The following is a 57,671-nucleotide window of genomic DNA, read 5'->3' as shown; positions in this document are numbered from 1 at the left end:
TAAAAAACCTTGTATGGCTAGTTTTCTTCTATAATGCCTTAAATAAACGAGCTCTTCTGGTCGTTCAACACCTTCTGCTACTAAGTCTAAATTATCTTTACTCGTAATATTAAATAACGAACTTACGACCACTTGAGAAAATAAATCTGTTTCTATATGGCTAATAAGTGAACGGTCTATTTTAATTTCAGTAAAAGGAAGATTTCGAAGCTGATTCATATTAGTAAAACCAACACCAAAATCGTCTAGCGATATACCAAAGCCATGCATTCTTAATCTGTTTACTGTTTCTAATTGCATGAGGCTTGAGAGTGCATGTTGTTCTGTTATTTCTATAATTATATTACTAGGTGTGAGTTGGTTTAGTTCTAAAATAAGTAGTAATTTATTAGGGCAGTTTAGGTCATCGAGCTGGGTTGGCGATAAGTTAAAGGCCATTTTAAAATCATGACCTAGTTGTGCTGTCATATTTTTGAATTCGCTGGTGGCCTTTTCAAAAAGAGAAAATGTAATTTGATTAATTAAGTTGTGTTGTTCGGCAGTATTTATAAAACGGCAAGGTAAAATAATATTGTCGTCTTTACTTGATAAAATACGCGCTAACACTTCAACGCTTTCAATTTTATTGTTATCCGCGTTTATTTTTGGTTGGTAAAAAGGCGTTATTTCATCGTTTTTTAATGCATCAATAAGCTCATCTTTTGAAATGGCTGGCTCTTTTAATAAAGTGTGGCTGTTTAATTGCGCCACTTTAGTAAGTAACCTACTAACCTGAGACAGTTGCACTGGCTTTGAAATATTACCAATGAGGTGCGCGTTATGTTGTTTCGCGAGATTGGCAGCTAAGCTAATAACTTTATGGTCCATTTCAGAAACAATTATTATACCGCCTTGATAATGTAGCTCTCCTAAGTGGCGGATTAATTCCATGCCGTCCATTTCGGGCATATTGAGATCAGTAAAAATAGCATCAAAGTAGTTGATATCTTCTTTAACTTTTTCAAGCGCTTCTTTTGCATTCAGGTACGTAGTTATAGTGTTAGACATACCCAATTCGTTAAGTATAGCTTCCATAACGATCAAAATTGCTTTTGAATCGTCAACAACTAAAATATTAGGCACTATCTTCTTCACTGTTATCCCTTTCAATGTATCGCTTGGAGTTACTATAAAAGTAGTAGTGTTTTTTTATTTTGTCAGTATCAAATGCTTTTATTTTGAAAATAGTTACCTAGCACCTTCCTTCGTGTTTTTAAGCTGATTAGGTATACTAGCGCCATTATTTTAAACGGTCTTAATTATGATAAGAATAGATCTTACTTTAGCCGAGCAACCATTTTCGCTTATGGTGTCTGGGCAAAAAATTGTGCAGGTATTTCATGCGCAACAAGCCATTACCTTTGATAACCCTCGTGAAAACTACTATCAGTTTACTTACGATACCAAAAAAATAGGTATCGATACGGGGGCAGTCGAAGAGCAAAGCATTTCGCTCTTTGTAGATGATCAATTTGCAACACAACTTGCGTTGCCAGCACCTACAAATGGGTCACCTAAAAAAGGCTTTTTAGGGCTAGCTGCATTAGGTTTTAAGCTTTTTAAAAGCGCTAAGGTAATTAAAGTAGTGCTTGCAGGGGCTTCTGTTGCAGGCTATGCGTGGTTATTTAGTATTGAATTTGCACTAATGCTAATTGGCTGCTTAGTCGTACACGAGTACGGCCATGTGCGAGCAATGAAATACTTTGGCATAAAAACCAAAGGTATTTACTTAATCCCGTTTGTTGGAGGGCTTGCTGTAAGTGACGATAAAATAACGACTCGTTGGCAAGATGTCGTTATATCACTGATGGGGCCTGCATTTGGTTTAATTACCTCGGTACTGGGTGTCGTTTTATATTACGCCACCGAGATGGAAATATTTGCAGGTGTGGCGGTTCTTAGTGCGTTATTAAATTTATTTAACTTGTTACCTATTTTACCGCTTGATGGCGGGCATGTATTAAAAAGTATTAGCTTTTCAATGCGTTCATGGATTGGTTTAAGCGTATGCTTATTAGGCGTACTATTTGGCTTATGGCTGAGCTACACCTTTGGCTTAATGTTACTGGTATTCTTTTTGTTTGTAGGTGCGCTGGAAATTGTATTTGAATGGCGAGGCCGTCACTACTCACACTTAGTGCCGCTAGATAAATATGGCCAAGGCTTTTCAGCGGTAATGTATGCAGTTGTAGTCGCTGGGCATGTAGCTGTAATGATGCACTTTGCCGATTCGGAAAATCCAATATTGAGCCTGCCGATGACTATTTTATCGAGCTAGTATTTATCGTTCTAGGTAAAAGCGGGCTGTAATATTGGTTACAGCCCGTTAAAAATTAATAAAAGCTCAATACCAGCGATATAAAAACCCCAGTTACAAATAGCTGCACAACACAAAACCCCATAATATCTTTTGCTCTTAAGCCTGCGATAGCAAGGACTGGTAATGCCCAAAAAGGTTGAATTAGGTTAGTCCACGCATCACCCCACGCAACAGCCATTGCAACGCGAGATATATCGGCCCCTAGCTCTTGTGCTGCAGGTATTACAATAGGTGCTTGTACAGCCCATTGGCCACCGCCAGAGGGTACAAACATATTAACGAGTCCTGCACTTAAAAAACTCAAAAATGGCAAGCTATCAGCATCTGCAACGGCAATAAAGCCACGTGATATCTGTTGTGCTAATCCGCTATCAACCATTACCGCCATGATGCCGGCATAAAAAGGAAATTGAATAACAATGCCAGCCCCGCTTGGAATTGCTTGTTGCAGACTGTTAAGTAAATTATGGGGTGTTTGATGCAGCGTAATAGCTAAAAACAAAAATACGGCAATAACGCTATTAAGGTTTAAGTTTCCGCCAGTAATAAAGAAGTAATAGCCTAAATATGCCAAACCTAATAAGCCAATTGTCATACCGAGTAGTTTACTTTGTTCCAAATGTTGGGCAGGTCTGGTTATTGTTGTGGGCTTAGGTGTTGTCTCTTGTAAAAGAGCTGGGTCGATATATACGCTTTCTTGCTCGCTTGGCAGCATATAGCGATTAACGAGCGGCATAATAATGAATAAACCAACTAATATGGCTATATTAAAGCCCGCAAATAAAGTGTGCTCTGTACTCATAATACCAATGCTGGCCTCTGAAAAGTGACCATCGGTTGCGATAGTTAAAGGAATCGAACCCGCTAATCCGCCATGCCATACAACAAAACCTGAGTAAGCGCTGGCTACTAATAATCGATAATCAACACGAGTATGTTTAGCAATTGCTTTGGCAAAAAGGGCACCAATAACTAAACCAAATCCCCAATTTATCCAGCTCGCTAAAAGCGAAATAAGCGTTACCAATATAATTGCTTTAGGTGCTGTATTTGCGAGTGTTGCTAGTTTTTCTAATAACTTACTTATAGGTGGCGTACTTGCCAACATATAGCCTGTAATTAACACTAGTAGCATTTGCATCGCAAAACTTAATAAGTTCCAAAACCCACCTCCCCACGCTTGTAATACTTCAATGTTAGTTGCGGTTGTAAATAAGCTCGCACTGACAAGGGTAATTATTGTAAGTAAAATTACAAATATAAAAGGGTCGGGAAGATAGCGCTCTACAATTTTAGTAAAAGGGCGGGCTATTTTATTAAGCATAAGCACAACTGTTTTGGTTATTATTTTAACGCTAATTAATCATGAAAAATCACCATTGGCAAACAGCATTTAGTCTAATATTTGCGGTTAAAAGCTTAAACATTGCTTAAAAGCATCGCTTACAGTAACGTACTGTTTATAGATAATTTACTAACGAAGACTTTGTATTATGCCGGTGATATTTAAAAGGCTAGCGTTACTTGTTCGTGCTCATATAGATCAGTTGAGTTGGCAAGCAGTGGCATTAGCTATTTTGACTCATATGCTATTAACATGGAGCTTACTATTTATAGCGAATGAGAAAGCGTTAACCTCGCTTACTACCTTTTTTTACTATTACACAGTAACAACATCAACAGTGGGATATGGTGACTTTAGTCCAACTACTGATCTTGGTCGTTGGGTGGTTGCATTAATACAAATTCCATTTGGTTTAGCTTTATTTGGTGTTTTGCTAGGAAAAGCAGGACAAACTGTTACTTACTTAATTAGGCGCGCTATGACTGGTGATAAAAACTTTGCCCACAGTAACCACCATATTATTATTTTTGGTTGGCACGACACTCGTACAAAAAAGATGATTGATTACATTTTGGCAGATACGAAACGTACTGACCGTCGTATTTTACTCGCGGTAACAGAGCAAATGGATCATCCTTTTTTAGCTAACGAAAGCGTTGATTTTGCACGTTTAACGAGCTTTACTAATTTAGCTGAGCTAGAGCGGGTAGCTATTCGTAGTGCTGATAAGGTGATTATTGATGGTCAAGATGACGATCAGACATTTACAACAGCCCTGCGCATAAGTCGCTTAGTAAAAGATGATTGTCATATAAGTGCTCACTTTTTGGATGAAACCAAAGTTGAGATGATGTTAGAGCATTGCCAAAATGTAGAGTGTAGTAGTGCAAAATCAGCTGAGATACTCGTACGCTCAATGCAAGATCCAGGTTCGAGCCGTGTGCAAGAGGAGCTGCTATCTACTTTGCATGGTGATACACAATTTAGTTTGAAAATACCAAGCGGCTGCAAAGATATGGAGTTTGGTACTTTGTTTCATCATTTTAAGCTTGAGCATGATGCAATACTGTTGGGTGTTGCTCATAATTTAAGTGCGCAAAATATGGATTTAAATCCACCATTAGATTACAAAGTAAGTGAAGGCGATATTCTGCACTATATATCGGTAGATCGAGTATTAAGTAGTGAAGTAGACTGGTCGAGCCTAGAAAAATAATGAATGAAGTTGTATTTTTAATTGTTGTTTTAAGTGCTTATATATTACCTGTCGTTATTGTACTCAACAGTAAGCGTACACAGGGTCATGAAAAGAATGGCTGGCTAATGGGAATAATTATATTTTCTTGGTTAGGGTTAATGATGTACTTTGCCATTGTGCCCAAGTATGGGCACAAAAAGAAAAAGGTTAAATAGAGTAGTTGGCCTTTACAGCCGCTTTTACTGGCGTAATTACTCTTCTAGTTGCTTAATTTTATGCTCAATTAAAGGATCGTCAGGTACAAGTTGTTGAGCAACTTCTAATAACTGAATGGCATCATTAGGATGCTCATCTTGATGCTTGAGGGCAACATCTATTAATGGCTGAATATCAATTTTTGCCTGATGTTCCTGTACGTGAACTTCTTTTTCATCAATCAAAATATTATGAGCTTTGCTTAATAGTGTTTGACGGTGAGCTGAGTTTACATTCGCTTTATTAAGGCTTTTGTAATAATCCTCTTTAAAGCGTAAGGTTTTAGTTTGCATACGAAATTGCGCAATATCAATTTGCTGATGCTGGATAAAATCGACGGCTACTTGCTTATAAAATCCAAACTTATTCAAATATTTGGCATGTGTGCCATGTCCCATACCAAATACTCGTAAGTGAGTTAACTGCTTATAGCGCTTAGCGTGCATTCGGTCTATACGATTAGTAGGATCGTAAATAATATAGCCTTGGGCATCTCCTAAATCTAGATCGTGATAATCTTGCTGCCAATCAAACTGCTGAGCTATATCGGTACTAGAGCGGTCATCCCACGGTACTAATTCTTTATTTTTAGTACTTACCGGATGGAAGAACAACACCTGATTTAGCTTTAATAGTTTAGCAAAAGCGCCAACAGCAAATCCGCCACGACTTAAACCATAGCCAAGTCGACAATTAAACGGCGTAAGTAATGTTGATAATTGCTCGAGAAAAAAGATTAAATTACGATTACGAAACCAATTACTTTTACCCAAATGCTGAAAAGCGATTACGTTTACGTTTTGTTTTTGAGCTAAGTGATAACCCCATGGTGCAAAATCAGGATGAAGATCTTGCTCTTGCACGTTAGTGCCAGCTGGGGAAAAGGTAAAAAGCAGGGGTTTATTAACGTCAACAAAATCATACTTAACAAATACATCGCCGAGTAAATCACTACCCGTCATGGGTAATCGAGTTTGTTGCTCATTGTGCGGGAGAGTTAACCATTCATCTAACCAATACAGTAATTTCATTAATCCTCCAGCTATAAGTCAATATAGATCATATCAAACTCAATGAAATTAGGTCAAACCGATAGGGTATTACTGCGCCATTTTGATTATTACATCCCAGTCATTTTTAGTAACAGGCATTATTGATAGTCGTCCGCCCTTTTTAAGTGCAATTTCAGTAATATTGTCATTGGCTTTAATATCTTTAAGGCTAATTAATTTTTTTAAATGGCTTTGATAAGTAACCTCAACAACCACCCAACGTGGTTTATCGCTGGTGGCTTTTGCATCGTAATAGTCGCTGCTTAAATCAAATTGAGTGGGGTCTGGGTAGGCTTCTTTGGTAACCTCGGCAATGCCGGCTACGCCCACGTGTTTGCAGCTTGAATGATAAATCATGACTGAATCGCCGACTTTGACGTCGTCACGCATAAAATTTCGTGCTTGGTAATTACGCACACCTTCCCAAAGAGTCGTTTGTTTTGGTGCATTTTTTAAGTCATCTAATGAAAACGCATCGGGTTCAGTTTTAAATAGCCAGTAAGCCATAACAGTATTCCTAACAAATATTTACTTCCCACTATTGTATAGTATCATTTGGACACTAGGGTAATGAGGAAGAAATAATGAGCCAAGTATTAGATGATTTATTGTCGTTGTTAACACTTGAAGAAATTGAGCAAGGTTTATATCGAGGACAAAGCCAAGATTTAGGCTTTGGTGCTGTATTTGGTGGTCAAGTAATGGGGCAGGCGCTTTCTGCTGCCAAAGAAACTCTACCTGAAGGGCGAATAGTTCATTCATTACACTCTTACTTTTTACGCCCAGGCGATCCGGCTAAACCCATTGTTTATGACGTTGAAACTATTCGTGATGGTAAGAGCTTTAGTACGCGCCGAGTCAAAGCAATTCAGTACGGTAAACCTATTTTTTATATGACCGCGTCATTCCAAGGTGAAGAAAATGGGTTATCGCATCAAGCGACAATGCCTGATGTTCCCGCACCTGAAGAATTACGTTCATCGCTTGAGTTTTACCAAGATAACGCTTCGCATATCCCAGAGGTTATCCGTAATAAGTTTACCCGTGAAATGCCAATTGAAATGCGACCGGTTACTTTTCATAACCCGTTTAAACCAGAAGTTATGGAGCCGGTAAAGCATATTTGGTTTAAAGCTAATGGTGAAATGCCGGACGATCAGCGTATCCATAATTACTTATTAGCGTATGCGTCTGATTTTGAGTTTTTACCGACTGCATTGCAACCTCATGGTGTATCGTTTATGCAGCCAAATATGCAAGTAGCTACTATTGATCATGCAATGTGGTTTCATCGTCCATTTAGAATGGATGATTGGATTTTGTATTCAATTGATAGTCCAAGTGCGAGTAATGGGTGTGGTTTGGTACGGGGGCAGTTTTTTGATCGCCAAGGCAACTTGGTTGCCTCAACAATGCAAGAAGGGGTTATGCGTCAACGCTAACCCCTTCTGTAAATGCATTGCTAGTTACACTGATCTTGAACTATATCGCTGATTGACTGCCAGACGCGTGCTGGCAGTAATGTTTTAAGGTGTGCGTAGGTTTCACATAGTTGTGTGCTACCTACTAAGCCCTTATCACCCTCTGTTATTAATGACTCACCACGTAAGTTTTCGATAAAACTAACAAGTACTTTTTTGTCAAAAAACTCAGGTGTTTTTATGCCGTGCAGTGTACCTAAACGTTGTGCGAGTACTTGGCTTTCTCTTTCAAGTTCTGCTTTTTCAATGCCATCACTTGTTTGAATAAAACCAATTACAATAGCGTAACGTTGTAGAGTAAAGCTAAGTGCTCGTCCAAGCATTTCAAGCTTAGCTAGGCAGTCATTACTGTTCGTTATATGAATGTTATCGCCATCAAACTCAATTAAATTTTGATCAGCAAAGTTAGCTAAAATACGCGTTATGTAGTTTTCATCAAGAGGCTGTAAATACCATTCTTTAGCAAATAGCGGATAAAATGTTTTTACAAGTTGTTGGCATTGAGCAATCGTAGTGCTGTGTTGTTTAAATAGATGTAGTGCAATTAAGCTTGGTACTGCAAACAAGTGCAAAATATTGTTTCGGTAGTAATTAAACAGTACTTTTTCTTTATCGCTAATCGTAATAATTTCGCCAAACTCATCACTGATAACTTCAAACTTATTAAGCTTTAATGCATGCGTTAGTAATTGCTCTGGAGTTTCGTCTGGTGTAGTTACTTTGTTACTGTAGCTTGCATCACGCTGTAAGCGCAGATAAAAATCAAGCTGAGCTAATAGCTTTGGTTTACTCAATGCTTGTTTATCGTTAACCAGCAATATCATCGCTAGTAAGTTAACCGCATTAAGCGCCGCTGCATTATTAATTTTAACCATTACTTGGTCGGCAAGTTTAGTTACTTGTGGTGCTAACCATTGTGGCTTTTGCACGTCAGTTGGGTGTATTGAATCACGCCAATCAGGTTGGTTATCGTTTAAGTATTGGTTAATAGAGATTGGATCGCCAAAGTTTAAGTTACCACGACCGTAGTTTTTAAGGTTTTTGATTGCCTTAAAAATACCAAATATAGATTCGCCTTTTTTATCTTTACCATCCAGCTCTTTAAGGTAGGTGTTAATTTCCATGACGTGCTCGTAGCCAATGTACACAGGAACAATAGATATTGGTCTGTCTATTCCGCGTAGCATTGCTTGTAATGTCATAGATAGCATACCCGTTTTAGGCGGAAGTAAGCGTCCAGTCCGGCTTCGACCGCCCTCCGTGTAAAACTTAACAGAGTAACCTTTAATAAACAGTTGGCTTAAATACTCTTTGAATATGGCAGAATAAAGTTTATTACCTGCAAATGAACGGCGAATAAAAAACGCACCAGAGCGTCTAAATATGCCTCCGGCAGGGAAAAAGTTAAGATTTATACCAGCAGCTATATGCGGAGGTACTAAACCCAAATGATAAATAGAGTAAGTAAGCAGTAAGTAATCCATATGGCTGCGATGACAAGGCATATAAATTATTTCATGTCCTTTATCTGTTAGTTCATGAATTTGTTCGGCGTGTTTAATATCAATACCATTATAAAGCTTATTCCATAACCAAGTTAAAAACCTTTCGGCCACACGTATCATTGCTTCAGAGTAATTAGCGGCTATTTCATCAAGTAGCTTAAGTGCATTTTGACGAGCTTCTATTTGGCTAATGTTTTTAGCGTTAGCTTCATCTTGAATTGCTTTTTTTATAGTAGGTGACGCTAATAATGAATTAAATAGTTGCTCACGAGATGGCATTTTAGGGCCTGTAGCAGCTAGCTTTTGGCGCTTAAAGTGAACACGCGCTACGCGTAATAATTTATGAGGTAACTCACTTACGTCGGCTTTTTCATTGACTAAAAGTGATAAGTCGAGTGGTTGGCTAAAGCGAATAAAGTTATCGCGCCCTGAAAATAACACCACAAAAAACTTTCTAAACCAGCTTGGAGTAAGAGAGTGTGTAATTAAAGTACGTAGTCCTGGCTTTTCTTTACCTGGATCGCGCCCCCATAAAATAGTAACAGGCACCACTTGTACGTTTTGCTGACCGCTTTTTATTAAGTACTCAATAATTTGCTTGCCTTGGGCTAAAGCATTGGTTGGTTTTGCTTCATCACCAAATAACGGTGGAGGATTTTTAATACCAATAAAACGGTCTAAATTTTGGGTCCCTAGCACTTGCTCTTCTGTTGGGCTAGGTAGGCCATTCTTTTTACAAACATGCGCCAGCGCGGCTAAATCAAAACGTGAATTTAAACGCACTATGTAAAATGTAGGGTACTCAGGGTTTAGATCATACTGTTTAATAGGATTTTCTGGCAGCACTTTGCTTTTCACTAATAAGCGGCTAAATCCAGCAGACATAACATTTAAACAATAATTAAAAATACGCATCGACTCACCATATTGAGAGTATTAAGGGCAAAATTAGCGCAACAGGATACCATAATATCTAAAAATCCCTTAGTTTGCGCAATTAAGATGTTTAGTTGTTTGTTGACTAGCATCAAAAGCATTAGTTCAAGTATAGCTATTGAACATGTATGGACGCATATTTAATCAAATTAGTATTCATTACATTGTTTCTAAATAGTTGTTGCATTTATCACCAATACCTCTATAATACGCAGGCTTTCAAAATTCCTCTGGGAATTAGAAAGGATAAATTAAGCTTGGATTTCAAGCTAATAAACAGGAGTTCCGATTTGGAACTCAACGTAGATATAATCAAACAGCCGACATCTTAAGTTTTAAGATTGTTTCGGTCGTTTTTTTATGCTCTTTTATATGCTCTTTATATTGAGGTTAAGAATGTCAAATCAACGCATTCGTATTCGCCTAAAAGCTTTTGACCACCGTTTGATTGACCAATCAACGGCAGAAATCGTGGAAACTGCGAAACGCACTGGCGCACAAGTACGTGGTCCAATCCCACTACCTACACGCTTTGAACGTTTTACTGTACTAACTTCACCGCACGTTAATAAAGATGCGCGTGATCAGTACGAGATCCGCACCCATAAACGTCTGATAGACATCGTAGAACCAACTGACAAGACTGTAGACGCGCTTATGCGTTTAGATCTTGCTGCTGGTGTTGATGTTCAAATCAGCCTGGGTTAATCGAAAGATTAGAGAGGTTTTAGGAAAATGGCATTAGGTCTAGTCGGTCGTAAAGTGGGTATGACACGAATCTTCACTGAAGATGGTGTATCTATCCCTGTGACAGTTATTGAAGCGACACCTAACCGCATTGCTCAGATCAAATCTGACGCAACAGACGGTTATAACGCGCTTCAAGTAACCGCAGGCACTAAAAAAGCAAGTCGTGTAAACAAAGCTAAAGCGGGTCATTTCGCTAAAGCTGGTGTTGAAGCGGGTCGCGGTCTGTGGGAATTCCGCCTTAACGGTGGTGAAGGCGATTTTGAAGTAGGCGCTGAGCTTACTGTTGAATTATTCAACGAAATCAACAAGGTTGACGTAACCGGTACTTCTAAAGGTAAAGGTTTCCAAGGTGGTGTTAAGCGCTGGAATTTCAGCATGCAAGACGCTACACATGGTAACTCTCTATCTCACCGTGCTCCTGGTTCAATCGGTCAAAACCAATCACCTGGTAAGGTGTTTAAAGGTAAGAAAATGGCCGGTCATATGGGTGCTGAGCGTGTAACGACTCAAAACTTAGAACTAGTTCGCGTTGACGCTGAGCGTAATTTGCTTTTAGTTAAGGGTGCAGTACCTGGAGCTATTGGCGGTGACGTTATCGTTAAACCAGCTGTTAAAGCATAAGTCCTGGAGATTTAGTGATGGAATTAGCAATTAAAGACGCTTCTGGCGGTCTTGAAGTTTCTGAAGCTACTTTTGGACGTGAGTTTAACGAAGCATTAGTACACCAAGTAGTTGTTGCATACGCAGCAGGTGCTCGTCAAGGTACTCGTGCTCAGAAGACACGTTCTGAAGTAAGCGGTGGTGGTAAAAAACCATGGGCTCAAAAAGGTACTGGCCGTGCACGTGCCGGTACAATCCGTAGCCCAATTTGGCGTTCAGGTGGCGTTAGCTTTGCAGCTAAACCACAAGACCACAGCCAAAAAGTAAACCGTAAAATGTACCGTGGTGCGATTAAAAGCATCTTATCTGAATTAGTTCGTCAAGAGCGTTTAATCGTTGTTGAAAGTTTTGCTCTAGCAGCACCAAAAACTAAAGAACTAGTTGCTAAGCTTAAAGAACTTGAGCTTAAAGATGTTCTTATCGTGACTGAAGAAGTAGATGAAAATCTTTTCTTATCGGCACGTAACCTTTATAAGGTTGACACACGTGATGTAGCTGGTATCGATCCTGTAAGCTTAATTGCTTTCGATAAGGTACTTATTACAGCCGCTGCTGTTAAGCAACTTGAGGAGGCGCTAGCATGATTCGCGAAGAACGTCTTTTAAAAGTGATCCTTGCTCCACATATCTCTGAAAAAAGCACAATTGCTGCTGAAGAAAACAATACTATTGTTTTTAAAGTAGTAAATGACGCAACTAAAGCTGAAATTAAAGTAGCAGTTGAGAAGCTTTTTGAAGTAGAAGTAACGGGTGTTCGCACACTTAACGTTAAGGGTAAAACAAAACGTACTGGCGCACGTTTCGGTCGTCGTAGCGACTGGAAAAAAGCTTACGTTACTCTTAAAGAAGGCAGCGAGCTAGACTTTGTCGGCGGCGCCGAGTAATAAGGGGATAGAATTATGGCACTTCAAAAGTGTAAGCCTACTTCTGCGGGCCGTCGTCACCTAGTTAAAGTGGTTAACTCTGATCTACATAAGGGTAAGCCATACGCACCACTTTTAGAGAAAAACTCTAAATCAGGTGGTCGTAATAACAATGGTCGTATTACGGTTCGTCATATCGGTGGTGGTCATAAACAACATTACCGTTTAATCGATTTTAAACGTACTAAAGATGGCATTCCAGCCACTGTTGAACGTTTAGAATACGATCCAAATCGTAGCGCAAACATCGCTCTTGTATTATATGCAGACGGTGAGCGTCGTTACATTATCGCACCAAAAGGCTTAAAAGCTGGCGATGCAATCCAGTCTGGTGTTGATGCACCAATCAAACCTGGTAATGCATTACCAATGCGTAATATGCCTGTAGGTTCGACTGTTCACAACGTAGAATTAAAACCAGGTAAAGGTGCTCAAATCGCACGTTCTGCTGGTGCATACGTTCAAATCCTTGCTCGTGATGGTCAGTATGTAACATTACGTCTTCGTTCAGGCGAAGTTCGTAAAGTTGAATCTGATTGTCGTGCGACTCTAGGTGAAGTAGGCAATGCTGAGCATATGCTTCGTTCACTTGGTAAAGCAGGTGCAAATCGCTGGCGTGGTATTCGTCCGACAGTTCGTGGTGTTGCCATGAACCCGGTAGATCACCCACACGGTGGTGGTGAAGGTCGTACATCTGGTGGTCGTCATCCTGTGTCTCCATGGGGTAAGCCGACTAAAGGTGCGAAGACGCGTAAGAACAAGCGTACGGATAAATTTATAGTACGTCGTCGTACTAAGTAATATTGAGGAATAGCCATGCCACGCTCTCTCAAGAAGGGTCCTTTTATAGACCTACACTTGCTGAAGAAGGTAGAGAAAGCTTTGGAAAGCGGTGAGAAAAAGCCAATTAAAACTTGGAGCCGTCGTTCAATGATCATACCTAACATGATCGGATTGACCATTGCTGTCCATAATGGTCGCCAGCACGTACCAGTTTTCGTTTCTGACGAAATGATCGGTCACAAACTAGGTGAATTTGCACCAACTCGCACTTACCGTGGCCATGCTGCGGATAAGAAAGCGAAGAAACGATAAGAGGGGAAGATAAATGCAAGCATTAGCTAAACATAAATTCGCCTCTGGTTCGGCGCAAAAAGCACGTCTAGTTGCAGATCAGATCCGCGGGTTACCTGTAGATCGCGCACTAGAAATCCTGGCGTACAGCCCTAAGAAAGCGGCTGTATTAGTTAAGAAAGTACTTGAGTCTGCTATTGCTAACGCAGAGCATAACGAAGGTGCTGACATTGATGAGCTTCGTATAACAACGATCTTTGTGGACGATGGTCCTACAATGAAACGTATTATGCCTCGTGCTAAAGGACGCGCAGATCGCATCCTTAAGCGTACAAGCCATATCACTGTTATGGTTTCAGATAGCTAGGAGTATAAGTAATGGGACAAAAAGTTCATCCTACTGGTATTCGCCTAGGTATATCTAAACCTTGGGTTTCTACCTGGTACGCGAGTTCAAAAGATTTCTCTGCACAGCTTTTTGGCGATCACAAAGTTCGTACATTCCTTACTAAGGAATTAAAAACGGCTTCTGTGTCTAAAATCGTTATTGAGCGTCCAGCAAAATCAATCCGAGTAACAATTCACACGGCTCGTCCGGGTGTTGTTATCGGTAAAAAAGGCGAAGACGTAGAAAAATTACGTCAAGCGGTAACTAAAATCGCTGGTGTACCTGCTCAGATTAATATCTCTGAAGTACGTAAACCAGAACTAGATGCACAACTAGTAGCAGACGGCATTGCCTCTCAACTAGAACGTCGTGTTATGTTCCGTCGCGCTATGAAGCGTTCGGTACAAAATGCAATGCGCATCGGTTCTAAAGGGATTAAAGTTGAAGTTAGCGGTCGTCTTGGCGGCGCTGAAATCGCACGTTCAGAATGGTATCGTGAAGGTCGTGTACCTCTACATACTCTTCGTGCTGATATCGATTACGCAACTTCTGAAGCCTTAACCACTTATGGTATCATTGGTGTTAAAGTTTGGATCTTCAAAGGCGAAGTTATTGGTGGTTTACCACTAGTACAAGAGCAAGAGAAGCCAGCTAAACGCGCACCAAAGAAAGCCAAGAAAAGTGCTAAGTAGAGGTAGCGAGTAATGTTACAGCCAAAACGTACAAAATTCCGTAAAATGCACAAAGGCCGCAACCGCGGTTTAGCGCAAAACGGTAACAAAGTAAGCTTCGGTACTTTCGGATTGAAAGCAACTGGCCGTGGCCGTATGACTGCTCGTCAAATCGAAGCAGCTCGTCGTGCTATGACGCGTCACGTGAAACGTCAAGGTAAAATCTGGATTCGTGTCTTCCCTGACAAACCGATTACAGAAAAACCTCTTGAAGTTCGTATGGGTAAAGGTAAAGGTTCTGTTGAATATTGGGTTGCTGAAATTCAGCCTGGTAAAGTACTTTACGAAATGGAAGGTGTTTCAGAAGAGCTTGCTCGTGAAGCGTTTGACCTTGCTGCTCGTAAACTGCCATTCAAAACAACTTTCGTAACTCGGACGGTAATGTGATGAAAGCTAGCGAACTAAAAGATAAAAGCGTAGAAGAGCTTAATGCTGAACTTCTAGGACTACTTCGTGAGCAATTTAATATGCGCATGCAAGCTAGCACTGGTCAGTTAGCTCAGACACACACGCTAAGAACAGTACGCCGCGATATCGCGCGTGTAAAAACAGTTATTAACCAGAAGGCAGGTCAATAATGAGCGATAAAATTCGTACTCTTCAAGGCCGTGTAATCAGCGACAAGATGGAAAAATCTTTCACTATCGCTATCGCACGTTATGTGAAGCACCCAATCTATGGGAAATTCATTAAACGTACGACTAAGTTACACGTACATGACGAAAATAACACAGCAAAAGCGGGTGACGTAGTTACTATCCGTGAATGCGCACCAATTTCTAAGAATAAATCTTGGACTTTAGTAGACGTTATTTCTAGTCCAAAACAAGCTTAATTTTTAATTAAGTTAGTTTTGTAAAAAAGCCCTGGCATTAGCCGGGGCTTTTTGTTTTCTGGAACTGCCTTGTCTTGAAACGTGTTTACACATTTAGGACTTATACCAATCCGCAATAATACTTAATCATTTTGTGGGGCTAAACGTGTCGCTACCTGCTTTAAAAAATGCTCATTTAGAACAACTAAATAGCGAATTTCTGCCTAGCTATCAACACGTTTTTCCAGCCTCAAAATAGATCACTTAATTAAGCGAATTGGTATTATTTTATGAAAACTATGAAAACTATGAAAACTATGAAAACTATGAAAACTATGAAAACTAAATGCGTTAAGTTAGTTGGTATTATCTTTTTATCAGAAATACAAAAGAATGCAGGGTAGTTTTCTGGTTTGTGTCATCAACTCCGTTGTTGCTATATATTTTTTAGTATCAGAACTAGTGGCTGAATCATAAAAGTTTGATTATAAGCTTACATATCTCAGTAACTTTAATACTTGCTATAGGCATATAAGCCGTAGCGTTACTTTTCTCTTACTTTATTTCAATGTTACAGTTTTAAGGTATCGAAAATAGATATTCAAATATAACTTAATCATTCGCTTGTCTGGTTTTTTTATGTCTAAAACCTCAATTTATCGCCTTAAATGAATATTCTGGTATGATTAGCAAATATGCGCTTTTGAATGAATTTTTGAGGTAATAATGACGCGTAGTTTTGAATTTCATTTAACTGATGAGATTGCCACGGTTACAATGGGTAATCGCGTTGCTGATATTATAGAGCAAGGTGCGGTTATTTATTTACATGGTGATTTAGGTGCTGGTAAAACAACGTTTACACGAGGTGTAGTGCAAGGCTTTGGCCATACAGGTAAGGTTAAAAGCCCGACCTATACACTAGTAGAACCTTATGAGCTTGAGCGTGCAAATGTTTATCATTTTGACTTATACCGCTTAGGTGATCCTGAAGAACTCGAATACATGGGAATACGCGATTACTTCTCAGCAGACGCGATTTGTGTTGTTGAATGGCCTGAAAAGGGTGGTGAATTTATTCCTGTGCCTGATTTAGATATTACTCTAAGCTATGTGGGTAACGAACGTAAAATTGTTATAAATAGTGCGAGTGAGCGCGGTATAGCAATTGTCGAAAAACTAAATAATCAATAATAATATAGTTAAGGCAGTAATTATCCAATGAGCCGAGGTGTAGTTAAACTTTTTATTTATCTTATGGTTATCACTATAAGCTTGCCGCTATGGGCTAAAAACACAATCAATAGTGTGCGTGTATGGCCGTCTCCAGATAGTACGCGCGTGGTATTTGATTTAAATGATAAGCCCGACTTTAGCTATTTCATGCTTAAAAACCCTAGCCGCCTAGTGATTGATTTAGAAAATACTAGCGAGTTAAAAACATTGCCAGGTGTGCCCCCGAAACATCAAATAGTAAGCAAATTACGTTACTCAAAACCTAAAAATAAACAAAGCGTACGTTTAGTATTTGAATTAAGTGCGCCAATAAAGCCAGTGGTATTTGCCCTCGCACCTACAGGCCCTTATAAAAATAGACTCGTTGTTGATTTATATAATAAAAGCCAAGCTACTACAGTTGTTTCTCCTGCTCAAACAGCCGCTAAAAACCGTCAACTAAGCCAAGAGCGCGACATTGTTATTGCAATTGATGCGGGGCATGGCGGCGAGGATCCTGGTTCAATTGGGCCATCAGGCACCTACGAAAAAACAGTTACACTGCAAATTGCGAAGCGTTTAGAGCGCATGATTGATGGCGAACGTGGCATGATTTCGCGCATGGTACGAAGCGGTGACTATTTTGTAAAATTAAATACCCGTACTAATCGAGCCCGTGAAAAAAAGGCAGATTTTTTTGTTTCTATTCATGCTGATGCATTTACAAGCCCTGGGCCAAATGGTGCCTCTGTGTGGGTTTTATCATTAAGACGTGCTAATTCAGAAATAGGTAAATGGATAGAAGATAAAGAAAAACACTCCGAGCTTTTAGGTGGCGCTGCTGATGTAATGAAAGATGCCGCCAATGAAAAATATCTAGCACAAGCGTTGCTTGATATGTCGATGGACCACTCTATGAAAACTGGCTTAAATGTAGCTGACGAAGTGGTTAAAGAGCTTCGTAAGGTTGCCAAACTGCATAAAAAAGATCCCCAGCATGCGAGCCTTGCAGTACTAAAATCACCAGATATTCCATCTATTTTGGTAGAAACGGGGTTTATATCTAACCCGCGAGAAGAAAAGCTACTTAAAAGCTCTAATCATCAAGAGCGTTTAGCTAAAGCGATATTTACTTCAATTAAAAATTATTATTTGAAAAATCCGCCGGATGATTCTTTATTTGCTAAATTAAAGTCGCAATATCCAACAAAGCATAAAGTACGCCCCGGTGAATCTTTAAGTATGTTAGCGAGTCGCTATGGCGTTACAGTCAATAAATTAAAACAAGTTAATAAGCTTAGTTCTAATACCTTATTTATTGGGCAAGAGCTCGATATACCTCAAAGTTAGTCATTATTATTAGCGCAATGTTTGCTAGGAAGTCTCATGAATATTGAAATATTACCTGCGCGTTTAGCCAACCAAATTGCCGCAGGCGAAGTGGTTGAGCGCCCAGCGTCGGTAGTAAAAGAGCTTGTTGAAAATAGCTTAGATGCTGGCGCAACGCGTATTCAAATTGATATTGAGCGCGGCGGCCACAAACTTATTCGTATTCGTGATAATGGCGCAGGGATAAGTAAAGATGAGCTAACGCTCGCACTTTCTCGCCACGCGACAAGTAAATTAAAATCACTTGATGACCTTGAAAACATTTGCTCACTTGGCTTTAGAGGGGAAGCACTTGCGTCAATTAGTTCTGTGTCGCGTTTAACGCTGAGCTCAAAACCAAAAGAGCAAGAAGCAGCTTGGCAAGCTTTTGCAGAAGGCCGCGACATGGCCGTTCAAGTAAAACCTGTAGCGCATCCCGATGGCACAACCATTGAAGTAAAAGATTTATTTTTTAATACTCCAGCACGTCGTAAATTTTTACGCACCGAAAAAACTGAATTTAGCCATATTGATGAGTTGATAAAGCGTATTGCGCTTAGTCGCTTTGATGTCTCTATTACACTAACTCACAACGAAAAAGTAGTAAGGCAGTATCGTGCCAAAACTGATCCCTCTCAGGCTATAACACGCGTAGCACAAGTTGCAGGTAAGGCCTTTGCTGAGCAAGGTTTGCATATTCAATCAGGAGAGGGCGGCCTACAGCTGCATGGTTGGGTGCTACCTGTAGGCTCAGCGAATACGACTCAGTACACTTATGTGAATAATCGCATGATGCGCGATAAGCTTATTTTGCATGCTATACGCCAGGCATTTGAAGAAGTAAGTGGAACACAAGAATTACCCGGTTTTGTCATTTATATTGATATTGATCCACGACAGGTTGATGTCAATGTTCACCCTGCTAAGCATGAAGTGCGTTTTCATCAAGGGCGGTTAATTCATGATTTTATATTGCAAGCTATTAAGCAGGTAGTAGTGCCATTGCAAGGCGAATTCACTAACGAAGCAGCGAGCATAGAAGCAGAATTCACGCCAGCGTTCATTGAGTCAACGCATAGCAGTGCTAATAATATAGAAAGCGAAGGAGTGTTTGATTACCCTAAATCGCAATTACAGCCCTCTTACTCTGGAAGTGCTGGTAGCTCAAGTTCGTCCTCTGGTACTAGAAGTGTTGGCGGTGCATACCGTGCTGCACCAAGTACGAGCCATCATGACGTAAATGTGTTTTATCAAGGAGTGAGTGAGCAACACGCCGCGCATTTTGATAATGCAGCCAATATATCTGCTGCACTACACCAGTCCGTATCTGTGGATAATGTCTTAAAAGCTGTTTCTATTATAAGTGTTAGTGAAGGAGTGTGTGTCTATAGTGAAGAGCAGCAATTGTATTGCTCACATTTTAAATATGCATTAGTTGATGATTGGCATAATCAAATTAAAGAGTTCGGAAGTTTAGAAGGGAAAGCCCTTTTGTTACCAGTGCGAGTAAACTTAGAAAAAGAAGATTGCTTACTTATAGAATCCCAGCAATCGTGGTTTACCTTACTTGGTTTTGAACTTGTAATAGAAAAACAATTTGTAATGGTTAAAAAATTGCCAGCGTGTTTATATTTACTTGACGTAAGTGCAGCGGTAGGTGAGCTACTTGATGCGTGTAAAGCAAAACTTGAAAATATAGAGAATTGGTTAGAATGGCAAATGAAATGCGTGCCGACCCGATTTTATTTAAGCAATATATTTTTAGCGCAACAAATGCGCTTACAAAATAATCCACAAACTATTGAACGCTTGCGTAAAAAAGCAGTTAAAATAGAGCTAAATCACTATTTAACGCAATTAGATTAAGGTATCAGTGTTGAGTAATTTACCAGTTATATTTTTAATGGGTCCAACTGCAGCAGGTAAAACAGCATTGGCAATCTCGCTGTGCGAGCATTTAAATACAGAAATAATCAGCGTAGATTCAGCGCTAGTGTATAAAGGTATGGACATTGGTACAGCAAAACCTGATGCGGAAGAATTAGCCAAAGCTCCGCATCATTTAATTGATCTACTTGACCCGAGTGAAACGTATTCAGTTGCAGATTTTAGGCGCGATGCAGTGCAAAAAATTGACGAATTTCACAGACAAGGTAAAGTGCCTGTATTGGTTGGAGGTACAATGCTGTACTTCAAATCTTTAATTGATGGTTTATCGCCTTTACCTGAAGCAGATACAGAGATAAGAGCAGAGTTAGAAGCGCAAGCGAAAGAATTTGGCTGGCCTCATTTATATAAAGAATTAGTTAAAGTTGACCCAAAAGCAGCCGAAAAAATAAGTGAAAATGATTCACAAAGAATTAATCGAGCTTTAGAGGTTTACAGGTTAACTGGTAAGACCATGACTGAGTTGCAAATGCAAAAACAGCCGGCTTTACCTTATACTTTTCATCAATTTGCGATTGCACCGCAAGAACGCAGTGAATTACACCGCCGAATTGAAGAAAGGTTTAAAATAATGATTGATCAGGGGTTTGAAAATGAAGTTTCGACCCTATATCTACGTAAGGATTTACACCCCAATATGCCTTCTATTCGTTGTGTTGGTTATAGACAAATGTGGGATTACCTTGCGGGTGAAACAAACCATGATGAAATGGTTTTTCGTGGCATCGCAGCAACACGTCAGCTGGCAAAACGGCAGTTAACGTGGCTTCGTAGTTGGCCTGATGTTACTTGGTTAACAACAGGCGACGAAGAAAACTTGCATCGTGTAGTAAGTTCGCTAAGCTAGTAGTAGTTGAATATTGTTTTTATCAAATAAGTTCAGCCACTTAATTATAATAACACCTAGAACGAAGGAACAATAACATGGCAAAAGGCCAATCGTTACAAGACCCATTTTTGAATGCACTACGACGTGAGCGCATTCCAGTATCAATCTTTTTGGTAAATGGCATAAAATTACAAGGCAAAATTCAGTCATTTGACCAATTTGTTATTTTACTAGAGAACACCGTAAATCAAATGGTTTATAAGCATGCAATTTCTACAGTTGTCCCTGCTCGCGCAGTTAACTTCCAAGCAGTTCAAGGGAGTGAAGACACTGAAGAGGCAGAAGCTGGAAACTTTTAATTAGGAGCATAATGTTTGTTTGACCGCTATGAATCCGGCGAACAGGCAATTTTAGTTCATATCGACTTGCCTAAAGAAGGAGATCGTGAAGATCTTCACGAATTAGAAATGTTGGTATCTTCTGCTGGTGTTAGTAGTTTGGCGGTTGTGCAAGGCAGCCGTCAAGCACCACATCCGAAACTATTCGTCGGTACCGGTAAAGCAGAAGAAATAGCTGAGATTGTCAAAATCCACAAAGCAGATGTCGTAATTTTTAATCATCAACTCAGGCCATCACAAGAGCGTAATTTAGAGCGCGTTTGTCAATGTCGTGTGCTTGATAGAACGACGCTAATTCTTGATATTTTTGCCCAGCGCGCACGTACCCACGAGGGTAAGCTGCAAGTTGAATTGGCTCAACTACGCCATATGTCAACTCGATTAATTCGAGGCTGGACTCACCTTGAACGTCAAAAAGGCGGGATTGGTTTACGTGGTCCTGGTGAAACTCAACTTGAAACTGACAGAAGATTACTTCGTGCCCGTATCCAAAATATTCGTGCACGTTTAGCTAAAGTTGCAGTGCAACGTGAACAAGGTAGGCGAGCTCGTACTCGCAACGAAATACCTACAGTTTCATTAGTTGGTTATACCAATGCGGGTAAATCTACATTATTTAATCGAATTACAAATTCAGATGTATACGCGGCCGATCAGTTGTTTGCCACGCTTGACCCGACTCTACGTAAGCTTGAGTTAGGTGATGTTGGCCCTGTGATTTTAGCTGATACAGTGGGTTTTATTCGTCACCTACCACATGACCTAGTTGCTGCTTTTAAAGCAACGCTTACTGAAACTCGCGAAGCTGATTTGCAGTTACACGTAATTGATGCAGCAGACTCACGTCTGCAAGAAAATATTGAACAAGTACAATCGGTGCTTAAAGAAATTGAGGCCGATGAAGTACCACAGCTATTAATTTATAATAAAATTGATGCGCTGGATAACGTAAGCCCTCGTATTGATCGAGACGACGAAGGCCAACCTATAAGAGTATGGCTTAGCGCTCAGACTGGTGAAGGGTGTGAATTACTTAGCGAGGCTATTAGTGAGCTACTAGCTAAGAAGATGTTTAACGAAACATTATTTCTTACGCCATTGTATGGTCGCTTAAGAGCTGCATTGTTCAGTTTAAATGCAGTGCATGAAGAGCAATTTGATGAGCAAGGTAATTGGCTGTTAGATGTTAGAATGCCAATGGTTGAGTGGAATCGTTTAATTAAAGAATTTGGTCCTGAAATTGCTGGTTTTATCAACCGTAATTAAAAATTGACGTTTTAATGTCGGTTTTAGTATGAGAAACGCGGTAGATTTGTTAGATTTAACACAATTTCCTAATTTATTTAGATAACAATGGAGTATAGCTATGGCCTGGAATGAACCGGGTAATAATGGCAATGACAAAGATCCGTGGAATAATAAAGGCGGACGTGATCAAGGCCCACCTGATTTAGACGAGGTGTTCCGCAAGTTTAGTAACAAGTTCAGCGGCTTATTTGGCGGGAAAAAATCCGGCAATGGTAGCGGCGGTGGACTTGGCGGAGCCGGTATTTCATTCATACTTATTATCGCCGTTATTGTATGGGCGTTAAGTGGTATTTATACGGTTAAAGAAGCCGAGCGTGGTGTGGTTCTACAATTTGGTAAATATGACCGAATTGCTGATCCTGGTTTGCGTTGGAAAATGACTTTCATCGAAACGGTAATCCCAGTAGATATTGAAGCTGTTCGTTCATTATCGGCTTCTGGTTTTATGCTTACTGAAGACGAAAACGTAGTGAGCGTTGAGTTTCAGGTGCAATACCGTGTTATTGACCCATACCTTTATGAATTTAGCGTAACTAACGCTGATAGTAGCTTAGAAGAAGCGCTAGACAGTGCACTGCGTTATGTTGTGGGCCATGCAAAAATGGACCAAGTATTAACTAATGGCCGTGAGGTTGTTCGTCAAAATACATGGGATGAGCTTAACAAGATTATCGAACCATATAACTTAGGTTTAATTGTTACTGACGTGAACTTTAAAGACTCTCGTCCACCAACTGAAGTTAAAGATGCATTTGATGATGCAATTGCTGCACAAGAAGATGAAGAACGTTTCATCCGTGAAGCAGAAGCATATGCTCGTGAAATTGAACCGCGTGCTCGTGGTCAAGTAACGCGTATGACTCAAGAAGCGGAAGGTTATCAAGAGCGCATTACATTGGAAGCACAAGGTGAGGTAGCTCGCTTTGAAAAGCTTTTACCTGAATATCAAGCAGCTAAAGAAGTTACTCGTGAGCGCTTATACATTGATGCAATGGAAGAAGTGTTAGGGAGTAGTTCTAAAATATTGGTTGATGTTAAAGGCGGCAATAACATGATGTATTTACCTCTTGATAAAATCATGGACAAGCAAGGAACCGCAACACGAGTTGCACTTCCAAGTTCAAGTGATATTCAAGACTTACGTAATAAAGTTAATACGTCGCGCAATAGCTCTGTTAATAGTGGCAATGACCGCTTTAACAACGACCGCTTCAATGATGGGAGATAATCATAATGAAAAACTTTAGTTTAGTAATACTATTAGCTGCCATTGTTATGTCTTTCTCATCGGTATTTGTTGTACCTGAAGGGCAAAAAGCAATTGTAATGTTATTCAGTAAAGTACAAAAAGATAGCGACGATAAAGCGATTGTATATGGCCCAGGCCTACAATTTAAAGTACCATTTTTTAGCCAAGTACGTCGTATTGATGCACGTATTCAAACGCTAGATGGTGCGCCAGATCGCTTTGTTACTAGCGAGAAAAAAGACTTAATTGTTGATTCGTTTGTAAAATGGCGAGTTAATGACTTTAGTGCTTTTTACTTACGTGCTCGTGGCGATAAGCAATATGCTGAAACGCTACTTAAGCAAAAAGTAAACAATGGTCTTCGTACAAACTTTGGTACACGTACAATTCGCGAAATTGTATCAGGTGAGCGTAGCGAGTTGATGGAAGAAGCGTTAGTACAAGCTTCTGAAAGTGCACGTGAGCTAGGTATTGAAGTACTAGATGTACGTGTTAAGCAAATCAACCTACCACAAGAAGTGAGTAGCTCTATTTACCAACGTATGCGCGCTGAGCGTACTGCGGTTGCAAAAGAGCACCGTTCTGAAGGTCAGGAAAAAGCAGAGACTATTCGTGCGGGAGTTGACCGTCGAGTAACTGTAATGCTTGCTGATGCTGAGCGTAATGCACGTTCTGTACGTGGTCAAGGCGATGCTGATGCTGCAGGCATTTATGCTAATGCGTACAACAAAGACCCTGAGTTCTTTAGTTTTGTACGTTCGCTGGAAGCTTACAAAAAGACTTTTAAAGATAAGCAAGATGTTATGGTGCTTTCACCAGATAGCGACTTCTTCCAATATATGAAAGGCGCTAAAGCTCAATAGACTTTACGTTAATTATTTAAAAGTTAAAAAGCCTCGCATTTGCGGGGCTTTTTGTTAAATACAAACTAGTGCGTTAAATCACTGTTATTTATGTGGTTATTGGTCAATATTTGGATATAACAATTGCCCGCAGAAAAAATAAGCTGAACAGGGGTGATCTTTACTTTAGTTTTCTGGTAAAATCTCGTCCTAATTTTCTCTAAGTGAATTTACGATGGGTAAAAACGTTGTTGTATTAGGCACCCAATGGGGTGACGAAGGAAAGGGTAAGGTAGTTGATCTCCTTACAGACAAAGCATCTTTAGTAGTTCGTTATCAAGGTGGCCACAATGCGGGTCATACTTTAGTTATCGAAGGTGAAAAGACGGTTCTACACCTTATTCCATCGGGTGTATTACGTGACAATGTTAAATGTGTGATTGGTAATGGTGTAGTTTTATCACCAGAAGCGCTAATGAGAGAAATTGGCATGCTTGAAGAGCGCGGCGTACCAGTACGCGAGCGTCTTTTAATAAGTGAAGCATGTCCGCTAATCTTGCCTTTCCATGTTGCATTAGATGTAGCCCGCGAAACAGCTCGTGGCGATAAGCCTATTGGTACAACTGGCCGTGGAATCGGTCCTGCGTACGAGGATAAAGTAGCACGTCGTGGTTTACGCGTAGGCGATTTATTTAATCCTGAAGTATTTGCAGCTAAATTAAAAGAAGTGCTTGAGTACCACAACTTCACTTTAGTTAACTACTACAAAGTAGATGCTGTAGATTTCCAAAAAACGTTTGATGATGCAATGGCTGTTGCTGATATCTTAAAAGCAATGGTTGTAGATGTAACTGAGCTTTTAGATCAAACGCGTTTAGCAGGCGAAAACATTTTATTTGAAGGTGCACAAGGTACGTTACTTGATATAGATCACGGTACTTACCCTTATGTAACATCTTCAAACACTACCGCTGGTGGCGTTGCGACTGGTGCAGGTTTTGGTCCATTAAACCTTGATTACGTTTTAGGTATTATTAAAGCGTACACGACACGTGTTGGTTCAGGTCCTTTCCCTACAGAGCTTTACGACGGTCTTGATAAACAAGATCCAGTTGGTAAGCACCTAGGTGATAAAGGCCATGAGTTTGGCGCTACAACAGGTCGACTTCGTCGTACTGGTTGGTTAGATGCAGTGGCTATGCGCCGTGCAGTTCAAATCAACAGTATTTCAGGTTTTTGTTTAACTAAGCTTGATGTTTTAGATGGCTTAGAAACACTTAAAATCTGTACTGGTTACAAGCTTGAAGATGGCACAGTTACTAACGTAACACCATTAGCGGCTGAAGGTTACGATAAAGTAACACCAGTATACGAAGAGATGCCAGGTTGGTCAGAAAACACTGTTGGTGTAACTAGTCTTGACGGTTTACCAAAAGCTGCGATTGACTACATCAAACGTATTGAAGAAATTACGGGTGTTCCAATTGATATTATTTCTACAGGTCCTGACCGTGTAGAAACTATGGTGCTTCGCAATCCGTTTGCGTAATTACCATTAGATTAAAAAAGCTGCTTCGTGCAGCTTTTTTTGTGTCTAAAATTCACCTTGGAACGATCTTTGTATATTATTTAATAAGTTTATTTATATAAGTGGTGAATATGCGTTTATTTAATCGTAATTGCGTACTAAGGCTTTCGTTAATACCGCTGTCTTTATTTATTGCAACCAACAGCTTAGCTACAGAAAGCCCTGCTGCTGTGCCGCTGTATACAGAATCAGAGCTAATTGCGTTAATAAATAAAAATACGCATTTAGCGCGCGTAAAGGCAGATGATTGCCAGTTGGTGCAAGATATAGAAGCACGAGCCAATAAAATGGCATTGCCGTCTTATCAATTTTTATACGGCGATATGCTGGCTTATAACGTGTGCGTTGATCGCAATGTAGAGTTAGGTGTGTATTACATGCGAAAAGCAGCTGAGCAAGGCTTAGCGGCAGCGCTAGAGCAATTGGGACGATACTACGACACTGGTCGCTTAGTTCAGCAAGATAAAGCAATGGCAATTACGTATTTGCGTGAAGCCTCGTCGCAAGGCAATTTAAAAGCACAGCTACGTTTAGTTAAATTATTTAATGATGGTTATGGCAGCCCGCGTGATTTTGAAGATGCCTATCGTTGGCTATTCAATTCTATGGTGGCAGATAAAGCGACTCATAGAAAAATTGAGCGAGCGCTGACTAAGTTAGCGCAAAAAATGCCAGATAGTGTGGTTGCTCGAGCCCGCCTTCCTATTTAATGGCTGTTAAAAACAAAACCCTAACTTTTTAAGTTAGGGTTTTTTAGTTTTTACAGTTTGTAAAAGTATTTAACTGTCTTCTTTAGCCTTTGTTTGCGGGTCTTTTAAAACTGACATTTTAGGCGGCTGTAAAGCAACAACGCGTTCGCCTTCTTGCGGCGGTTTTTCCATGTTGATTGTAAACGGTCTTAGCTTAATAGGTGTATCGTCATCACTGTCTTTATCACCTTTGAGAATAAATAAAGGGATAGCCTCAGGGTTCATTTCTAAGTATTGTTCCCAGCTAAACTCATCCGAGATACGTGTTGAACTAACCTTACCGCCTTTAGCTATAATACTGCTTAAACGTGCATACGAGCCTTCGTCTCCAAACAGTATTTGTCTAGATAAAAACGTTGCGCTGTCTTTATTTGCTTTTGCATGCGACGTTGATGAGCGTAGCGAAAATACATTTTTCTCATTAAGTAAATGCGAAAAGTATTGAACACCTAACGCATTATGATGACGATTTGGCGATAATGCTAATACACTACGAATCGTTGTTAGAGGTAAGTAGCGTTCAGCATGCTCTGATTGCGGGTTACCATAATAACAAGCTAAACCATCCATACGTGCCATTCTGCAGTTTTCCCATGCAGGATCTGACAGGTGAACCGGAATGTTTTGCTCTTGTAAGCCTCGGCCGATTGCACGCGATACATGGTTTGCACCAATAATTAATATTGTATTTGGCGATGGCTGGCGTACACCTAATAGCTTGGCGACAGGAATGGCGGTTAAGCTCTGTAGTACAACGGTAATTATAATTACTGTAAATATAAGAGGTACCATTTTTTCAGCATCCGCAACACCAGACTCCATCATGCTAAGCGCAAATACTGACCCAACGGCTGCGGCGACTATACCGCGTGGAGCTATCCAGGCAAGTACCAAACGAGACTTCATTGGTAAGTCAGTACCAAAGGTCGAAATAGCAATACACAGTGGCCGAGCAACAAAAAGCACGATAGCTAAAAATATAAATACATCGCTGTCGAGCATCATTAAATCAGAGAGCTGTAAGCGTGCTGCAAGTAAAATAAACAGCGTTGATATTAATATCATCGACAAGTCTTCTTTGAACTCAAGTACAGAATCTATTTCTAAATCGTCTTGGTTAGCAAGCCAAATACCAAATACAGTCACTGCTAATAGGCCTGATTCATGGCTTAAATAGTTTGATACAGAAAAACTAATGAGTACTAATGCCAATATACCAAACTTATGTAATTCAAATGGTAGCCACTCGCGGCGCATTAATAGTGTTGTTAACCAACCAGCAGCAACACCAATACTTAATCCAACACCTAGGGTTTTAACTAAAGCAATAATAGTGTGGCTAAATACTTCGCCTTGGCCTACCAGCATTACGGCTTCAAATACTAATACAGCGAATAATGCGCCGATCGGGTCTATTACAATACCTTCCCATCGAAGTATGCGGTCAATGTCTTGTGTTGGGCGCATTGAGTTTAATAGCGGTGCTATAACAGTAGGGCCTGTTACAACTAGCACTGCACCTAATACCGCAGCTACACGCCAATTAAGTTCAAGCAACCAATAGGCGCTGAGGCTAATAATAATACAGGTAGTAAGCATGCCGATGGAGCAAAGGTTTCTTACAACTTTTCCGATTCCTTTTAGCTCTCTGAAATGCAGAGTTAAGGATCCTTCAAATAAAATGATGGCAACACTTAGTGATACAACTGGAAACAGTAAATCACCTAACAATGCATCAGGGTCTAAAACACCACTAAATGGCCCAAGTAAAAGACCAGTAAGCAATAAGAAAAGAATAGCGGGCACTCTAAAAGCCCACGCGACCCATTGGGCAAGCACAGAGCAAAGTGCGATACCGGCTATGTAAATTGCTGACATAGATTAAGAATTCCTTATTTATGACGGTTTGTTTAGAAAGTATAACTTTTGTTAATTATTAATACAGGGGTATACACGGGAAATTAAAATATTACTAATCAATTTTAGCTGCTTATAGAAGATTAGTAGGCTTAAATTATTTTGCGCGTGTTAAGCCGCCTTATTTTAGGCTGTATTAATTGTTTAATTGGTTGAATTTTAATAACAATCTAACACCACAAACGAGGAGGAATTAGCTTCGCTCGAATTTTAACCTTGATTTTTAAGGGGTATTTAGTGTAATATGCTTCGTGTTCTAATAATTAGTTATCTAATGAAGTTTATTGGAAGTAAAAGTGGTTTGTTAATCTTAACGTCATTTTTAATCTTTATAATCATGCATTAGTGGTGTTACTAGTATTCGAACACTACATAATTTCATTTGCCGAACTCTTGGTATGGTTTTGCTAAACAAGTTTATTTAATTATTTAAGTAAATAAAGGTTTGAGTTGAACTATTACTTTCAATGTTTAACCCCCATCGTGGCGGTTAAATCTCGGTCCTTTGGTCTTCACCCTATCTGTTGGTGTATCAGACTTTAGAGGCTCTATGTATGTTGTTAATAAAAAAGCCACACATAGCTTTTTACAGCGATGCATAAACAACACTTTTAAATTTTTTGATTAGTGCTGCTCGATATTATTGGGTTGTTGCTACTTTATACTTAACCTTAAATCTAAGCTTATTGTTTTAGATATGGTTTTCGCGTGTGTGTAAAAAAGTGTTGCCTAAATGAAAGACAAATTCGAAGCTATGTTTTAAACCTAGCTACTTAGTTTTAGCTCGTCTAATTAAGGTGAGCGCAGATAAAATGGAAAGTTGAGCATTTATGCAAAAGTTAAATTGGCGACGTATCGTACTTAAAGTAGGTAGTGCATTAATTGCACCAGATCAAGATGGCTGCCGTTCGCGTTACATATTAACCATCGCACAGTTCATTGTTCGTTGTCGTGCCCGTGGAATCGAGGTGATTTTAGTATCATCGGGTTCTGTAGCTGCTGGCGCGCATTTATTCCCATCAGACAAACCACGCTCTGTGGTAATGAAAAAAGCAATGGCGGCAGCAGGTCAAACAGAAATGATTGCCATGTGGGACCGCTTTTTTGACTTTCCATCTGCGCAGCTATTATTAACGCACGGTGATTTACGTGATCGCGAGCGTTACCAAAGTATTCGTGAGACAGTGTTTACTTTACTTGAGCATGGTGTTCTTCCTATCATTAATGAAAACGATGCTGTAACTACCGACGACTTAAGAGTGGGTGATAACGATAACTTATCAGCAATGGTTGCAGCAGCTGCCGACGCCGATGCTTTATTAATATTCTCAGATGTTGACGGGCTATATGATAAAAACCCTAACTTGCATGATGATGCGGTGTTACTGCCTGAAATAAAATCAATTGATGAATCTATTTATGCTATGGCAGGATGTGCTACAAGTGCGGTAGGTACTGGTGGTATGAAAACTAAAATAGAAGCGGCAGAAAAAGCAACGTCACATGGTATAGCGACTTATATTATAAATGGCTTTAAAGAAGAAACATTTACAAAACTGCTAGCTGGAGAAAACCCAGGTAGTGTATTTTTACCGTACGAAAAACCGATGCAGGACTCTATTCATTGGATGACACATACAGCAAATGAGCAAGGTGAAGTTGTTGTTGATGGATCATTTGATGAATCTCTTGAAGGTGAAAGTGGATGTATTCGTGGTGACGAAATCATGGAAGTTCACGGTGAATTTGCCGTGGGTGATACCATTTTAGTACGTAGTGAAGACGGTACGCGTTTAGCTAAAGCGACCGCAAATTATAGTAGCTGTTTGTTAAACTTTATTGCAGACAACGAACAGAGTGAATTCAGCGAAAAAATGCAGGATTCAATTGGACCAGTTATATCTGAAAAACATATCGCATTATTGGAGAAGTCATGAGTTTAATTACGGACATTTCACGTCAGGCAGCTAAAGCTGCACATACACTTGCTTTACTCGATACCGAGACTAAAAACAAAGTACTAGTTGAAATGGCAGCGGCACTAAGAGAGCAAAAAGCATTTATAATAAAAGAAAATGAAAGTGATTTAAGCGCAGCACGCGACAATAACTTAGCTGCCTCAATGATCGACCGCTTAACGTTAAACGATGAGCGTATTGAAGCAATGGCAGAAGGTATTGAAGTAATCGTAAGCCTTGATGATCCTGTTGGTCAGCTGCGTGATATTACTGAGCGCCCAAATGGTATTAAAATTCGCAAAATGCGAGTACCTCTTGGTGTTGTATGTATGATTTACGAAGCACGCCCGAATGTGACAGCAGACGCTGGTGCATTATGTTTTAAATCAGGTAATGGCGTAATTTTACGTGGCGGCAAAGAAGCACTTAGAAGTTCACAAGCTATCGCAAGTGTAATGCACCGCGTACTTGAGAAGCACAACTTACCGGTATCACTTATTTCAGTGATTCCAGATCCAGACCGTGCGCTGTTAATGGAACTGATGCAGCAACGCGAAAGCATTGATTTAATCATTCCACGCGGCGGCGAGGGTTTAATTAACTTTGTTACTGAAAACAGTACGATCCCAGTAATTCAGCATTACAAAGGCGTTTGTCATCTATATGTAGATAAAGATGCCGACCTAGAAATTGCGCTTAACTTACTGCTTAACGGTAAAACGCAGCGCACCGGTGTTTGTAATGCACTAGAAGGTTTAGTTGTGCATCAAGATGTGGCAGATGAGTTTTTAAATCTGTGTGCAGTTGTATTACGCCAAGAAGGTGTAAAAATAAATGCTGACAGCTTTGCAGCTAAATACTTTGATAACGCAACTGTGTTAGCCGATAACGAGTTTGGTGAAGAATATCTAGACCTAGAAATCGCTATTCGCGTTGTTCCAAACTTTACGGCAGCGGTTGAACACATTGCACAGTTTGGATCAAACCATACAGAAGTAATTTGTACTAAAAATGAAGCTGCTGCAGAGTTATTCCAACGTAGTGTTGATGCTTCTGTAGTAATGGTTAACGCATCGTCTCGTTTTTCTGATGGCTCACAATTGGGCCTAGGTGCAGAGATTGGAATAGCTACTTCCAAGCTACATGCATACGGTCCTATGGGCCTCGAGTCACTAACGACAGAAAAGTATTTAGTTAATGGAGTTGGCCAAGTTCGCGAGTAACCGCAAAAATTAAGTCCATAAAAAGCCGAGCATATTTATGCTCGGCTTTTTAGTTTATAAATCACGCTACAGTTACTTTAACTTTTTTAACCAATCACTTGCAGGTTCTGGTCTATGCAAATAATAGCCTTGCAGAATAACCTCAGGATACTCCTGTAGTAAATCAAAGTGGGACTGGTTCTCTACGCCTTCAGCAACTATCTCGAGTTCAAATAAACGACCTAAGCTTACAATCATATCAATAATTAGTTTATCGTTGCTATCGGTAGGAGCCTCTAAAACAAAAGAACGATCAATTTTAAGTTCTTGTATTGGTAATTGTTTTAGGTAGGTTAAGCTCGAATATCCAGTACCAAAGTCATCAATTGATACTCTAATACCTAGCTTCTTGAGAAAGTGAACAGCTTCAATAGCCGCTTCCATATGATTAAGTAACGTACCTTCAATTATCTCAATAGTGAGTTGTTGAGGATTAATGTTATGTTGCTTTATCTGTTGGCTAATAAAGTTTAAAAAACGCGCTTCATGAAAGTGCCTGCCACTTATATTAATTGATAAGTTTAACTCAGGGTGGGTTTTACCAAGTTGCGTTAGTATTTCAAGTGCATTTGAAGTTACCCAGCAATCTAAATCATAAATTATGTCTGACTCTTCGGCTATAGATATAAACTCACCAGGGCTAATAAAGCCTTTTTGAGGGTGCTCCCATCTTAATAATACCTCAGCGCCCTTAAGAGTTTGGTTTCGATCAAATTGGGATTGTAAATATAGCGATAGTTCATTATTAGAAATAGCTTTACGTAAATCTTGTTCTATTTCAAAACGGCGTTTTGCTTGCTCGCCAAATGAAGTATCAAAAAAGGTAACTCTATTGCCGCCTTTCTCTTTTGCCTTGTAGCAGGCCGCTTCACAGTTACGAATAGTCTCAATAGCACTTTCCCATTGATCTTCTCGTGGAAAAATATAGGTGCCAATACTTACTGTTAAGCTAACGTCTTGCTCAGCAACGACAAATGGATGGTTTACACTTGCAAGTAGCTCTTGGGCTTTATTTTCAGCCATTGCTTGAGCTCTAGCTTTGCCCACACCTTTTTCAACTGTACACAGTACTGCAAACTCATCACTACCTAAGCGAGCAATAACATCTTTTTTACTCACGTGAGTATGGATTCGTTTAGTTAATTCTTTTAAAATATTATCGCCAGCGAGTAAGCCTAATCCATCATTGATTGAGTGGAAGCTGTCTATATCAATAATATAAATATAGGCATAACTATTTTCGGTACTACAAACTTGAAGTTGTTGCTCTAACTGCTTTAAAAACCCATTTCGGTTGGGTAAACCTGTAAGTTCATCATGCCATGTAAGGTAATGAATTCTTTCTTGGGTTACTTTAACGCTCGAAATATCACTGAATACACCAATATAGTGAACGTTAGTATCTTGATCGCCTTTAACCAAACTGAGAGTTAGTAGCTCTGGATAAAGTTCGCCATTTTTTCGTCTGGTTACAAGTTCTCCACTCCAATAGCCTGCTTGATTCGCATGCTCCCATACTTGGTCAAAGCTAATGCTAGGATGGTTATTTTGTTTAATATCGTGCAACTGCATTTGTAGTGAGTCTGATTCACAGTAACCGGTTATACGACAAAATGAAGGGTTTACCGCAATAATTTTGCCGTTACTATCGGTAATAACAACACCATCGGCAGTTCCCGTTAGGGCTTGATAAAATAATTTTTGTTTTGATGAGAGTTCTTTTAATTCTTCTTCTCGCTGGCTTAGCTCTTGTATTAGTGATTCTATTTCAAGTAGCTTGTCGTGCAGGTCAAAGTTTTTTTCTATTAACCTGTCTAGCATGCCTTGCGCTGTAATGTGTGTACGAATACGCGCTCTAACTAGAGCTAGTTTATAAGGCTTATGTATGTAATCAATTGCGCCCATAGCAAAGCCTTTTTCTTCAGACTCTTCTTCTGTAAGCGCTGTTACAAATATGACGGGGATACCTTTGGTATTTTGTTTCGCTTTGAGTATATTACATACTTCGTAGCCGTCCATGCCAGGCATCATTATGTCTAATAAAATCAAGTCAGGCCGAGTTGACTCAATAAAGATCAAAGCCTGCTCACCACTAGTAGAAATACGTACATCGTAGTCAGTTAAAAGTCCTTCTACTAATACGTGTAAATTACTAGGTTCGTCATCAACAATAAGAATTAAAGGTTTATGCTTTTGTTCTGTGGTTAATCCATTACTGTTTGCGAGGTAATTTGAATGCACTATCTGTCCTTCTCTGCGTTCTTTACAATATTAAATCTAGTTCAGGTTAGTGGTTATGCCTAATTTTTATTATCGTTTCTATACATATCAATAAGCTCAATTACTAACGCGTAGTTAAAATGATCAATTGCTTCTTTGAGCTTAAATAGGGAGTGGCTTCTCTCATATTGATTCATTTCTAGCTGTCTAACCAAACTGCTAGGTACGGGGCGAGCGGTTAATGCTAATGAGTATATATTATCGATAACCGAGTCTTCGTTTTCTAGTTCATGTTGCTGTATATGTTCTTTTTTAAAGCTGTCAGCTATCAAAAATTGTTTTACAGCAAAAAGTGTAAGTATTAATTGCTCATTAAAATGAGATAAATTAATAATTTTTTTATCTATTAAGCTTTTCTCAACACTTTGCGCGCTTTGTTGCAGTAGCTCAAAGCCTAATGTGCCGGCCAAGCCTTTGAGTGTATGTACTAGTCGAATTAAGCTTTCTAACTCTCCATTTTTGATTAATATATCAGCTTTAATCGAAAAGTCATTGTAATCGTTGACAAACTGAGTAAATAATTTGGCTAACAATTCGTCATTGTTTTCTAGGTTTTCTTTTGCTAATGGCAGGTTTATAGTGCTCAGAGATTCATTACTTTGCAGATGCTTTTCTATACTTTCGTAAAGCGCATCAAAAATAATCGGTTTTACTAAAAAGTCATCCATACCCGCTCTAAACGCTGCTTTTTTATCATTAGGATCTGCGGCTGCCGTAATGGCAATTATGGGAGTTTTGTAGCCTCGCTCTCTTAATATGCTTGTTGCTTCAAGCCCACCCATAACTGGCATTTGAACATCCATAAAAATAATATCAATGTCATTTGTCTCTATTTTATCTAATGCATCATGTCCATTATCAGCAATGATCACGGTCATATCTAATCTGGCTAAAAGAGCGGAAGCTATTTCTTGATTAATTTTATTGTCGTCAACAACTAATGCATTAAAACCCGAGAATTTAGGGTGAGGCTTTAATTGCTTTTCTTTAAAATTATTTGGTGCGAGTGCTCTTAAAATTTCTACTTCACTATTTTTATTACCAATAATTATAATGTTTATATTTTCATTTTTTGCAATTGGTTCTGGAGACTCTTCATCGGTAATTAATAAAATAAGTGTCAATTTTTCATTAACGTTTTTATTTTGAGCGTACAGTTGTTGTAAAATAAAGTTATCGTTGAGCTCTTTTTTTTCTATCGACATTATTACAATACTAAATGGGCTACTAGGCTGAGACATTTTTGCAATGGCTCTTAATGGTTCTTTTGTTGTTTCTGTCGTTATGTCTATACCACTTAGCAAGTCCATTAATTTTTTAATTTGCTCATTATCAGGGCTAATTAATAAGGCGTGTTTTTTAAGCTTTTGTTGCTCAGATAAAGTAAAGGGTAGAGTAAAGAAAAACTCGCTACCTTGATTAATCGTGCTCCTTACTTGTATATCTCCGCCCAGCAATTTAGTTAATTGTTTGCTTATAGTGAGTCCTAAACCGGTCCCACCATACTTTCTTGTTGTGCTTGAATCACCTTGCGAGAAAGACTGGAATATAATTTTTGATTGCTCTTCAGTCATCCCAATACCCGTGTCTTTTATACTAAAGCGAAGGTTTATTGTTTTTTCGTGTTGAGATGTCGCTTCTATAATTAATGATATTTCACCATGCTCAGTAAACTTAATTGCGTTACCTACACAGTTATTTATTATTTGGCTTAAGTGCATTGGGTCGCCAATAAGTTCAAGCCCTGCATCAACGTGTAAAGTAAAGTTTAATAACAAACCTTTTTGCTTGGCATTTGTTGAGAATAAATTTTGAACGTTAGAAACTATAGTATGTAAGGTAAAAGGGATTTGCTCTAACTGAACTTTTTCCGATTCTAGCTTAGAAAAATCCAGAATATTGTTTAAAATCTGCAATAAATTTTGAGCACTTGAAAAAGCTTTATCTGCGTAGTGTTTTTGCCTTGAGGGAAGCTCGCTGCTTTGTAAAAGTTGCAACATACCTAATATGCCATTCATTGGGGTGCGAAGTTCATGACTCATATTGGCTACAAAATCTATTTTTGTTTTATTGGCTTTATCGGTTTGCTCCATGGCACTCGTCAGGTCGGCATTCATTGCTTCCATTTGGGAATTTAATACGCGGGTTTCATTGAGTAGCTCTTTGGTTTGCTTATTTTTTAAATATAAAGCGTTAGCTGCTTTTATTACCGATGCTATTTCAGTTTGATTTTGGCTGTTATTTGAAATAGTTACTGGCTTTTCGCTATTCATATCTTTAAGTAATAAAGTGAGCTGAGTAATTGGTTTTATAACCGATCTAAAAATAAAATAGCTTAAAAATAAAATGATTAACATAATTAAAACGGCAAATATATTTGCCTGTTCTGTATTTTTTGTTAAGTGGCTACTTAGTAGCTCTTCTGTTTTGATTAGTTTATTTTTTTCTATATTTTTAATTTCATTAGTTAAATACAGCAATTCGTTTTCTATGCCTGTAAGCACTACATTTACAGAAAAAGTGTAGCTACGGGTGAGTAATACAAGTTGGTTATAAGCTTGTTTTAAGCTTGTTTTTTTATTGGAGAGGGATTCATTTATTACAGAGGTGCTCGTTAGTTTTTTATGTAAGTGATTTAAGTTTTGTTTTACATTTTGTGCTTCATCAAAATTAGGTTTATAGAGGTAGCTTATAATTGCATGTTTTAAATTACTTATTGTGAGTAAAACATCGTTAAAAATAACTTTATTATCATTGTTTGAAGACCCTTCTAAATCACTAATTGTTACTTGTAAGTCATCAATAGGTTGTTTGAACTGAGTAATGAAAAGGTGTTCGCGTTTTTGTCTGTTTACGACAACTTGGCCAAATGTATCTTGGTAATTATTTAAATACTCGCCAAGGCGTATTAGTGAGTTTTGATACTCAGGGGTCTGGTTTTGAGTGTTTGTTTTTAGCTGCTCGAGATTTAGATTTGCCTTATTTAAGTAAAAATTAAATTTGGTAATCGTATTTTCATTTGCATTGTCAATAAATGAAACTGCATGCCCTTGCAGGGAAATAATATCGTTTTCTAAGTTAGTTACAGCTTCACTTTGAATAAGCGCGTTATGTTGCGATTTTTGCAAGTTAAGTAAAGACGTTTGCGAATAGTTAAACAAATAGCTCTGTAAAAGAAGTAATCCAATCAGCGAACACAGAGCTAATATTATTTTTGATTTAATTGAGTTTATTATCATTATCGGCTAATCAACTCATACCATTTTTGCAGGCTGTAGTCATAGGTTGGCATAACTGTATTCCACACTGCTACATTACTAAAGCGTTTATGGTAACTACCGCCATTACGTTGCCCACCTGCTTTTACAGCTACGTCGCCATTGGTATTTAATAAATCTATATTTGTTGCTTTTCCACCGTACCAGTAATCCCATTCAGACTGAGATAGGAGTAGTTTAGAGCGCTGCGGGTTACTAATGTAATAACCTTGGCGAGCAATAAATGCACCAGGCCAGCCTGAAAGCCACCAATTCATATAATCGTAAGCTGCATCTTTTGCGCTACTTTGTATTTGTGACGATAAACACATAACACCATGCCAGCCTCGGTAGCCTTCTTTTGGCGCGGCAAATTGAACATTAATATTTTGGCTGTTTAATGCAGAAACTGCAGGCGAAAACATGCTTTCTATATGGGCTCGCTTACTTCTCATAAATTCAATCGACTCAGGAACCGAATTCCAATAGCCACTAAAGTGACCTTGGCGTTTAAAGTCGAGTAATATACTAAACAACCTATCAAGTTCTGGGCGGGTCATTGCACCTATATCGTTAAACTTTATAAGCCCTTTACTTTGTGCTGCTAGGGCTAGGTCAAATAATCCAATGGTAGGCGCATTTACAATAGCTACTTTACCTCTGTTCTCGTCATTAAGCAGCCAACTCCAGCTTTCTGTTTCGTATGCTATACCGGGCTTAATAAAGTCGGTGTTGTAACCAAAAGAGTCAACATTATGCACATAAGGTAAAAAGCTAAGATGATCGCTTTCTTGTGCGCTTAATGTGCCATCGGGTTGAACATTTAATAATTTATAGGGGGCATCACCTGCACCAATACTTGCAGTTTCGGTTAGTTTTCCCGTTTTAGTAAGTGGATTTATCTCGTTAAAGTAGGTGAGTCGTTTTTTTTCTATTGGCTGAATGGAACCTGCATCCCAAAGCACATTAATGCTGTCTGACCACTGTTCGTATAAATCAAAGGAGCTAGGGTCCATTGATGCCTTTTGCAAAACAGCAGCGCTGCCTGCGGGAGTAAATTCTATATTAATACCCAAGTCACTCATCGCTTGCTTGCGGATAGCCTCTTGGAGTGTTACATGCGTACCAAGCACTCTTAATGTGACTTTTTTTCTGGCAAAAACATAAGGCGCATGTGTTATTGCACCTGCTGTTAAACCTATTGCAGCTAGCTTTTTTAGCGTTGAACGCTTAGGTATGTCCATGTTAAGCCTAAAGTACTAATGTGTGACATTATGTATAGCTAAGAACTTGTAAAGACACAAGTTGAATGGATAAATTTAAAATTATATAGAATGAAAAATTAGAATATTAGGGTGTCAAAAAATAATAAAACAGTGGAAAAATAGAAGAGTAGAGCGAATTTGAAAAGGAGTAGGAAAGTGGTGGAGCTAAGCAGGATCGAACTGCTGACCTCCTGCGTGCAAGGCAGGCGCTCTCCCAGCTGAGCTATAGCCCCACATTCCTAAGTTACATATAATGTAACTGCTTGACTGCTGAGTTCCAAGCGGGACGAACTTTAAGTTTTTTTATAAATTTGGTCAAGTATTTTTTCGTAAATTTTCACTGTTTACGTCAATTTTTGTTAGACTCGGCTTAATTCAAAACTAAAACGATAAAAAACAATGAAAAAATGTGTTCTAGCGCTTATGGTTTTACTCGCTGGCTGTGCCTCAAATGATGAGCCGCCTTTTGAAATAAATAATAAACAGTTTCACGAAAAGCAAGATGATCAAGGCAATAAGCTTTTTGCTTATGTTGTTTCGGTAAAAGCTAAGCATCGTGAAAACTTTAACCTTGACCGTGGTTCTAATAAGAGACCAAGTCGTGGTGAGGTTAAGCAGTATATAGAGAAAGAGCATTTTGAAGAGTCGAGCATTCTGAAGTTACAGCTAGAAGACCAAGCAGTTGAATTATTAAATCAAGAGCTAAAAGATCGTAAGTATTGCGACAACAAGCATGAAGTTAATGATGTTTTATGGCGAGATTTGAGTGTACAACTAAGAGGGCGTTGTTTGTAATATGTTGGCTGATAAAACTAAGTTAGCAGAGCTTTTGGCGAACCTAGATATTACCTATGATGTAATAGAGCATCCGCCGCTACATACTAGCTTAGCGGCAGATGAGTTTATGATTGAGCGCCCAGGTACTCGTCTTAAAAACCTATTTTTACGCGATAACGAAGGCAAGCGACACTTTTTAGTTATTACAGCGCACAATAAGCAGCTCGACTTAAAGGCACTATCAAAGCAACAAGGGCTTTCACGCTTAGGGTTTGCATCAGGTGAGCGGCTAGCTAAATATTTAAAAGTGGCTCCTGGGTGTGTATCTATGTTGGCTCTTTTAAATGATAAGCAAAACGAAGTGAGCTTATGGGTTGACCAAGATATTTGGCACGGTGATTTGTTTCATTGTCATCCGTTTGAAAACACCCAAACATGGTTGCTTAGTAAAGCTGATTTAGAAACATTTTTTAGTTACACAAAGCATCAACCGCGCGTTGTATTTTTACCCTCAAAATAAGCCCACATAATTAACGATAAACCACATAAGCAAACCGCAAGCAGCGTAAACATAAACGCTGTTTGCCCATGATGTTGGTATACCACACCGGGTAATAACGACCCCAATGCGCCACCACTGTAATAAAACGATACATATCCGCCATTGGTTACACTTGGTGGGGCTTTACTTATTTTATTAACGAGCGGTGCGGCAGTTGAATGAATCACAAACATAGCACCACAAAACAAAGTAAATGCGATTAAAAATAAGCTAAGCTGATGGCTCATTAATAAAATAATACTCACACTATAAAAACTAAATACCGCAGTTAATAAATGCCAAGGCGAAGGGACTTTTTTAAGTAACCAAGGTGCAGCAATAGAGGCGAGGGCACCAATTAAATAACCACTGTAAACTAAACCTATGTCACGAGTATTGGTAATTAAAAACGTGTTTTGTAATATAAACGGTAAGTAATTAAGCAGTGCAGCGAAACAAAAAAACATACAAAAAACGGCGCCGTAAACTTTAAGTACAGCGCCTTCTTTAAGTTGTTTAATGTAATCGAGTGGGGAGAGCTGCGACTGTTTAGCTGGGTTTGTAAAGCGGGAATGCTTAACTGTCAAAGCTAAGCAAAGAAGCATAAAAGCAATTACGTAATAAAAGCTCTGCCAATTCCATAAGTCGCTAAACAAAGCGGCAAGCACACGTCCAAAGTAACCACCAACTATACTGCTACCAATATATAGGGTCATATTTTTTTGAAGTGTATCAGCGCTATAACTCATGCCTATATAGCTAGTCATTGCTGTTAAAGCTGCGGGGAGCGTTAAACCCTGTAAAAATCTGACTAATAATAAAAGCTCAAAGCTAGGTACATAAATAAAAAGTAAGCAGCTAAGGCCTAAAAGCACCATTGCAATACGTAATATAAGTAGTGGATTTATTTTTGCTAAAAATAAACCATAAACGAGCGGGGCAATGGCTAAGGGCAGCATAGTTGCAGTCATTAAGCTGCCAGCTACCGCAGGTGCTACATTAAATTCGCTCGCAAAAAGGCTAAGTAGGGGTTGCGGTGCATAAAGCACAAAAAATATAAATACCGAGCAAACGAGTAGATGAGGTAAACGCATTATATGGCTTGTGCATTTGCTGATTGGTTGTCTGGTATTGTATTAAAAATTGCTTTTAATTCATAATTAAAACCATAGTCATTGCGCTATATCATGGTTTGTTTTAACTAGTTTGCTAGATTAATGTCGATAGCGCTGTTATTTGAACTCGTTGGTGATTAAAATAGCGATAATATTAGTTTTTAGTGGAACAAAGTCATGGGTTCATTACAAGACCAATTGCTTCAAGCAGGATTAACAACATCGCATAATGCTAAAGTTGCTAAATCAGAAAAGCGTAAGCAACAAAAAAAGCAAAAGAAAGGGGCTACTAGCAACCCAAGTGATCTGCAAAAGCATATTCAACAAACCAAGCTAGAGCAGCAAAAAAAAGCTGAAGAGCTTAACCAAACACGCCAAGTGAGCTTAAAGCAGCGCGAACAAGAAGCGCGTGTTAAACAAATTTTAGAACACCACAACCAAGATGCTATTCGTGGTGAGCGCACATTTAATTTTACTTATCAAAACAAAGTAAAAAATATCGACGTGAACGAGAAAACGCAAAAAGCGTTATCGGGCGGTCGTTTAGCTATTTGTGTACTAGAAGGGCAATTTTACGTATTAGACGACGAACCAGCACGCAAAGTGGCTGAAGTTGACGAAAAGTATATTGTTTTTCATGTAGAGCCAGAAAACAAACCAAAAGATGAAGATGACCCATACGCAGACTTTGAAGTACCAGATGATATAGTGTGGTAATAGTTATTAAGGGTAAGCTCATTTTTATTTGCTAAAGTATATAAAAGTGAGATAGAAACGAGTTAGCGGTTTTTGGTTAAGTTGATCGTCTAGCGTCGTTTCGTACGTATGCTTTTTATTTGATTGTTTACTACAATCAATAGAACAGTTTTTCTAACCGTCAAAAAAGAAGAGTAAATACAATGAGCAAGATGAAAACACTACTATTAGGCGCGGGTATTACTTTAGCCGCAAGCTTCTCGTTTAATGCAGCAGCTGCCGATGGCGCTGCACTTTATACCGCTAAGAATTGTCAAACTTGTCATGGCGCTGAAGGTAAAGCACCAATTATGGGTATGTACCCTAAACTAAACGGTCAAAACAAAGACTACTTAGTAGCGCAAATGAAAGATATTAAGTCAGGTGCACGTAATAACGGTATGACCATGGCAATGAAAGCAATGGTTGCAACGGTAACTGATGAAGAGTTTGAAGCAATTGCAGATTACCTAGCTAACGTAAAATAATTTACGCAGTTATACCATTTTAATGCAATTGGTATTTTAGTTTTATAAACAGCCACACAATAGTGTGGCTGTTTTGTTTGGTGTTTGCTATAAAATAGAGACTGCTTTAGACTTCTAAACATCTGTTCGTACAGGTTAATAATGTACGTTTTTATAAGGCTCATTATGTTTGATTTACCCCAACTCGATTTAAAAAATAAAGTATCAGCACAAGAGTGGCAACTTCGTGTTGATTTAGCCGCGTGTTATAGACTGGTAGAGCACTTTCGTTGGGGGGATTTAATCTATACGCATTTATCAGCACGTTTGCCTGGCACCGACCACTACTTAGTGAATGCGTTTGGTTTAACCTTTGATGAAGTAACAGCCTCTAATTTAGTAAAGGTCGACTTAGACGGCAACATTATTGACGATACGCCATTTAGTATTAATCCAGCTGGTTTTACTATTCACAGTGCGATTCACGAGGTACGCGAAGACGCTCATTGTGTTATTCACCTTCATACCAAAGAAACAATCGCAGTCGCTACACAAAAAAATGGTTTATTACCGCTTAGCCAATATTCAATGTTTTCAATGCCATCGCTTTCTTATCATGGCTACGAAGGGCTTGCAGTAAACGACGACGAGCGAAAAGTGCTGCAAGATGATTTGGGCAGCACTAACCATATGTTATTGGTAAATCACGGTGGCTTAACAGTAGGCCCAACGGTAGGCGATGCGTTTATGCGCTTTTATGATTTACAGCGAGCGTGTGAAATTCAACTAGCGCTACAATCAAGCTCGCAAGAGGTGATTGAAGTACCGCAACCTATAATCGACAATATTTATAATCAAGCAAACGTAGTACACAGTGGCAGCACCGGCGGGCAACTTGCGTGGCCTGCAATGTTACGTAAAGCGTATCGACTTGACCCTAGTTTTGCAAAATAACCCATAGCGGTTAATAAGGAATTTTAATGAAAGTAAATCGCGTTGAAGTATTTGATATTCACTGTCCTGATAGACCTTCTTGGACACCTGTGTTTGTACGAATTCATACTGACGAAGGTATTAGTGGTGTTGGCGAAGCGGGCCTTGCATACGATTTAGGTCACAGTGCTGCAGCGGCTATGATTAAAGAAATGGCCGATGCCTTTTTAATCGGCCACGACCCATTTCAAACAGAAAAACTATGGTCACGTATGTTACGTGAAAGCTTTTGGGGTTTAGGCGGCGGACCTGTTGTATATGCTGCAATGAGCGCAATTGATACCGCACTTTGGGATATAAAAGGTAAAGCGCTTGGTTTACCTGTATACCAGTTATTAGGCGGTAAAGTTAACGACAAACTACGCACTTACGCATCGCAATTACAGTTTGACTGGGATAGCGAATTTAAAGCGCTAGTACAACCGCAAGAATATGCCGAAGCGGCTTTAAAGGCGATGGCCGAAGGTTACGATGCAGTAAAAGTAGATCCAATTCAGTACGATAAAGACGGCAATACTTATTACGATCGTACAAAGATAATTTCACGTACCGAAATGAAGCTATACCGTGCGCGCATGCAAGCTATTCGCGAAGCAGTAGGCGACGAAGTAGACATTATTTTTGAATGCCACAGTTTACCAGGCGTGACAACAGCCATTCAGTTGGGTGAAATTGCAGAAGAATTTGACTGTATGTACTTTGAAGAGCCAGTTAACTACCTAAACCACTCATTACATGCAAAAGTAGCAGATAAAGTTAATGTGCCAATTGCTGGTGGTGAACGTTTGTATAATCGCTGGGGTGTGCGCCCGTATTTAGAAGATCAAAGTATTGATGTTCTGCAACCTGATATTGGTTTATGTGGTGGCTTTACCGAAACTAAAAAAGTATGTGATTACGCAGATATTTTTGATGTGCGTATTCAGGCTCACGTATGTGGCGGGCCTGTTGCAACAGCAGCATCACTGCACTTAGAAACGGCTATCCCTAACTTTTTGATTCATGAGCACCACACTTATGCGATTAAAAAGTGGAACCGCGAGTTATGTTTACAAGACCCACAACCTAAAAATGGTTTCTTTGAAGTGTCAGAAGAGCCAGGCTTGGGTATTGAATTAAATGATGAGATTGTTATGCGGTCTCAACGCGTAGAAATAAAATAATAGCCTTTTAACCTAACTTTAGGTCATGCATTAAAAAGCCGGTAAGTGATTAGTCACTTACCGGCTTTTACTTGTTTGGTAAAGTTTTAGCTTGTTATAACTCGTTAATTCTACATTCTACGTCTTTAAGCTCAATAGTGGCTTTACTATCAAGGTGGCGTATATAGCATTGCTTGCCTTTAATCATCAATTCAAACTGATCGGGTGTATTGCGACTTTGCGTGTCGATAATATTATTACCATCCACATTGCTAAGGGTTACTGTGCTGCTGGTAGTAAATACATTCTCAGCTAATTGAGTTTCTTGTATATGTACAAGTGTTTTAATTGCTTTGCTAACGGCTGTTTTATTTGGCTTTGCCAGTAGAGCATGTTGCAGCTTAGGTGTCGGATCTGGATTTTGAGATATGCAGCCATTGAGAAAAAACGCAGAAAATACAACGATTAGTAAAAAGTACATTTTCATAAATTGGCCGTATTATTATAAAAAGAGAGTTTAATATAACTAGTTTTACTTAAACTTGGTAGTAGTGCTTAGCGTTTGCATAGCTAAGGTCATGCCATGTCTTATCGTTTGAGCATAACGCCTTATGGCAGTGCCATAGGTTGTTGTAGCTTGTATTTATTTGGCACACAGGGAAGTTGCTAGCAAACATAATACGCTGCTGGCCAAAGTGATTAAAAAGAAAATTAAAACACGCGGCTTGTTGCTCACTGGTGAGCCTAAGTAATTCAAAACCAGAGAATTTAATTGCTATGTTGTCGTGCTGAGCAAGTAACTCAGCACCTTGTTGCCAGTCATTTAAATTACTTGGCAGTCCTGCATGATTAATTATAATTTGAAGCTGCGGTAGCTGCTTAGCGTAGTAAGCTATTTGTTTGGTTATTTCGCTATTTTCAATATCAAATTGAGCTTCAAAATGCAGTTTATTTGTAGCCAATAAATTAAGGTTATTAATACAATGAGGGCTTTTTAGTCTCACTGCATCATCTTCTTCGGTTATATCTCTTATACCACAAAGGCTTGAATGAGCCAGTGCATTTAGCGCGTGATTAAATTGCTCTGCGGGCGCATCAATTTGGTTGTAACTAATAGCCTTAAATGAAAGGTTTTTTAAATGCGAGCTTAGCCAGTTTAACTCGTTTATAGGTGATTGATTATCAAACCCAGCCTCAATGTGCACAATACCCGCAAGTTCAAAATCAGTACTTTTAACAAGTTGCTTTGCACTTATTGGTTGTTTAATTTTTTCTAGGTTAGGCCATGCTGGTGGGTTTTCGCCTTGTAGCCAAGTATATTGCCCCTCGGCAAGATTAAAAAAATGCACATGAGGGTCAATAATTTGCATGCTCATTGGGCTGTATAGCCGCCATCAATACTTTGTAGGCTGCCTGTTATAAAACTGGCATCGTCACTTGCTAAAAAGCTCACAAGGGCAGCAACCTCATCGGCTTGACCTAATCGGTTAAGCGGTTGAAGACTTGCTTCCTCGGCAACTATTTCTGCTTTGTTTGCGCCACTTTTTGCGCAGTACGCATCTATCGCGTTATGAAATAGCGGGGTTTCTATTGTGCCAGGGCATACTGCATTTACTCTAATATTAAAGCTCGCGTAATCAAGCGCCGTTGTTTTGGCCATTGAGGCAAGGGCATGTTTTGTTAGGTTATACGCAAAAGAGTTTTGCTTACCTATAATTGCTTGATCGGATGCGACTAATATAATAGCGCCGCTATTTTGCGCTTTCATGCTTGGCAATACGCTTTGTACTGCGGCATACGCGCCTTTAACATTAAGCGCAAAAAGTGCATCGAGAGTTTGCTCGTCGGTGCTTTCTATATTTGCGCTTAAGTGTTTTCCAGCATTAGAAACAAGTACATCAATACGTTTACTTTGTTCACAGATAGCGTTGATGCAGCTTTGTACCGCCGATACATCACTTACATCACACTGATGAAATATACCAGTTTCGCTTGGCTCTATATCAAGGTTATGTACTTTATAGCCATTACTTAGCAAACGCTTTACAACGGCTAGACCAATTCCTTTTGTACCACCTGTAACTACTGCAACTTTAGACATACTTACTTCCTTTATTGCTAACTAGTGAGAGTGACCGCAGCCGCCTTCAGCGTGCACATGTCCGTGAGAAACTTCTTCACTTGTCGCTTCACGTACAGATACAACTTCAACGTCAAACGTGAGTGTTTTGCCCGCAAATGGGTGGTTTAAATCACAATCTGCGTTAAAACGACCAACCTTAACAATAGTAACCTGATGACGACCTTGGTTAGAGCTAACCATTGCTGTCATACCTGGTTTCCACACTTTAACGTCGCCTTGTAGGTGCTTAAGCGGAATACGTTGAATTAAGTCATCAACACGCTCGCCGTACGATTCACTTGGCTCTAGAGTTACACTAAATTTTTCGCCAGCTTCTTTGCCTTCAAGTGCTTTTTCTAAACCAGGAAGCATGCCTTCGCTGCCATGAATATAAGTAAGTGGCGCTTCGTTTGTGCTACTTTCAATTTGTTCGCCCGCTTCGCTAAGGGTGTAATGAAATTCAACTGCTGAATTTTTGCTAATTTGCATGCTTGTCTCTTCATATAATAACTATGTTAGGGCGCAATTTTACGCGAAATATACTTGTTTATAAACTTAACGTGGCTGATTTAGTGTTTTTTGTAAATCTAGCAGTAAATCTTTTTTTATTGGTGCTACTTTTTGCTTTTCAGCCTGTGGTATAAACAGTACTAATTGAGTGCCAGGCTTTAAAATGCTCGATGCAGAGAGTTTGTTCCATTTTGCCAAGTCGCTATGAGGTACATCGTAAAGCTGACTTATACTCCAAAGGCTATCGCCTGACTTAACTTCGTAATCTATTTCAATGGTGGGAATCGCAATCTCTTGGTGTTCTAAATAAGGGCTGATTTTGTAATCAACAGTTAATGTGCTTGGCAGAGTTTTAGGTTGCCCAACTAATAACTTTTCTCCAACACCTATTAAATTATTATTTTTATTATTAAGTTGTTTCAAAGCTTTTACAGACATACTAAAACGTCTGGCGATACTGTAAAGCGTATCGTTTTGTTTAACGATGTACTCTCCAGCAAAGTTTGATTTGAAGAACTGACTTTTTAATAATGCTTCTTGCCCTATAGGCAGCAGTAAAGTATGCGGCCCGTTAGGTGAGCTTTGATTTTTTAAATATCCCTGATTAATAGCATGTAACTGCTTTGAACCTATACCAGAGAGCTTGGCAATGACTGAAAAGTCGAACTGCTGGCCTATGTTCATCTGTGTTGTAAATGGTTTATATGCTAGCTTTGGGCGTTTAATGCCCTTTTGTGGATGTTTAACTAAATAACTTAAAGCGAGTAATTTGGGTACATAGTCAGCAGTTTCTTTTGGCAGACTGAGCGACCAGTAATCGGTGCTTTTACCGCGTTTTTTGTTTTTTTCGATTGCACGTTTAACACGCCCTTCACCACTATTATAAGCGGCCAAAGCATGTAGCCAATTACCATCAAAGCGTTTATGTAAGTAACTTAAGTAATCAAGTGCAGCATCGGTTGAAGCAAGTACGTCTTGGCGCCCGTCATACCATTGGTCTGACTTAACACCAAAGTGATGCGCCGTTGCGCCAACTAACTGCCAAACACCAACAGCTTGCTGTGATGAGGCTATTGTTGGTCTAAAATCGCTTTCTACAAATGGTAGTAATGCGAGCTCCATAGGTAATTGCTTTTGCTCAATTTTTTTTACGATGTGATACAGGTAAGGCGCTGCGCGTTTGCTCACCGTTTGTAAGTAGTTAGGTTGCTTTGCATACCAGCTGATACGCTTTTTTAAAGCGCGATTTTGATAAATCGTAAAGTGTAGATTATTGGCTATATGCACCCACAGATCGGTGGTTTTTGGTGGGCGCTTTTTTACGATTGTTTTTTTGAATTGAAGTGGCGTAACTGGCTCATTAACTTGAGGCGTTTGAGCTACTTCCTCGTCAATATCATAAGTATAGTCAGGCTCAAAATGAGTAAATATTTGTGGAGCGTCTTGTGGTTCTTGCTCCGTTGATTGACAACCAAATAACAAAATACCCAAACAACATAAAACCAAACTGCGCATAGTGATCACTTTTGTAAATTCCTTTTATTATTTTAACACAATCCGTTGTGTTGAGTTATTCTGCGCTTTTTGTGCGATTTAGGCCAGCTTGTAAAAAGAAGTTGCTCGATTTTATATTAAGCGCTTCTTGTTTATAAGGCTCAATAACTGATTCAGGAAACGATAGCATTAACTGCTCAATACTTTGATCTTTATTGTTTTTAACGTGCTCTGTTATGGCTGTTAAAAATGATAGTGGCTGTTTCAGCTGCTCTTTTGTTAATGTGCCGCCGTGGCCAGGTATAATAATAGTGAGCTTTTCGTCGTTAATATATTGCTTAAGCAACGTTTGCCAACTTTTAAGTTCACCGTGTCCAGGGTAAGGAAGCCAGTCAACGATATCGCCACCAATCAGCACACTGCCATTATTAGTAGTAATAGTTAAATCACCGTTAGTATGGGCTTGCTGCGGCTCAAGCGTTACCTCAAAACCACCAAGGTCGATAATTTTACGACTATTAATGACTATTTCGGGTTTGCTAAGCTGATACTCCTGCCAGCGAAAAAGTCGCTTTTTTGCAAGCTTTAACTTATCACGCCATTTAGGTTGCTCTTCTTTGGGTACATTCGCTAATCGTTGGTAGCTCAGCTCAATGCTCTTTTCATAGGTGTCTAGTTTGTCGGTATATGCTGTTTGGTAAAGGCTAAAATTTTTATTTACTTGCTGATGAACAACGAGCTTGGCATCAGGATAAAAATTTTGCATAACCGCCATACCGAGCAAGTGATCGTCATGGTAATGCGTGGCAACCAAATAGCATAAAGGTGTTTTAAGGCGTTTTTTTAAATCTTCAGCAAGTTGTTCAACTGCAGCAAAATTGGCACTCGTATCAACCAGTAGGGCACATTTTTCGCCTTCAATTAATACTTGGTTAGAGTCGTAAAAGCGAAGCTTGTCTTGTTGCTTTAAAAACTGAATATGAGGGTTTATTGTATTCCAAATAACGGCAGCGTAGGTGCTAGGTGCTATTGATAGTAAAGTGCATGACAATAGTAAGTGCTTACATGAAGAGGTTATGTTTGAAAGTTTTAACTTCATTTATTATCTCTACGCTGAGGTTTAATTACTTTAATAATAAACAAAAAGCGCAGTATGCGCTTTTTATTTTTGGTGTTTGGGGTCATTTACCAAATGCTGACTGAGTTTATCAATCAATTGGTCTTGATGCTGTTGTTCAACTGTAGCCTGTGTTTTTGCTTCTAGCAATTCGTGGCTTAAGTTTAATGCTGCCATTAGTAGGGCTTTTTGATCGTTTCTAACGGTTGAGCGTTGTTTCATTTGCTCAACTAAGTCATTTAGATTTTTAGCTGCTGCTATTAATGCATCTTCCTGCCCTTCGGGGCAAGCAAATTGCTGCTCTTTACCTAGCAACTCAACAGTGACCCGCTGGTTTTGCAGCTCAGACATTAGCTAGCCTGTTGTGCGCTTTGTAATTTATCAAGAAGACCAGATAAAGTAGTGCTGGCATCTTTTTGCTTTTCTTCATTTTCTAAAGCTTCAAGCTGTAGTAATTCGTTTTCATCGCTTAGTTTAGTGTTCTGTTCTTTTAAAGTAGCAACATCTGTTTGTAATTGATTATTACGTTCGATTAAAGAATCGATCAGTTGTTCGAGTTGTTGAAGAGTAGTGTTGTTCATAAAGGCGCTCATATAACTGTAATTAATGTCATGCAAATGTAAAGCAAAGTGTGTTGATTTGCCAGCATTTACGGTGGTTTTAGCTGATTTTTCTTCTGCGTTAAGGGATAATTCAGCATATGAGCTTTTTCATTCAGAAATGGTTCACTTTAACACTCTCTTATCTTGGTGTGAGTTGCCAAAGCCTAGTGCTTATGGTTCACTTACGATATTAAATTGCGTATGGCGAAAATAAATAATGCTTAGTTACAGACACTCATTTCATGCGGGTAATCCTGCCGATGTACTTAAACATTTAGTACTGGCACAAGTACTAAATTACCAAACAATTAAAGATAAACCGCTTGATTATATAGACACGCATTCAGGTGCTGGCTTTTTTGAACTGGCAGCTGCTGATGCGCAAAAAACGCAAGAGTATCAAGATGGTATTGAAAAACTTTGGCAACATAAAAGTGAACATGCTGAGCTTAATGAGTACATTGAATTAATTAAGTCATTTAACGACACTGACGAACTTGCATTTTATCCGGGTTCACCAAAAATTGCAGAGCATTACTTGCGCCGCCAAGATAAGGGTTGGTTTTTTGAACTGCACCCGCGCGATTTATTATTACTTGAAGAAAATATGCAAGGTAAGCGCTCCATTCGTGTGCGCGGAGAAGATGGCTTTACCGGCTTAGTAGGATTATTACCACCAGCATCTCGCAGAGCGTGTGTGTTAATTGACCCTCCGTACGAAATTAAAGATGACTACGAAACGGTTGTAAAAACCTTAGTTAAAGCTCATCAGCGTTTTGCTACAGGTACTTATATGATTTGGTATCCGGTAGTAGACAGAGAGCGCATTGATAATATGGAGCAGGGCTTAATTGATTCAGGAATGCGCAACATTCAGCTATTTGAATTAGGCACTGAAGCGGACACTGACGTACACGGCATGACAGCATCTGGCATGATTGTGATTAACCCTCCATGGAAGCTAAAGCAAACAATGGATGCAATAATGCCTGAACTTGTTGATTTGTTGAGTGAGCCAAGTGGTTTTTACAGAAGTGAACAACTCGTTGATGAGTAGCTTTAAATAGTGCTTACAATGAATGATAAAATGCCCAGTTTTGCTGGGCATTTTATTTAAAATCAATACGAATGTGTTAGGTAACACATATATTAGGGAGCTAAATATTAATTAAAATAAACTGCGTTAAAAGTAGCAAGCGTATTACCGCTGTTGTTTTTAAGTTTCAGTGACTCGCCTGTAATTTCCCACTTTGAAGTATTATTAAGTACGTTAGACATAGCTGCCTCTTGGTCCATATTCTCCGAACACATCTTTTTTGTACTCGCTAATTGACTAAGTGTAATTGTGTGCTGCTCGGTGCTATAACTTCCGCTAAAATTATTACAGCCTAAAAAGCCATTAACACGGTAGTCTTTATCGAACTGAATAAACGGCTCTTTAGTTGTAACATTTACTGTTTGAGCATTGATTGTTATTGCTTTCCAGTACGTGTTTGTAAGCGTTACGTCTGGCTTTTCAACGGATACTTTTGAAAGCTCAATTTTATAAGGGCCAGTTAGCTGTGACTCTCTAAATGGGTCGTTATTTGTGGTACTTGTGTAAAGTACTTTGTCTTTATTTATGATTCTGGCGTTTAGGCTATAGCGGTGTTTATCGTTAACTTTACTGGCATCATAAGTTAGCTCTACAGTAAATGGTGGGGCTTGGGTTATATCAATCACTTCTTGGGTTATTATATCTGCTTTTACATCCATTTTAGATACATCCGAAAGCGTAACGATTAACTGTGAACCGGGGCGAAGCATACTGCGATCTTTATAGCTAACTTGGGTAGTTAGAGTCGATATTGATTTTGCTTGCTTTGTATTGTCAGTCGGCTTTGTTTGTTGATCACAACCGGTTATAGCAAAAGCGCTTAGTGCTAATAAACTAAGTCCTGTAAGTGCTTTTTTACGTGAATGTACTGCTTGATGCTTTTCCATGTTTGTTATCCTTACTCAATATTATCCCCCTAGTGTATTACCTAGTGACTTAATCATTCCTTAACTTATTTTAAACATAAAAAAAGGCGCATTAGCGCCTTTAATAATTAAAAACAAACGATTATTTTTTAACAAACTTAGTTAAAATAACTATGCGCTGGCCGTCAACTCGCCCTTCAATATGTTCAGGGTTGCTGGTTAGGCCAATATTACGAACAGCTGTTCCGCGTTTAGCTGTAAGGCTACTACCTTTAACGTCTAAGTCTTTAATTAGGGTAACAGTATCGCCTGCTTGAAGTACTACACCGTTGCTATCTACATGCTTTAAATCGTCATCTTCAGCAAGTGCTTTTTTAGCCCACGTTAGCGTATCTTCTTCAAGGTAAATCATGTCTAGCGCATCTTGTGCCCAGCCATTATCAGGCGCTAAACGCGAAAGCATTCTGTAAGCTACAACTTGTACTGCAGGAGTTTGGCTCCACATGCTATCGTTTAAACAGTGCCAATGCGTAGGCGTTATTTCGCTGTTATTCTCGATTTGATCTTTACATGTTTGACACGTGTAAATACATTTATCTGAGTGGGTTTCAGTTACCGGTGGTACTTCATAAACAGATAAGTTCTCGGTGGCTGCACACAATTCACATTGATTATTACTACGTTCGATTAAGGCTTTTTCAATACTCATGGGGCTCTTTCTGATTCTGGTCGAGTTAACATTTGCTGCTATTGTACTCCAAAACACGAGCTCTGCGCCATTAGTCCCTTAATTTTGTGTGGGTATATTACTCATATACTTATCTTCAATAGTTTTTATATATCCTTGAGCGTGAAGGTTTTTAATTGCTAGGTTTATCTGGGGCAATAATTCTTTGTGTTTGCTCAATAAGCGAATTCTTAAAAAACCATGGGAATGCTGTGCGCCAAAGGCAATGTTTATCCCTAACTGCTTTGCCCAATAGAGCGCAGTTAACTTACCTACTAGTGCAGCTTCTACACGGTTTCTTGATAGGGCTGTCATAAGTTCTTTTTCGGATGGAAAGTCAACACGCTCAAAGGTGTTGTCATTAAAGTAATAGTAACCTAGTACCGTTCCTATATTTTTACCCTTCAAGCTATCAGCGCTTTGCCAATGCTGGGCATTTTTAGGCAAGGTAACAATCATTTCTGTGGCATAAATAAGCGGCTCTGAAAAAACATAACGAGGGTCATTTCTCTCACTCTTTGAGAGCCATTCTAATGAAATAACATCAAAATCGATTATTTCATCTTGTAAATATTTGGTAATACGCTTTGTAGGTAGGTCGATATGAGAAGCTGCAATATTGGCATCATCGAGTACTTTTTCAATAATTTCGGGTAATATGCCAGGCTTTTCTGGATCATTTGTATAATATGGATAATGACTCCCTGACGCGCTAACATTATATTTGAGGGGAGTAGGATTAATGCTGGCATAGCTAAAAAATACAAATAGCAGAGGGCTCAGTACTAATAACCGAATAAAGTTAGTCAAATCTCTACCTTTTATATTAATATTTTATATTAGTGTTGTGTAATTTTAACGTTTTTGCAATGACGACTATATTTATCTTATGCGTGTTGCATTAAAGTACACATATTATTGGCTGTTTTGCCATCTTTTATTTATAGGTTTAGAGCCAAGTGAAATTACATAACATATCTGATGAAGTACAAAAAATAACTCAGTTTGTTGCGCGGCAACCTATTTTTGATATAGACCAGAATGTTTTCTCGTACGAATTGCTTTATAGAGACTCAGCCAATAATGCGTTTCCTGTAGGCACTTCAGATGTCCATGCGACAAGCCGCCTATTTTTTAATGCTTTAATGTTGGTTGGTTTAGATAGACTTACCGCACATCATTTAGCTTTTATAAACTTGTCATCAGAAACTATTCTCGATAACTTCCCCAAACTTTTATTGCCAGAAAATAGTGTTATTGAAATAGTGGAGCGCACGGGTAATATTCCTGCGGTGGCTGAGCGTGTGCAAGAACTTAAAAAAGAAGGCTATGTTTTTGCACTTGATGATTACGATGGCGATCCAAAATGGGAGCCACTGTTAGCACATGTTGATTACATAAAAATTGAGATAGATGATCCGGTTATTAAAACCAATATGCGCATTAAAAAAATAAAACGCGCAAATCCACATGCAAAAATAATTGTTGAACGAATAGAGACGCATGAACAATTTAATGTATTAAAATTGGCTGGCTGCGATTTATTTCAGGGGTTCTTTTTTTCTCGCCCAGAAATGATTACGTATAAAGGTGTAGAGCCTTCAAAGCTAACCGTTTTTGATCTATTGCGTTTTACAGCAAAAGAAACACTTTGCTTTAAAGAAGTTCATCAACGAGTGGCCAGAGATGTCGCCATAACAGCGAGGGTTTTAAAGCTAGCTAACGCGCGTTCAGGCAAAGCAAATTTAGTCATTACGTCTATTTCACAAGCGGTTATTTATTTAGGTGAGGACACAATAAGACAATTTGTTCGCGTATTAGCAATTAGTGAGTTAGGGCTCGAAAAACCAACCGAATTAACTAAGCTTGCTTTAACGCGGGCTCAATTTATGTCGCTAATATTGGAGCAAAATAATAAAGAGTTGACCGAGCAAGGGTATCTGGTGGGTTTGTTCTCGGTGCTTGATGCTATTTTAGATGCTGAATTAAAAGATATAGTTAAAGAGTTTACTTTAGATGCTGCAATATCTGATGCGTTACTATTAGAGAGCGGCATCTTAGGGAACTGTTTATCGCTTATAAAAGAGTTTGAATTAGATAATATAGATGAAGCTATGGTCCATTTGGCCAACATAAACTCAGAGCTGCATATTGGCGATATATTTAATTTTTTATTGGATGCTGTTTTATACAGTGATGACATTATTGAGGCAATAGCAGAATAAATATGCGTAATTGGTTGTCGGTTATAAGTGTAGTGGTTGCTCTTTGTTTATTGTTTCCTGGTATTACAAAACCAGTATTAACAATAGAGGGCAACATAGATAAATCAAAATTAGCGCAAGCGGGCATTGAAATGCTTGCTGAAGAGGGTGATGGTCGGACTCGTAGCATGCTAATGATGTTCTCGAATATGCTAGGGCTTGATAAGTTAGAGGGCGAGATTAGCGCCTATAACAAAACACAAAGTATTTTAGGCACAGTTCAAGAGCTTTCTAGCAATAATAATTTATTTGTAGCTGCTTTAGTGGGGTTGTTTTCTATTGTTATTCCAAGCTTGAAGCTGCTATTACAATTGCTTTATTGTTGCCTACCTTTGAATGGGTTGAAGCAAAAGCTCGGTCTGGTTATTTGTGCATTAAGTAAGTGGAGCATGGTTGATGTATTTGTTATTGCATTAATAGTGACTTACCTAGCAGGTAACGCTCATGGTAAAAGTGGTGAGCTACTTGTTATGAATGCACAATTTGGTGAGGGTTTTTGGTATTTTAGCGCATATTGTATATTTGCAATTATCGCGAGTAACTTAATTAAAACACCTGATAAACCGCAGTCTACATAATTAAAGTATTTGTGGTTGCCGTTAGGTTATCTTACAATCATTTTAAAATTTATTAAAAGGCATAATGTTGCAACGTTTTTACTCTAGTTTACTCATGATAACTTTACTGCTCACTTTTGTGGGTCAGGCAGTTGCGTCTGTAGCTATGGTATGCGAAATGCCACATTTGCCAACGAAAACAGCAATGCATGCCCAAATGCCAATGACACACAGTAGTGATGCAACAGCTGTTGCTAGCATGTCTGAAAATATGATGCAGATGGATTGTTGCGACGACGAAAGTACGCCACAAAATGATTGCAAATGCCCTATCAGTGGCTGCGCTGCTAATTCAATGCTTAATGTTGATACTTTATTTAGCGTTACTTTACTTGAATCTGAAAAAGTAAATATAAGTGTATTTACTACACAAATTAATATACCTCGTTCACTCTACCGCCCTCCTATGTCTGCTTAATAGCAGGATAGGTGTAATATCAATTTTATTGAAAACATGCTCATTCTAGGAACTAAATACCTCTCTAACTGCGTTAAAAATTACTTATATAAAGCAACTATACTGCGTAATTTTTTCCTTGTTATAGAGCAATTTTCCTACCGCAATAATAGATCATTAATTCAATGAAATTGATATAAAAGGTTTTTGTAAAACTCCTAAACACCTTTTTTGCTTCCTAATTTAAGAATTTCTTTTATTTTTAGATGGAGCAAGTGATGAACCACGCTGTAAGTATTAAAGCCGTATTATGTAGTGTTGTGTTATTTAGCACAGTTGTTAATGCGCAAAACAATTCAAATAACCTAAATATCGATACGCTAAAGCAAGCCCGCAATGAGCAAACGCTTAGCTTAACGCAAGCGCTTAATTATGCACTAACGCATGAGCCATGGCTAAAAGCGAGTGGCTACCAAGAAGATGCCACAATAGCGCAAAGTATTGCCGCAGGCACCTTACCCGATCCTGTTTTAACGGTTGGCTTACTTAACTTGCCTACTAACGGTTATGCATTTGATCAAGAAGGGATGACGCAGCTTAAAGTCGATTTGAGCCAAAAGTTTAGCCGAGGGAATAGTTTAGCACTTAAACAAAAGGCATTAGCTCAGTCTGCTCAACAATATCCTTGGCAGCGCGCCGATCGCTTAGCACAAGTAAAAGCAATTGTGATTGAGTCGTGGTTAAACGCGTATCGTGCTCAGCGAAGTATCGCTTTAATTGAGCAAGATAAAGGATTATTTACTCAGCTTATTGAAATTACCGAAGCAAGCTACGCAAGTACCTTAGGTAAAACACGCCAGCAAGATATTATTCGTGCGCAATTAGAACTCACTCGCCTTGAAGATAAGCTGGTTATGCTTGAGCAGCAATTTGAAAGTGCTAAAAACCGTTTAGCACAGTGGTTACCTATGAATATGCTTATGCAGCCTTTAAATGCCGAATTTACTAAAACCACAGGGCTGGTTGATTTTGCAAACCTTGAATTTGATAAATTAATACAGTTGCTTATGGCGCATCCCGCAATTATTGCGATAGACAAAACCGTCACCGCAAAGCAAACCGAAGTTGCACTCGCCAAGCAAAGTTACAAACCTCAAATGGGCGTTAATGTGGGTTATGGTTACCGA

At 39.1% G+C, this 57,671-nt stretch carries 59 protein-coding genes and 1 tRNA gene (2 of these 60 cut by a window edge); 38 read left to right on the top strand and 22 right to left on the bottom strand.

From position 1 onward, the window contains the following. Positions 1-1,134 carry the 5' portion of an EAL domain-containing protein gene (locus H5088_RS04390; RefSeq protein ID WP_182747911.1) on the bottom strand. It extends 78 nt beyond the left edge of the window, so the window shows 1,134 of its 1,212 coding nt (coding positions 1-1,134); it begins with the start codon at positions 1,132-1,134; its stop codon lies beyond the left edge, outside the window. 166 nt (positions 1,135-1,300) lie between these two features. On the opposite strand from H5088_RS04390, the gene H5088_RS04385 reads away from it, so the two are divergent. Continuing rightward, positions 1,301-2,317 (top strand): metalloprotease, encoded by a 1,017-nt coding sequence (locus tag H5088_RS04385; protein ID WP_182752261.1) that lies wholly within the window; start codon positions 1,301-1,303, stop codon positions 2,315-2,317. A gap of 55 nt (positions 2,318-2,372) precedes the next feature. On the opposite strand, the gene H5088_RS04380 is transcribed toward H5088_RS04385, so the two are convergent. Continuing rightward, the gene (locus H5088_RS04380; RefSeq protein WP_182752260.1) at positions 2,373-3,683 is read right to left on the bottom strand and encodes a short-chain fatty acid transporter; all 1,311 of its coding nucleotides are present in this window, start codon (positions 3,681-3,683) and stop codon (positions 2,373-2,375) included. A gap of 169 nt (positions 3,684-3,852) precedes the next feature. Here H5088_RS04380 and H5088_RS04375 point away from each other — a divergent pair, with 169 nt between their 5' ends. Together H5088_RS04375 and H5088_RS04370 are read left to right on the top strand one after the other, a co-directional pair. Beyond that, entirely contained in the window at positions 3,853-4,920 is a 1,068-nt protein-coding gene (locus H5088_RS04375) for a potassium channel family protein (protein ID WP_024597278.1), read from the top strand. After that, complete coding sequence (locus H5088_RS04370) at positions 4,920-5,117, top strand: PLDc N-terminal domain-containing protein (protein WP_182675765.1); 198 nt, start codon at positions 4,920-4,922, stop codon at positions 5,115-5,117. The genes H5088_RS04375 and H5088_RS04370 overlap by 1 nt, the downstream gene beginning before the upstream one ends. Positions 5,118-5,153: 36 nt before the next feature. On the opposite strand, the gene H5088_RS04365 is transcribed toward H5088_RS04370, so the two are convergent. Beyond that, positions 5,154-6,188 carry a cytosolic protein gene (locus H5088_RS04365; RefSeq protein ID WP_182752259.1) on the bottom strand — a complete coding sequence of 345 codons (1,035 nt, stop codon included), beginning with the start codon at positions 6,186-6,188 and terminating at the stop codon, positions 5,154-5,156. A 69-nt stretch (positions 6,189-6,257) separates the two neighbouring features. Further along, positions 6,258-6,716 carry an EVE domain-containing protein gene (locus H5088_RS04360; RefSeq protein WP_182693725.1) on the bottom strand — a complete coding sequence of 153 codons (459 nt, stop codon included), beginning with the start codon at positions 6,714-6,716 and terminating at the stop codon, positions 6,258-6,260. A 77-nt stretch (positions 6,717-6,793) separates the two neighbouring features. Here H5088_RS04360 and tesB point away from each other — a divergent pair, with 77 nt between their 5' ends. Then, on the top strand, positions 6,794-7,651 hold the full coding sequence (tesB, locus tag H5088_RS04355; protein WP_002957902.1) for an acyl-CoA thioesterase II: 858 nt from the start codon (positions 6,794-6,796) through the stop codon (positions 7,649-7,651). 20 nt (positions 7,652-7,671) lie between these two features. Here the strand turns inward: tesB and plsB are convergent, their stop codons facing one another. Next, entirely contained in the window at positions 7,672-10,110 is a 2,439-nt protein-coding gene (plsB, locus tag H5088_RS04350) for a glycerol-3-phosphate 1-O-acyltransferase PlsB (protein ID WP_182752258.1), read from the bottom strand. A gap of 417 nt (positions 10,111-10,527) precedes the next feature. Between plsB and rpsJ the strand changes: the two genes are divergently transcribed. The 21 genes from rpsJ (at position 10,528) to H5088_RS04245 (ending at position 26,924) form a co-directional block, all read left to right on the top strand. Then, on the top strand, positions 10,528-10,839 hold the full coding sequence (gene rpsJ / locus H5088_RS04345; RefSeq protein ID WP_002957900.1) for a 30S ribosomal protein S10: 312 nt from the start codon (positions 10,528-10,530) through the stop codon (positions 10,837-10,839). Positions 10,840-10,866: 27 nt separating this feature from the next. Further along, positions 10,867-11,502: a 50S ribosomal protein L3 gene (gene rplC / locus H5088_RS04340; RefSeq protein WP_002957898.1), complete on the top strand. Its 636-nt coding sequence runs from the start codon at positions 10,867-10,869 to the stop codon at positions 11,500-11,502. A gap of 17 nt (positions 11,503-11,519) precedes the next feature. Next, positions 11,520-12,125, top strand: coding sequence for a 50S ribosomal protein L4 (rplD, locus tag H5088_RS04335; protein WP_002957897.1), 606 nt, complete (start codon positions 11,520-11,522; stop codon positions 12,123-12,125). Beyond that, positions 12,122-12,424: a 50S ribosomal protein L23 gene (gene rplW / locus H5088_RS04330; protein WP_002957896.1), complete on the top strand. Its 303-nt coding sequence runs from the start codon at positions 12,122-12,124 to the stop codon at positions 12,422-12,424. Before rplD ends, rplW begins: the two co-directional genes overlap by 4 nt. Before the next feature lie 15 nt (positions 12,425-12,439). Next, on the top strand, positions 12,440-13,264 hold the full coding sequence (gene rplB / locus H5088_RS04325) for a 50S ribosomal protein L2 (RefSeq protein ID WP_002957895.1): 825 nt from the start codon (positions 12,440-12,442) through the stop codon (positions 13,262-13,264). A 15-nt stretch (positions 13,265-13,279) separates the two neighbouring features. Beyond that, positions 13,280-13,558 (top strand): 30S ribosomal protein S19, encoded by a 279-nt coding sequence (gene rpsS / locus H5088_RS04320; RefSeq protein WP_004588689.1) that lies wholly within the window; start codon positions 13,280-13,282, stop codon positions 13,556-13,558. Positions 13,559-13,571: 13 nt separating this feature from the next. Beyond that, positions 13,572-13,904: a 50S ribosomal protein L22 gene (gene rplV, locus H5088_RS04315; RefSeq protein WP_002957892.1), complete on the top strand. Its 333-nt coding sequence runs from the start codon at positions 13,572-13,574 to the stop codon at positions 13,902-13,904. A gap of 11 nt (positions 13,905-13,915) precedes the next feature. Further along, positions 13,916-14,617: a 30S ribosomal protein S3 gene (gene rpsC / locus H5088_RS04310; RefSeq protein WP_002957891.1), complete on the top strand. Its 702-nt coding sequence runs from the start codon at positions 13,916-13,918 to the stop codon at positions 14,615-14,617. Positions 14,618-14,629: 12 nt separating this feature from the next. Further along, positions 14,630-15,043 carry a 50S ribosomal protein L16 gene (gene rplP, locus H5088_RS04305; RefSeq protein WP_002957890.1) on the top strand — a complete coding sequence of 138 codons (414 nt, stop codon included), beginning with the start codon at positions 14,630-14,632 and terminating at the stop codon, positions 15,041-15,043. Beyond that, positions 15,043-15,234 (top strand): 50S ribosomal protein L29, encoded by a 192-nt coding sequence (gene rpmC / locus H5088_RS04300; RefSeq protein ID WP_002957889.1) that lies wholly within the window; start codon positions 15,043-15,045, stop codon positions 15,232-15,234. Before rplP ends, rpmC begins: the two co-directional genes overlap by 1 nt. Next, complete coding sequence (rpsQ, locus tag H5088_RS04295) at positions 15,234-15,491, top strand: 30S ribosomal protein S17 (RefSeq protein WP_002957888.1); 258 nt, start codon at positions 15,234-15,236, stop codon at positions 15,489-15,491. The genes rpmC and rpsQ overlap by 1 nt, the downstream gene beginning before the upstream one ends. 705 nt (positions 15,492-16,196) lie before the next feature. Continuing rightward, positions 16,197-16,664 carry a tRNA (adenosine(37)-N6)-threonylcarbamoyltransferase complex ATPase subunit type 1 TsaE gene (tsaE, locus tag H5088_RS04290; RefSeq protein WP_182712012.1) on the top strand — a complete coding sequence of 156 codons (468 nt, stop codon included), beginning with the start codon at positions 16,197-16,199 and terminating at the stop codon, positions 16,662-16,664. A gap of 27 nt (positions 16,665-16,691) precedes the next feature. Beyond that, complete coding sequence (locus tag H5088_RS04285; protein ID WP_182747918.1) at positions 16,692-18,035, top strand: N-acetylmuramoyl-L-alanine amidase; 1,344 nt, start codon at positions 16,692-16,694, stop codon at positions 18,033-18,035. 36 nt (positions 18,036-18,071) lie between these two features. After that, entirely contained in the window at positions 18,072-19,919 is a 1,848-nt protein-coding gene (gene mutL, locus H5088_RS04280) for a DNA mismatch repair endonuclease MutL (RefSeq protein WP_182752257.1), read from the top strand. Positions 19,920-19,929: 10 nt separating this feature from the next. Beyond that, entirely contained in the window at positions 19,930-20,847 is a 918-nt protein-coding gene (miaA, locus tag H5088_RS04275; protein WP_002957884.1) for a tRNA (adenosine(37)-N6)-dimethylallyltransferase MiaA, read from the top strand. Between the two features lie 77 nt (positions 20,848-20,924). Beyond that, a complete protein-coding gene (gene hfq / locus H5088_RS04270) occupies positions 20,925-21,188 on the top strand; it encodes an RNA chaperone Hfq (protein WP_024597268.1) in 264 nt (87 codons plus the stop codon). 15 nt (positions 21,189-21,203) lie between these two features. Next, positions 21,204-22,493: a ribosome rescue GTPase HflX gene (hflX, locus tag H5088_RS04265; RefSeq protein WP_024597267.1), complete on the top strand. Its 1,290-nt coding sequence runs from the start codon at positions 21,204-21,206 to the stop codon at positions 22,491-22,493. A gap of 100 nt (positions 22,494-22,593) precedes the next feature. Next, complete coding sequence (hflK, locus tag H5088_RS04260) at positions 22,594-23,763, top strand: FtsH protease activity modulator HflK (RefSeq protein WP_002957881.1); 1,170 nt, start codon at positions 22,594-22,596, stop codon at positions 23,761-23,763. 5 nt (positions 23,764-23,768) lie between these two features. Continuing rightward, complete coding sequence (gene hflC, locus H5088_RS04255; protein ID WP_002957880.1) at positions 23,769-24,647, top strand: protease modulator HflC; 879 nt, start codon at positions 23,769-23,771, stop codon at positions 24,645-24,647. 214 nt (positions 24,648-24,861) lie between these two features. Further along, positions 24,862-26,175, top strand: a complete 1,314-nt coding sequence (locus H5088_RS04250) for an adenylosuccinate synthase (protein ID WP_024597266.1) — start codon at positions 24,862-24,864, stop codon at positions 26,173-26,175. Positions 26,176-26,285: 110 nt separating this feature from the next. After that, positions 26,286-26,924, top strand: coding sequence for a tetratricopeptide repeat protein (locus H5088_RS04245; RefSeq protein ID WP_039489024.1), 639 nt, complete (start codon positions 26,286-26,288; stop codon positions 26,922-26,924). Between the two features lie 69 nt (positions 26,925-26,993). On the opposite strand, the gene H5088_RS04240 is transcribed toward H5088_RS04245, so the two are convergent. Next, positions 26,994-28,841: a sodium:proton antiporter gene (locus H5088_RS04240; protein WP_002957877.1), complete on the bottom strand. Its 1,848-nt coding sequence runs from the start codon at positions 28,839-28,841 to the stop codon at positions 26,994-26,996. Positions 28,842-29,710: 869 nt separating this feature from the next. On the opposite strand from H5088_RS04240, the gene proB reads away from it, so the two are divergent. Then, positions 29,711-30,817 carry a glutamate 5-kinase gene (gene proB, locus H5088_RS04235; RefSeq protein ID WP_002957876.1) on the top strand — a complete coding sequence of 369 codons (1,107 nt, stop codon included), beginning with the start codon at positions 29,711-29,713 and terminating at the stop codon, positions 30,815-30,817. Then, a complete protein-coding gene (locus H5088_RS04230; protein ID WP_182752256.1) occupies positions 30,814-32,061 on the top strand; it encodes a glutamate-5-semialdehyde dehydrogenase in 1,248 nt (415 codons plus the stop codon). Before proB ends, H5088_RS04230 begins: the two co-directional genes overlap by 4 nt. 72 nt (positions 32,062-32,133) lie before the next feature. Here the strand turns inward: H5088_RS04230 and H5088_RS04225 are convergent, their stop codons facing one another. From H5088_RS04225 to H5088_RS04210, 4 genes are all read right to left on the bottom strand, one after another. Then, entirely contained in the window at positions 32,134-34,341 is a 2,208-nt protein-coding gene (locus tag H5088_RS04225) for an EAL domain-containing protein (RefSeq protein ID WP_182752255.1), read from the bottom strand. Between the two features lie 59 nt (positions 34,342-34,400). Beyond that, on the bottom strand, positions 34,401-37,619 hold the full coding sequence (locus H5088_RS04220) for an ATP-binding protein (RefSeq protein ID WP_182752254.1): 3,219 nt from the start codon (positions 37,617-37,619) through the stop codon (positions 34,401-34,403). Continuing rightward, on the bottom strand, positions 37,619-38,881 hold the full coding sequence (locus H5088_RS04215; protein ID WP_182752253.1) for a PotD/PotF family extracellular solute-binding protein: 1,263 nt from the start codon (positions 38,879-38,881) through the stop codon (positions 37,619-37,621). Before H5088_RS04215 ends, H5088_RS04220 begins: the two co-directional genes overlap by 1 nt. A gap of 178 nt (positions 38,882-39,059) precedes the next feature. Further along, positions 39,060-39,135: transfer RNA gene (locus H5088_RS04210), tRNA-Ala, on the bottom strand. A gap of 166 nt (positions 39,136-39,301) precedes the next feature. On the opposite strand from H5088_RS04210, the gene H5088_RS04205 reads away from it, so the two are divergent. Beyond that, a complete protein-coding gene (locus tag H5088_RS04205; protein WP_182694033.1) occupies positions 39,302-39,697 on the top strand; it encodes a hypothetical protein in 396 nt (131 codons plus the stop codon). A 1-nt stretch (position 39,698) separates the two neighbouring features. Beyond that, positions 39,699-40,199, top strand: coding sequence for a prolyl-tRNA synthetase associated domain-containing protein (locus H5088_RS04200; protein ID WP_182752252.1), 501 nt, complete (start codon positions 39,699-39,701; stop codon positions 40,197-40,199). Here H5088_RS04200 and H5088_RS04195 read toward each other — a convergent pair. Beyond that, entirely contained in the window at positions 40,166-41,314 is a 1,149-nt protein-coding gene (locus H5088_RS04195; protein ID WP_165723902.1) for an MFS transporter, read from the bottom strand. The genes H5088_RS04200 and H5088_RS04195 overlap by 34 nt on opposite strands. A 198-nt stretch (positions 41,315-41,512) precedes the next feature. On the opposite strand from H5088_RS04195, the gene H5088_RS04190 reads away from it, so the two are divergent. The 4 genes from H5088_RS04190 to H5088_RS04175 all read left to right on the top strand — a co-directional run bounded on the left by H5088_RS04190 (position 41,513) and on the right by H5088_RS04175 (position 44,693). Continuing rightward, positions 41,513-42,052, top strand: a complete 540-nt coding sequence (locus H5088_RS04190) for a DUF2058 domain-containing protein (protein ID WP_002957867.1) — start codon at positions 41,513-41,515, stop codon at positions 42,050-42,052. 182 nt (positions 42,053-42,234) lie between these two features. Beyond that, positions 42,235-42,558 carry a c-type cytochrome gene (locus H5088_RS04185; RefSeq protein WP_002957866.1) on the top strand — a complete coding sequence of 108 codons (324 nt, stop codon included), beginning with the start codon at positions 42,235-42,237 and terminating at the stop codon, positions 42,556-42,558. Between the two features lie 165 nt (positions 42,559-42,723). After that, positions 42,724-43,491: a class II aldolase/adducin family protein gene (locus H5088_RS04180; protein ID WP_182724381.1), complete on the top strand. Its 768-nt coding sequence runs from the start codon at positions 42,724-42,726 to the stop codon at positions 43,489-43,491. A 26-nt stretch (positions 43,492-43,517) separates the two neighbouring features. Then, on the top strand, positions 43,518-44,693 hold the full coding sequence (locus tag H5088_RS04175) for a mandelate racemase/muconate lactonizing enzyme family protein (RefSeq protein ID WP_007375956.1): 1,176 nt from the start codon (positions 43,518-43,520) through the stop codon (positions 44,691-44,693). A gap of 94 nt (positions 44,694-44,787) precedes the next feature. Here H5088_RS04175 and H5088_RS04170 read toward each other — a convergent pair whose 3' ends face one another. The 8 genes from H5088_RS04170 to zapB all read right to left on the bottom strand — a co-directional run bounded on the left by H5088_RS04170 (position 44,788) and on the right by zapB (position 50,496). Further along, positions 44,788-45,159: a hypothetical protein gene (locus H5088_RS04170; protein ID WP_024595815.1), complete on the bottom strand. Its 372-nt coding sequence runs from the start codon at positions 45,157-45,159 to the stop codon at positions 44,788-44,790. Positions 45,160-45,208: 49 nt separating this feature from the next. Beyond that, on the bottom strand, positions 45,209-46,048 hold the full coding sequence (locus tag H5088_RS04165) for an amidohydrolase (RefSeq protein ID WP_182693288.1): 840 nt from the start codon (positions 46,046-46,048) through the stop codon (positions 45,209-45,211). Continuing rightward, entirely contained in the window at positions 46,045-46,773 is a 729-nt protein-coding gene (locus H5088_RS04160; protein ID WP_024595817.1) for an SDR family NAD(P)-dependent oxidoreductase, read from the bottom strand. Before H5088_RS04160 ends, H5088_RS04165 begins: the two co-directional genes overlap by 4 nt. A gap of 21 nt (positions 46,774-46,794) precedes the next feature. Then, entirely contained in the window at positions 46,795-47,283 is a 489-nt protein-coding gene (locus H5088_RS04155) for a peptidylprolyl isomerase (protein WP_002957860.1), read from the bottom strand. Between the two features lie 66 nt (positions 47,284-47,349). Next, positions 47,350-48,819 carry a LysM peptidoglycan-binding domain-containing protein gene (locus H5088_RS04150; protein ID WP_182752251.1) on the bottom strand — a complete coding sequence of 490 codons (1,470 nt, stop codon included), beginning with the start codon at positions 48,817-48,819 and terminating at the stop codon, positions 47,350-47,352. Positions 48,820-48,874: 55 nt separating this feature from the next. Beyond that, positions 48,875-49,897 carry an MBL fold metallo-hydrolase gene (locus H5088_RS04145; RefSeq protein ID WP_182752250.1) on the bottom strand — a complete coding sequence of 341 codons (1,023 nt, stop codon included), beginning with the start codon at positions 49,895-49,897 and terminating at the stop codon, positions 48,875-48,877. 63 nt (positions 49,898-49,960) lie between these two features. Continuing rightward, on the bottom strand, positions 49,961-50,266 hold the full coding sequence (locus tag H5088_RS04140) for a cell division protein ZapA (protein WP_182752249.1): 306 nt from the start codon (positions 50,264-50,266) through the stop codon (positions 49,961-49,963). Further along, the gene (gene zapB, locus H5088_RS04135) at positions 50,266-50,496 is read right to left on the bottom strand and encodes a cell division protein ZapB (protein ID WP_002957855.1); all 231 of its coding nucleotides are present in this window, start codon (positions 50,494-50,496) and stop codon (positions 50,266-50,268) included. The genes H5088_RS04140 and zapB overlap by 1 nt, the downstream gene beginning before the upstream one ends. 238 nt (positions 50,497-50,734) lie before the next feature. Between zapB and H5088_RS04130 the strand changes: the two genes are divergently transcribed. Next, on the top strand, positions 50,735-51,574 hold the full coding sequence (locus tag H5088_RS04130; RefSeq protein WP_182671457.1) for a 23S rRNA (adenine(2030)-N(6))-methyltransferase RlmJ: 840 nt from the start codon (positions 50,735-50,737) through the stop codon (positions 51,572-51,574). A gap of 107 nt (positions 51,575-51,681) precedes the next feature. Here the strand turns inward: H5088_RS04130 and H5088_RS04125 are convergent, their stop codons facing one another. The 3 genes from H5088_RS04125 to H5088_RS04115 all read right to left on the bottom strand — a co-directional run bounded on the left by H5088_RS04125 (position 51,682) and on the right by H5088_RS04115 (position 54,016). Continuing rightward, a complete protein-coding gene (locus H5088_RS04125; protein WP_182752248.1) occupies positions 51,682-52,500 on the bottom strand; it encodes an META domain-containing protein in 819 nt (272 codons plus the stop codon). Positions 52,501-52,621: 121 nt separating this feature from the next. After that, a complete protein-coding gene (locus tag H5088_RS04120; protein WP_007586451.1) occupies positions 52,622-53,188 on the bottom strand; it encodes a PhnA domain-containing protein in 567 nt (188 codons plus the stop codon). A gap of 78 nt (positions 53,189-53,266) precedes the next feature. Next, positions 53,267-54,016: an ABC transporter substrate-binding protein gene (locus tag H5088_RS04115; RefSeq protein WP_024595823.1), complete on the bottom strand. Its 750-nt coding sequence runs from the start codon at positions 54,014-54,016 to the stop codon at positions 53,267-53,269. Positions 54,017-54,165: 149 nt separating this feature from the next. Here H5088_RS04115 and H5088_RS04110 point away from each other — a divergent pair, with 149 nt between their 5' ends. The 4 genes from H5088_RS04110 to H5088_RS04095 all read left to right on the top strand — a co-directional run. Then, complete coding sequence (locus H5088_RS04110) at positions 54,166-55,431, top strand: EAL domain-containing protein (RefSeq protein ID WP_182752247.1); 1,266 nt, start codon at positions 54,166-54,168, stop codon at positions 55,429-55,431. 2 nt (positions 55,432-55,433) lie between these two features. Continuing rightward, positions 55,434-56,048, top strand: coding sequence for a paraquat-inducible protein A (locus tag H5088_RS04105; RefSeq protein ID WP_182695511.1), 615 nt, complete (start codon positions 55,434-55,436; stop codon positions 56,046-56,048). 94 nt (positions 56,049-56,142) lie between these two features. Next, positions 56,143-56,505 (top strand): hypothetical protein, encoded by a 363-nt coding sequence (locus H5088_RS04100; RefSeq protein WP_259395075.1) that lies wholly within the window; start codon positions 56,143-56,145, stop codon positions 56,503-56,505. Between the two features lie 257 nt (positions 56,506-56,762). Beyond that, positions 56,763-57,671, top strand: partial view of a TolC family protein gene (locus H5088_RS04095; protein WP_182752246.1) — the 5' portion only. 468 nt of this gene lie beyond the right edge of the window; 909 of the gene's 1,377 nt are visible here — the first part of the coding sequence; its start codon is at positions 56,763-56,765; its stop codon lies off the right edge, out of view.

It is taken from the genome of Pseudoalteromonas sp. SR43-3 (assembly GCF_014163875.1).
GTDB lineage: Bacteria > Pseudomonadota > Gammaproteobacteria > Enterobacterales > Alteromonadaceae > Pseudoalteromonas > Pseudoalteromonas distincta.
Note: the sequence above shows the minus strand (reverse complement) of the source record. Positions and strands in the feature narration are given on the sequence as shown.

Excerpts from the sequence above, each read along its gene's own strand:
- H5088_RS04385 (WP_182752261.1), top strand. The coding sequence starts at position 1,301 with ATGATAAGAATAGATCTTACTTTAGCCGAGCAACCATTTTCGCTTATG.
- H5088_RS04380 (WP_182752260.1), bottom strand. The coding sequence starts at position 3,683 with ATGCTTAATAAAATAGCCCGCCCTTTTACTAAAATTGTAGAGCGCTAT.
- H5088_RS04375 (WP_024597278.1), top strand. The coding sequence starts at position 3,853 with ATGCCGGTGATATTTAAAAGGCTAGCGTTACTTGTTCGTGCTCATATA.
- H5088_RS04370 (WP_182675765.1), top strand. The coding sequence starts at position 4,920 with ATGAATGAAGTTGTATTTTTAATTGTTGTTTTAAGTGCTTATATATTA.
- H5088_RS04365 (WP_182752259.1), bottom strand. The coding sequence starts at position 6,188 with ATGAAATTACTGTATTGGTTAGATGAATGGTTAACTCTCCCGCACAAT.
- H5088_RS04360 (WP_182693725.1), bottom strand. The coding sequence starts at position 6,716 with ATGGCTTACTGGCTATTTAAAACTGAACCCGATGCGTTTTCATTAGAT.
- tesB (WP_002957902.1), top strand. The coding sequence starts at position 6,794 with ATGAGCCAAGTATTAGATGATTTATTGTCGTTGTTAACACTTGAAGAA.
- plsB (WP_182752258.1), bottom strand. The coding sequence starts at position 10,110 with ATGCGTATTTTTAATTATTGTTTAAATGTTATGTCTGCTGGATTTAGC.
- rpsJ (WP_002957900.1), top strand. The coding sequence starts at position 10,528 with ATGTCAAATCAACGCATTCGTATTCGCCTAAAAGCTTTTGACCACCGT.
- rplC (WP_002957898.1), top strand. The coding sequence starts at position 10,867 with ATGGCATTAGGTCTAGTCGGTCGTAAAGTGGGTATGACACGAATCTTC.
- rplD (WP_002957897.1), top strand. The coding sequence starts at position 11,520 with ATGGAATTAGCAATTAAAGACGCTTCTGGCGGTCTTGAAGTTTCTGAA.
- rplW (WP_002957896.1), top strand. The coding sequence starts at position 12,122 with ATGATTCGCGAAGAACGTCTTTTAAAAGTGATCCTTGCTCCACATATC.
- rplB (WP_002957895.1), top strand. The coding sequence starts at position 12,440 with ATGGCACTTCAAAAGTGTAAGCCTACTTCTGCGGGCCGTCGTCACCTA.
- rpsS (WP_004588689.1), top strand. The coding sequence starts at position 13,280 with ATGCCACGCTCTCTCAAGAAGGGTCCTTTTATAGACCTACACTTGCTG.
- rplV (WP_002957892.1), top strand. The coding sequence starts at position 13,572 with ATGCAAGCATTAGCTAAACATAAATTCGCCTCTGGTTCGGCGCAAAAA.
- rpsC (WP_002957891.1), top strand. The coding sequence starts at position 13,916 with ATGGGACAAAAAGTTCATCCTACTGGTATTCGCCTAGGTATATCTAAA.
- rplP (WP_002957890.1), top strand. The coding sequence starts at position 14,630 with ATGTTACAGCCAAAACGTACAAAATTCCGTAAAATGCACAAAGGCCGC.
- rpmC (WP_002957889.1), top strand. The coding sequence starts at position 15,043 with ATGAAAGCTAGCGAACTAAAAGATAAAAGCGTAGAAGAGCTTAATGCT.
- rpsQ (WP_002957888.1), top strand. The coding sequence starts at position 15,234 with ATGAGCGATAAAATTCGTACTCTTCAAGGCCGTGTAATCAGCGACAAG.
- tsaE (WP_182712012.1), top strand. The coding sequence starts at position 16,197 with ATGACGCGTAGTTTTGAATTTCATTTAACTGATGAGATTGCCACGGTT.
- H5088_RS04285 (WP_182747918.1), top strand. The coding sequence starts at position 16,692 with ATGAGCCGAGGTGTAGTTAAACTTTTTATTTATCTTATGGTTATCACT.
- mutL (WP_182752257.1), top strand. The coding sequence starts at position 18,072 with ATGAATATTGAAATATTACCTGCGCGTTTAGCCAACCAAATTGCCGCA.
- hfq (WP_024597268.1), top strand. The coding sequence starts at position 20,925 with ATGGCAAAAGGCCAATCGTTACAAGACCCATTTTTGAATGCACTACGA.
- hflK (WP_002957881.1), top strand. The coding sequence starts at position 22,594 with ATGGCCTGGAATGAACCGGGTAATAATGGCAATGACAAAGATCCGTGG.
- hflC (WP_002957880.1), top strand. The coding sequence starts at position 23,769 with ATGAAAAACTTTAGTTTAGTAATACTATTAGCTGCCATTGTTATGTCT.
- H5088_RS04250 (WP_024597266.1), top strand. The coding sequence starts at position 24,862 with ATGGGTAAAAACGTTGTTGTATTAGGCACCCAATGGGGTGACGAAGGA.
- H5088_RS04245 (WP_039489024.1), top strand. The coding sequence starts at position 26,286 with ATGCGTTTATTTAATCGTAATTGCGTACTAAGGCTTTCGTTAATACCG.
- H5088_RS04240 (WP_002957877.1), bottom strand. The coding sequence starts at position 28,841 with ATGTCAGCAATTTACATAGCCGGTATCGCACTTTGCTCTGTGCTTGCC.
- proB (WP_002957876.1), top strand. The coding sequence starts at position 29,711 with ATGCAAAAGTTAAATTGGCGACGTATCGTACTTAAAGTAGGTAGTGCA.
- H5088_RS04230 (WP_182752256.1), top strand. The coding sequence starts at position 30,814 with ATGAGTTTAATTACGGACATTTCACGTCAGGCAGCTAAAGCTGCACAT.
- H5088_RS04220 (WP_182752254.1), bottom strand. The coding sequence starts at position 37,619 with ATGATAATAAACTCAATTAAATCAAAAATAATATTAGCTCTGTGTTCG.
- H5088_RS04215 (WP_182752253.1), bottom strand. The coding sequence starts at position 38,881 with ATGGACATACCTAAGCGTTCAACGCTAAAAAAGCTAGCTGCAATAGGT.
- H5088_RS04205 (WP_182694033.1), top strand. The coding sequence starts at position 39,302 with ATGAAAAAATGTGTTCTAGCGCTTATGGTTTTACTCGCTGGCTGTGCC.
- H5088_RS04200 (WP_182752252.1), top strand. The coding sequence starts at position 39,699 with ATGTTGGCTGATAAAACTAAGTTAGCAGAGCTTTTGGCGAACCTAGAT.
- H5088_RS04195 (WP_165723902.1), bottom strand. The coding sequence starts at position 41,314 with ATGCGTTTACCTCATCTACTCGTTTGCTCGGTATTTATATTTTTTGTG.
- H5088_RS04190 (WP_002957867.1), top strand. The coding sequence starts at position 41,513 with ATGGGTTCATTACAAGACCAATTGCTTCAAGCAGGATTAACAACATCG.
- H5088_RS04185 (WP_002957866.1), top strand. The coding sequence starts at position 42,235 with ATGAGCAAGATGAAAACACTACTATTAGGCGCGGGTATTACTTTAGCC.
- H5088_RS04180 (WP_182724381.1), top strand. The coding sequence starts at position 42,724 with ATGTTTGATTTACCCCAACTCGATTTAAAAAATAAAGTATCAGCACAA.
- H5088_RS04175 (WP_007375956.1), top strand. The coding sequence starts at position 43,518 with ATGAAAGTAAATCGCGTTGAAGTATTTGATATTCACTGTCCTGATAGA.
- H5088_RS04170 (WP_024595815.1), bottom strand. The coding sequence starts at position 45,159 with ATGAAAATGTACTTTTTACTAATCGTTGTATTTTCTGCGTTTTTTCTC.
- H5088_RS04165 (WP_182693288.1), bottom strand. The coding sequence starts at position 46,048 with ATGAGCATGCAAATTATTGACCCTCATGTGCATTTTTTTAATCTTGCC.
- H5088_RS04160 (WP_024595817.1), bottom strand. The coding sequence starts at position 46,773 with ATGTCTAAAGTTGCAGTAGTTACAGGTGGTACAAAAGGAATTGGTCTA.
- H5088_RS04155 (WP_002957860.1), bottom strand. The coding sequence starts at position 47,283 with ATGCAAATTAGCAAAAATTCAGCAGTTGAATTTCATTACACCCTTAGC.
- H5088_RS04150 (WP_182752251.1), bottom strand. The coding sequence starts at position 48,819 with ATGCGCAGTTTGGTTTTATGTTGTTTGGGTATTTTGTTATTTGGTTGT.
- H5088_RS04145 (WP_182752250.1), bottom strand. The coding sequence starts at position 49,897 with ATGAAGTTAAAACTTTCAAACATAACCTCTTCATGTAAGCACTTACTA.
- H5088_RS04140 (WP_182752249.1), bottom strand. The coding sequence starts at position 50,266 with ATGTCTGAGCTGCAAAACCAGCGGGTCACTGTTGAGTTGCTAGGTAAA.
- zapB (WP_002957855.1), bottom strand. The coding sequence starts at position 50,496 with ATGAACAACACTACTCTTCAACAACTCGAACAACTGATCGATTCTTTA.
- H5088_RS04130 (WP_182671457.1), top strand. The coding sequence starts at position 50,735 with ATGCTTAGTTACAGACACTCATTTCATGCGGGTAATCCTGCCGATGTA.
- H5088_RS04125 (WP_182752248.1), bottom strand. The coding sequence starts at position 52,500 with ATGGAAAAGCATCAAGCAGTACATTCACGTAAAAAAGCACTTACAGGA.
- H5088_RS04120 (WP_007586451.1), bottom strand. The coding sequence starts at position 53,188 with ATGAGTATTGAAAAAGCCTTAATCGAACGTAGTAATAATCAATGTGAA.
- H5088_RS04105 (WP_182695511.1), top strand. The coding sequence starts at position 55,434 with ATGCGTAATTGGTTGTCGGTTATAAGTGTAGTGGTTGCTCTTTGTTTA.
- H5088_RS04100 (WP_259395075.1), top strand. The coding sequence starts at position 56,143 with ATGATAACTTTACTGCTCACTTTTGTGGGTCAGGCAGTTGCGTCTGTA.